The sequence below is a fragment of the Gemella sp. 27098_8_149 genome, assembly GCF_041433745.1.
Classification (GTDB): domain Bacteria; phylum Bacillota; class Bacilli; order Staphylococcales; family Gemellaceae; genus Gemella.
On record NZ_JAPWCB010000001.1, the window covers coordinates 172822 to 230492 of the forward strand.

A 57671-nucleotide genomic window follows, 5' to 3' on the forward strand; every position below is an offset into this window, starting at 1 on the left:
AACACCGTATTTGTATAGTAATTTAGATACTAATTCACTCGTTTCGATAGAAACAGTACCTAAAAGAACTGGTTGTCCTTTGTCATAACGTTCTTTAACTTCTTGAGCTACTGCATTGAACTTAGCTTCCATATTTGAGTAAATGAAGTCTGGTGCATCAATCCTTTGGATTGGTCTGTTCGTAGGAATTGTAGTTACAAACATATTATAAATATTTCTAAATTCTTCTTCCTCTGTTTTACCAGTACCTGTCATACCACTAAGTTTTTTATACATTCTGAAGAAGTTTTGGAATGTAATAGTCGCCATTGTTTTACTTTCTTTTTGAATCGGCACACCTTCTTTAGCTTCGATAGCTTGGTGTAAACCTTCAGAAAAACGACGACCAGGCATTGTACGACCTGTAAATTGGTCAACGATTAAAATTTCTCCATCTTCAGCAACTACGTAGTCAACATCTAGTGCCATTGTATAGTTAGCTTTTAATGCTTGGTTAATGTGGTGAGTTAAATCAACATTTTTTAGATCATAAAGATTTTTTAATCCAAAGTAACTTTCCGCTTTATCAATACCATTTTCAGAAAGTTGGATAGCTTTAGTTTTAATATCTAAAGTATAGTCCCCATCACTACCATCTTCTTCCTCTGCTTTTTTCAGAGTTTTAACGAAAGCATTCGCAACTTGGTATAATGAAGTCGATTCTTGACCTTCACCAGAAATAATAAGTGGTGTACGTGCTTCATCGATAAGTACTGAGTCAACCTCATCGATTACAGCATAGTTTAATGGACGTTGAACACGTGCTTCAACTGTTTTAACCATGTTATCTCTTAAGTAGTCAAATCCTAACTCGTTATTCGTTGAATATGTAATATCAGCATTATATGCTGCTCTTTTCTCTTCAGAGTTTAAAGAGTTTAAGTTAAGACCTACAGAAAGTCCCATGTAGTTATAGAAAACTCCCATCTCTTGAGCGTCACGTTGAGATAAGTATTCGTTAACTGTAACAACGTGTACACCTTCACCTGCTAATGCGTTTAAGTATACTGGCATTGTCGCAGTAAGAGTTTTACCTTCCCCTGTTCTCATCTCCGCGATATCACCACGGTGAAGTGCGATACCACCCATGATTTGAACTTTATATGGTTTCATTCCTAGAGAACGTAATGCACCCTCACGAGCTGCAGCGAACGCATCTACTAAAATTTTATCTAATATATCCGGTGTATCTTTACCTTTTTCTTTTTGTTCCTGGATATAAGCTTTAAATTCTTCTGTTTTATTTACTAATTCTTCATCGCTAAGATTTGAATATTCTTCATCTTTAGCTAATACTTTGTCAGCTAATTTTGATAAGCTTTTTACTTCTCTTTTATTAGCATCAAATATTTTTCCTAAAATAGCCATTAACATTTTCCTTCCGACATATTTTTCTATTAAATGATTTTATAATCATATTATAATTCATCTCTTAATTATAACATTCATTTATCTTTAAAGCAACCACAATAACACGATTTTAAGTTGATATTAACTACGTTTATTATCCAACTAAGAAAGCTAAATGAATTTATATATTTTTTGATTTTAAAGTAAAAAATAATAGAATAGACTCTAAAATTTGATTATATAATAATCTCATTTTAAAGCCATTCTATCCGCATATTATTATTATTATTTAAATCATTACAGTTTTAACATTATTAATCATCGCCAATAAATCATTCGAAATTTTATGGAAATAAATGCTATTGCTTACCAACAATTTAGATAATTGGTTAACCGTCGTTGGCATTTTTTCTAATATCTCATCTCTCATAACCTCAGTCATTAGAGAAGATGAAGTAACTCCTAATTTTTCAGATTTTCTCTCCAGATACTTTTTCAATACATCTTTGAATTCAGATATCGATATTTTCGAACCATTTAATTCACTTTTTACATTCTTTAATACATTTTTCTCAGCAATTTTTTCTAATGCTTTTTTCTCATTGATATTTTTTTCTAATAATAATCTAAGTTCATACTCTTCCCATTTCACTGTATCCTCTTCTATATAATCATTATTTTTTATATCAGGATTAATTAAACTATTCTTTATTTTCTCAATTTCTTCCTCAGTATATATTTCTTTTAAATCTTTTTCTTTTTCTCTAATAAGACTATTTAAACGATCTAGATTAATTACATCAATTCCTCTTAATGCATCCTTGTCTTCTATTTCTATTCCAGTTTCCTCATTCGCATAAACTACTATAGGATACATCTCTTTAATTTCTACTCCCAAATCTAATTGTTCTAAAATCATTTTTTGTCGTTCAATTTGATTTAAAACACTAAAAGTTATATTCTTCTTACCTTCATTTATAAGATAAAAACTCCCTGTTTTATCAATTTTAACATTAAACTTTGTATTTTTACATTCAATTAAATACATAGCTTTCTTAGTTAATATAACAAAGTCAATCTGGCACTGAAATTCACCAATATTAATAGAGATATCTTTAAAAATGTGCATAGGATAAAAACTATACTTCAGCTCATCTAGTACTTTATTTTCACCAATTTCACCTATTTTATATAGTAAAATTTGATAGTTAATAGCATTGTTTTTTAAGGGTGAAGTCTCTGTTTTTTGCTTCTCCATTAGTTTTCTAACACTATAGTTCAACATATCATTCGCTCTAAAAATTTCTATTCTTTCACCATTAGGTAAAGCAACATATTCTGTTTTTTTACTACTTATAATATCGTTTATCTCTTTCAAAGTATCATCTATTACATAATCTTTATTTGTACTATCCTCGTCCAATAACAATTCTCGAGATAGTTTATTCTCGTTACAAGAGTCGCCACCATCATTAATAATTTTAATATTCTTTAAAAATATACCTTCATTTTTCAATTGATTGTTGGTCATATTTTTATAAAAAGGTCCCTTAATTTCAAAACTACAACAATGTTTACAAAAACGATAATCTCCCCAAATAAAGTCCACCCAATCTAAAGAAGGTTTATTAGTAGATTTTTTCAATGTTCTACAAGATACTTCATGTATCAAACCGCTCTCCATCTTACAAAAAGCACTAACTTCACTTCTACGTTCAAAATAAACCACAAGTCTTTCGAAAATTTGATAAAATATATCTACCGCATATCTAGGAACTCCCAAGTTATTTTTATCATACTCAATTTCAAATAGCTTCAATACTTTTTTCATAGAATATTTAATAGGATTATTACCATTTGTTAATCCTACTTTTATAAGTTTAGATTGAATAAATTCAAATTTATAATCACTAAGAAAAGAAAAATATTTATCTATTAATTCTTTCTTCTCCTTATACCAAACAAAAACTTTAACATCTATTTCTGATGGTATATTCTTAAAATAACTTTCTAGAGTATCCTCTAAATCGAACAAATATTCCCCAGATTCCATCTTTCGATGAAAATTTCTATCTTCTATGACTTCGAATCTATCAGTTATATTTATTCTTTTTAATGAAACAGAAACAACTTTCGTTACATCTGTTTCTACGATATCTAACAAAACAATATTTTTATCCATTCTCATTCATCCTTCTCGTTTATCTGTATTTCTTTAATAACACCTCCACTTTCGCCACATACAATTCTCGTACATTTTGAGGTGCTAATATTTCAATATCACTACCTAAAGAGAAAATCCAACCTAAGAAATGACTACTACACATAACTTCAACAGAAGTTTGAAATACATCATCTTTTTTATGAATAATAATATCTTTACCGAATCTATCGACGATTGCTCCAATTAATGATTCTTTAAACTCCAAAGTTACCCTTTCTAAAGTTCCACCATACATACCGAAGATTTTCTTCGAATAACTCGATATATCTTCTTTTTGGAATTTATCATGACCTAATCTGTCATTCTCAACAATCACAACATTTCTCATCTTATCAACACGATAATTTTTGATTAAATCTGTCTTAGCATCATAAGCAACCATATAATAATTCTCATCATTCCAGACTAGAGCGAATGGACTTACATTATAAACTTCACCATCTTTTCTATCTATCATCTGCTTCTTATGATTCCATTGCCAATAATTAAAATTAATTTGCTTATTTTCAGCAATCGCATTGTGAATCGCATCGACATTATAATAAATATTTTCATTAATATATTTATTCTCTTCGAAAGAATATACCTGTCTTTGTATTTTTTGCGCTTGTTTTTTGCTGGCTAATTTCTTAAGTTTTAAAATTAGATCACGTGATTTTTTCGCTGTTAGAAACTTACTAGCCTGTATAACATCGATTAGCATTTTAACCTCTGCAAGCTCAAATTCTCTCTCTACTAAAGCATAAGTATTTTCACGACCGTTCTTTTCAACTACGATATTAAATCCATAATCTTGTAGTAATTCTATATCTTTATATAGAGTTTTTCTCTCAACAACTATTTCTTTTTTCAAGAGTAAAGAAGTTAATTCTTTTACACTTAAATAAGTATTTTCATCGCTATAGTCTCTCAGTATTTCTAATAAGTACAATAGCTTTAATTTTTGATATCTTCCTTTTTCCATAAATTTTGCTCCTTATATACACTTATGTATATAATAACAACTATTTACGATTTTTTCTATCATTTTTATGATTATTTTCATCTCTTTTTAGTACTTCCGCAATAACTGAACCACCAGTAACAAAACATACTTTTACAGAGAACTTATCTCCTACTTTATCATAAATTCTTCCTGCACTTTTCGTACCTTTTGCGACAGTTCTGCAAGAATTTCCTACATAACCAACTTTACCAAAAGTCTTCATCATAACTTTTATAGCTTCTTCGTCATAATCATTATCAAACTCTTTCTCACAGCTTATAACATCTCCTACTTTAAAAACTGTTGTTCCAAAATAATGTTGCATCCCTGTTATTGTAATATAATCTTTTTCCATTTTAAATCACCTCTTCGTTTTGTGATTTAATTATAACAAGCTATCTGTCCATTTTTTTGGACTCATTATAAAAAATTGTAAAAAAAGAACTTAGATTAAAAATTAACCTAAGTTCCTTGTAAGAATATTATGTTACTTGTTTAAGATGCTAGCACAACGTGGGCATAAACCTTCTTCGTTTACTTCATCAACGATGTTCCAACAACGTTCACAACGGTGTCCTTCAGCTTTTGTTACTTTAACAGTAGCAAGATCATATGCTACACCATCGTTTTCTTTAACCTCTACTTTACTTACGATGAAGAATTGGTTTAAGTTAGCAACAGAGTTTAATAACTCAACTACCTCTGCATCATTGCTGTATACTTCAACAGCAGCTTCTAGAGATTTACCGATAACTTTTTCATTACGGCTTTCTTCTAATGCTTTATTCACATCATCACGAACTTCTAGAAGTTTATCCCATTTAGCTTCTAAAGCAGCGTCTTCAATTACGTTTTTAGCTGGGAAGTCAGTTAAGTGTACAGACTCAGCATCTTCGTATGGCATATTGTCATATACTTCTTCAGCTGTGAATGAAAGAATTGGAGCAAGTAATCTAACAGACTTACTTAATACTGTGTAAAGAACTGTTAACATACTTTGACGTTTGTGAGAATCTTCACCTTCGATGTAAAGGATATCTTTACCGTAGTCAAGGTAGAATGAAGATAATTCAACGTTAAAGAAGTTAATTAGTTCAGTAGTAATACTGTTGAATTGGTAGTTTTCGTAGTAGTCTAATACTTTTGCTACAACTTTTTCGAATTTAAGAACCATGTATTTGTCTAGTTCTTCAAGGTTTTCGTACGCAACTAAATCAGTTTTGTTGTTGAAGCTTCCGTTATATAAGTTTCCTAGTAAGAAACGGAAAGTATTTCTAATTTTTCTGTATGTTTCAGAAACTTGTTTTAAGATATCTTTAGAGATACGAACGTCTTGAGTGTAATCTACACTTGCAGTCCATAGACGGATAATCTCAGCACCTAATTCCTTACCTACATCATTAGGAGAAATAGTGTTACCTAATGATTTACTCATCTTATTACCATTACCGTCCATAACGAATCCAGCAGATACTAACTCTTTATATGGAGCTACTCCAGATACCGCTACAGAAGTGATAAGTGAAGAGTTGAACCATCCACGGTATTGGTCACTTCCTTCTAGATATAAATCAGCTGGGTATGTTAAATCTTCGCGGATTGCACAGCATCCTTGGTGAGATGTTCCAGAGTCAAACCAAACGTCCATGATGTCCATTTCTTTAGTGAATTCACCGTTTGGACTTCCTGGGTGAGTATAACCTTCTGGTAATAATTCCTTAGCGTCTTTGTAGAACCAAACATTTGATCCCTCTTCTTCAAAGATTTTCGCTACATGTTCGATTAATTCGATATCAAGGATAGCTTCTCCGTTTTCAGCGTAGAATACAGGGATTGGCACACCCCAAACACGTTGACGACTGATTACCCAGTCACCACGGTCACGAATCATGTTATATAATCTTGGTTTACCCCACTCACTGTAGAATTTAGTGTTATCTACAGCTTCAAGTAATTCACTACGGAATGCATCAACAGAACAGAACCATTGTGGTGTAGCTCTGAAGATAATTGGTTTTTTACTTCTCCAGTCATGTGGGTATGAGTGAGTAATATCTTCTTGTTTTAATAACGCTCCAGTTTCAGCTAAGTGAGCGATAATGTCTTTGTTCGCGTCGAATACGAATTTACCAGCGAATTGTCCAGCTTCTTCTGTAAGAACACCTTGGTTATCAACTGGTGATAATACTCCAAGTTTATATTGTAATTGACCAACAAGATAGTCATCAACCCCGTGTCCAGGAGCCGTGTGTACTAAACCAGTCCCTGAATCAAGTGTTACATAATCAGCTAAGATTACTGTAGAAGTTCTATCTAAGAATGGGTGTTGACATAGTAAGTACTCTAAATCTTTACCTACTAATACTTCACCTGTTTCATAGTTTTCCCAACCGAATTTTTCAGCTAAGAATGCTACCCTTTCTTTAGCTACTAAGTAGCTTTCTCCGTTATATTTAACAACTTGGTATTCGAAATCTGGGTGAACAGCGATACCTAAGTTCGCAGGTAACGTCCAAGGAGTAGTTGTCCAGATAACAAACTTAGTTCCTTTTTCAACAGCACCATTTTCACTAACTAGATCAAATGCAACATAGATAGATGGTGAAGTGTGGTCGTGATACTCGATTTCAGCTTCAGCTAATGCAGATTCTGATGATGGTGACCAGTAGATAGGTTTTAATCCTTTGTAGATATATCCTTTGTCTACCATTTTACCAAATACACGGATTTGTTCCGCTTCAAATTTTGGATCTAAAGTTAAATATGGGTTATCCCAATCACCTAGTACTCCAAGTTTTTTGAAGTCAGCACGTTGTTTATCAACTTGTTTTAAAGCATAATCTTTACATTTATTTCTGAATTTGCTAGCTGGCATAGATTTTCTATCAACACCATTATTTACTAATACTTGCTCGATTGGAAGACCGTGAGTATCCCAACCTGGAACGTATGGTGAAACAAAACCATTCATATTTTTATATTTAACGATAAAGTCTTTTAAGATTTTGTTTAATGCGTGTCCAGTGTGGATGTTACCATTCGCATATGGAGGTCCATCGTGAAGTACGTATGAAGGTTTCCCAGCATTTTTTTCTAAAATTTTGTTGTATAAATCCATTTCTTCCCAACGTTTTAGGAATTCAGGTTCTTTGTTTGGAAGATTTCCACGCATTGGAAACTTCGTATTTGGCATTAATAATGTATCTTTTAATTCTACCATTTTTTCTCCTTTCAAAATAAAAAACTCTTAGTAAAAGTTATAGAGGGCGAAATGTATCCACGGTACCACCTCTTTTAACTCCTACCAAGAGCACTTGTTTGTTCTATTAAAATTATTACACAATAAAGTGATAACTCCTATGCTTCTATAAAACTTTCCACCAACCAGTTTCTCTCTAAAACTCCACATAGTCGTCTTGTCTTTATTTACGATAGATTTATTATATTACATTAAGAATAAACTTTCAAGCATTTTATGTGAATTTAACATAAAATTTTCTGAAAACATTTCCCTAATAATTTACTTTATCACTTTTTTTAAGCTTATATACTCTTTTATAGTTCTAATCAACTTTCATTTTAATCTTTTTAAAAAGTTTTATAAAAGTAGATAACTTAAAATTTTTTAAACAATATTCAATAAAAAAAGAATAGCACTCGCTCTCCAATGGGAATGCGATTACTACCCTTATTTGATACTATTATATCATATTTTTTTAAAAAAACAATAAGTTTAAAGATATCATTACTAAAAAATAAAAAAAGACATTGATCAATCCTCCAAAAAATGGGGGGAGGATATTCAATATCTCTTCGTTATCTATATTATTATAATCCTGGATTTAAAAAAAGTCAATGTTACTTCTGGTTATGATATGGTGTCTGCATGGACTTATATTAATATAATTATTACAAGAGATTATAATCTTATCATCGTACTATTGCATTATTTCTAAAGCTTTAAGTTATTCTTTATCTCATAGACTAGAGATTAATTTTTCAAAAATCATCTCTAATTCAGAGTTATTGTAAGTGCTTGTTACTTAATTTTATTGTTTTCTAATTTATATAAAAATAAACCTATTAAAACAGAAATAAAGCTTATTAAAAAAACAAGCATAAGTAAATTCATATTTTCTTCAGTAATTTCAAAATTTTCATACCTGATGTTTAAATTATTACTCGTAATAAATTGTCCCAGCGCCTGAAGTATCGTTAAATAAATTAAGTAAAATTGAATAAAATTTTCACAAATAGAAATGATATTATCACCTACACTAAACCTCTTTAAAAACAGGCTATTCAATATATACACTATGATTCCATCTAAAATTGAAATAATAAAAAAAATAATGAAAATTTTGTTAACATCCTTAAATAGGCAATTATATAATGTTAGTAAAAAAATAAAAACAATTGCCCCTGTACATGATTCAATTATTGATAGTAAAAATCCAAAAACGATATTTAAGTTTATTCCATTCTTTGGAATATATTTTCTATTTCTTTTTAGATCGTTTTTAAGAACAGATTTATATAAAAATAAAGAAACTATTGAACCTGAAATTAATAAAATTAGAATTTTATACCCCTCCTTTTCCTCCTACTATAACATTATACCATTATTTATAAAAAATTTATATTTTAATTCGAAAAATAAATAATAAAAACAAGCCATCACGAACTTTATTTTTACGATTTCTAAACTAAAAAGTGATAAATACTATGTACTATTTTTCTATGCAATTTTAAAAGAATAATAAAAAGTAACCTAAAATTAATTAACAATAAATCTTTATTTTAAGTTACTTCTTTTATTTATTTTTTATCCTCTAAAATAATTCTTAATTGCTTCAGAGCCATATTGTAAGATTTGTTTTTGTGTCAGAGATGCAGTCACATTAACATTTCCACCAGACACTTCCACATTATCAATCATAACTGGAACATCAAGCGATTTGATTTTAATTGTATTTCCACTTACTCCAACTCCAGTCCCTGTTAGTGCTTCTTTTAAATATTTTTCCAAAGCAAAATCAGGAATTGGAACTTTACCGATTTTAGCATCTTCTAGTATTAAGTCCACAGAATTATTAGCACCTACTACTTTAACATTAGTATTGATTATAGTATCCCAAAGTCCTAGTTTAACTGGTAACTTCGCTTCAATATGATTTCCAACTAATTTATAACTTCCGTTTAATAATTCTGAATCCTTTTCAACTGCGTTTTTAAAGATTGATAAAAATGTATCATTATCAATTTTTAGTGACGTAGACACTTTTGAATTAGCATAACTAATATTAGAAAGGAAGTCTCCATTCAAATCTTTTAATTTAGTCGTTGCTTGAACATTTGCTAGTTTTTCTGAATTTTTAATGTTATTATCTGGTGTTAAGGCATATGTTATACCACCACCAAAAAGAGCTAATACTATTAATAGCGATAGTAGTTTTCTTAAAGCTTTCATCTTGTAAAACTCCTTAGTTATTTTAAATTACATTATACTATAATATACCGAACTATACAAATCAAACTAAACCAACCATTTTCTTTATAAATATATATCACTTCATGATTATATTTAATTTTAATCCTTTCCAATTATAATATTTAATAAGTCACTTGAAAAATCCTTTAATATATGTTAGTATATTTCAATACTTGAAAGGAGAAGGATAATTATGAATACAAAATTTTTCAAAATACTTAGTTGGGTAGCAACATTCACAGCTATGCTAATGTATATATCATATATACCACAAATTTCAGGAAATATACACGGTCATAAAGGAGACTTTATTCAACCTTTCGTTGCAGGAATAAACTGTACTCTTTGGGTACTTTATGGTCTACTAGGAGAAAAACGTGATTGGCCAATAGTTATAGCCAACTCACCAGGCATAATTTTTGGATTTACAGCTGCATTTACGGCTCTATAATATTAATAATAAACTGGCTTTATTTTAAGTCAGTTTTTTTAATTTTTTCCTAATTTATTATTTCAAAACTAGTAAATTTTAATGTACAAAATATATATTTTACGTTATAATGATTAGTAACCTTTTTAGGGTATGAATACATAAAGGAGATGAAGTTTATGAAAGAAAAAATTACTATTAAAAATTTCACTATGAACATCCTTAATGGTATCGCATTAGGAACTGTTCTATGTTTAGTACCAGGTGCCTTACTTGGTGAATTGCTTAAATATATAGGAAAGCTATATCCATCACTTGCGTTTTTATCATTATCAATAACTATTTCCAATGCCATGATAGGATTGGCTTCAGGAATAATAATCGGATTATTCTTTAAATTCACACCCGTACAGAGTGTTTCAATTGGATTAGCTACATTATTTGCTGGTGGATCAATAATACCAACACCAGATAAGACAGGACTTATGCTAAAAGGTTCTGGAGATATCGTAACGATGATTTTTACAGCTGCACTTGCTACAGCTTTTATACTTCTAATAGGAGATAAAGCTAAAAACTATGCAGTAATTATACTACCACCACTTACATTGGTAATTATCGGAGGTATCGGTAGATTCACACTTCCATTTTTCTCAGGTGCAACAAAATTACTTGGAGATGGAATTAAACATTTACTTACATTGCAACCAATTATCCTTACTATTCTAATCGCGATTATTTTTGCATGCCTTGTAGTATCACCTATTACATCAGTTGGAGTTGCTCTAGCAATTAATATAGAAGGTATTGCCTCAGGTGCTGCAAACCTTGGAATTTGTGCATGTGGATTTACACTTGCAATTGCAGGTTGGGCTGTTAACTCTAAAGGAGTTTGCTTCGCACACTTTATCGGTTCACCGAAGATTTCTATGGCAAATATTTTCGCCAAACCGAAAATTATGTTACCAGTTCTTTGTAGCGCAGCTGTCTCTGGAGTTTTCGCTGCCATATTAAATATCCAAGGAACACCAATGAGTGCCGGCTTTGGATTCAGTGGTCTAGTTGGACCATTAGCTCACCTTGCAACTACTGACGGAAGCACTTTAGAAATATTAAAAGCAGCTATCGTCTTCGTAGTAATTCCTGTAGTTTCTGGTTTCTTCTTTGTGAAATTATTCACAAAGATTGTACCTATTATTAAACCAGAGGATTACAAACTTAACTTATAATATAATATACACAGATGTGACTCGACAAATTTTTTTTTCTAAAATCGTGATGTTCGAGTCACTTTTTTTATAATATGTAATTCATTAAAGCCTTGCATAAATTAGTCGCATAACTTATAATTATAAAGTATTAATTTTTAAGATATAAAATATTATCGACATGTTAAAGGAGTAGCTATGCTAGATCTTATTCGAAATAGAAAATTCAATGTTTATAAAACTTTAAATATTGTGAATCCCTTAATCCCTATTGCTACTGATGAGATGTTCTTACGCACAGTATCTAATAGTGATGATTGTATATTACATTTATATACATTACCAAACTCTGCAATAATCGGTGCACCAGATACACGCGTACCATACTTTGAACAAGCGTTATTTGCATTTTATAGAAATAATATAATTCCAGCAGTAAGAAATATCGGTGGGCTTGGGATAATTTCAGATAAAGGAATTCTAAACTTATCAATCGTTATGAATAAACCAAAAGATAACTTTTCTATTAATGAAGGTTATGAACTTATGACATCATTTATAAAAGCAATTTTCCCAGAAGGTGCCGATAAAATCGAAGCGGTAGAAATAGCAAATTCATATTGTCCAGGGGATTATGACCTTAGTATTGATGGAAAAAAATTTGCTGGAATTGCTCAAAGAAAAATTAAAGAAGCGGTAGTAGTTTCAATCTACATAAGTATCTTCGGTGATCAACAAAAACGTGCAAACATCATGAAGGATTTCTATGAGATTGGAATTGATGATCAAGAAGTAAGATATAAGTATCCAAAAATTGATCCAGAATGTATGGAAACACTAGAAAATCTACTAAATAAAAAATTCACACTTGAAGATGTTTTTGAAAGAGTGGAAAAAGTACTTTATGGTTTAGACTGTGACCTAGAAAAAGGTGAATACACAGAAGCAATGGTAGAAGAATACAACTCAATCTTCGAACAAGCAAAAGAAAGAAACGAAAGTTACTTAGAAGGAAAATAAAAACTCAGAGATTGAGGAACCCTCAATTTAAAATAATATATACACAAAAAGCTAGTCAGAAATATTTCTAACTAGCTTTATTTTTTTCATAATATTCTATAATAAATGTAAAATTACATTGACCCAAAGCCAACTAAATGGCATAACTAATATCATAGCAGGCACCATATCTACTACTGGAAACATCTTAAGTTTCAATATTCTAAATCCTGCAGCAACCATTAAGAAACCACCACAAGCTTTAAAGTCATTAATCATTTCAGGTGTCGTTAATGGAACTATCAATCCTGCTGATAAAAATAAAAACGTAAAAATAACAAACTGTGGTACTGCTATCAGTGAAACAATATACCCAAGATTACAAGCAAAAATAGCAGCCGTAAAGAAATCTAGAATAGACTTCGTAATCAGTAGACTTGGATCTCCTGTGATTCCTTCACTAAGACTTCCATATATCCCCATTCCACTAGAACAAAACAGCACTATCACCGTTATTAATGTAGCTAAAAACTCCGTTTCCGACATAGAAGTATTAGGTTTAGGAACGACTTTCACCATAAGTTTTTGCATTTTTTGACAGGCTCTATAGACTAAGTCTCCAAGATTAAAAAACAAACCTACTAATGTCCCTATAATAATCCCGAATATTACCGCAGGCATATATTTCATAAGACCAATAGACGCTATTCCCATTCCCATCGAACAAAGACCAAATATCATATTCAGCTGTTCTTTATACTTTTCAGGTAATTTATCTCCTAACAACGCCCCTGCTATACCGCCTAAGAATATAGCAATCGTATTAATTATTATTCCTATTGGCATTCTATATATCCTTTCTCTTTAAACTCTCTATCATAAAGACACCTACATCTATAATAGGAAGGTTAGTAATTTTCTCAAGTTCTTTTTTGATATAAGGAAAATGAGTACATCCAAGAACAACTGCTTCTACATTCGTTAATTCAAAATAATTAAACAATTTTTTGAAGTTGAAATCTTCCACTATCTGTTCAGGTTTATTGCCCTCTTCAATCGCCTTAACAAGCTCCAACATCGATAATCCTAATACACGTAGACGCGGATTCGAGACATAAAGATTGTTCTCAACACCAGTAAGACCATGAGAGTTCGCAGCCATTACAGCCAGATACTTATACTCAAGCCCTAGATTTCTATACATTTGCATAGGAGTAATAATAGAAATATTCATTTTTTCTGCCAATCTATCAAAATCGACAACAGAACTAAGTGAGTTACAGTATACAAAAATTGCATCACAACCTTTCTCTTTTAGTTCACCAATAATTTTTACAATAATATTTTCACGTTCTTCGTCTTCTAAAGCTTGAAACGTAGTTTGTTCTACTGGATTATTAGAAATCGGTACTAATACTACATCATCATAACCATATGAATTTAGTAGCTCCGCACCTAATTTCGAATCAATCGGTGTTCCAGCCATAACCGCTATTTTCATTAAAATTCCTCCTACAACTTATCCATTTTTTTACAAAATCACACTTAATTATAAACTTCTCTTCGATGTTTAAAATTAATAGCGATTATAATAAGTCTATCATCTTCTATTCTTGTTATTAACCGATAATCCCCTATTCTGTATCTCCAGTAACCTTTTTTATTGCCTACTAGAGCTTTTCCATTATTGCGTGGATCATCAGTATTACTCAAATTTTTTTCAATCCAATTAAATAAAATCTTCAAAGTTTGTTTATCTAATTTCTTTAAATCTTTTTTTATCGCTTCATCAAAAACAATTTTATACATTATAGATCAAACTCTTTCTTTAAATCATCAAACTCTATTAGAGTTACCTCGCCTTTCTCCTCACGACTTTCGAAATCTTTTATAAGTTGAAGATCATACTCATCCTCAATCTTCTCAAGTGCAAGTTGCTTAATAGTAGTAGATAGTTTACCTCCGTATAAGCCTGAAATAGAATTAAAAATTTGTTCTTCCTCTTTATTTAGTCTTAATGTTAAAGTAGTCATTCTTCTCACCCTCTTAATGTGTTACTTTTGTATTACAATTATACACCTAAAAACAATAGTAATCAATAATAATCACTTAAAACTTAATACAAAAGAGACCCCAGGATTTCTCCTGAGGTCTATAGTTATTTGTGAACGATTCAACAATCCTGATTACAGATAAATCGAATTTATTGAGTCATCCACTTTATGGGGCTAAATCAATATATTATTTAATATCAATTTTCAATTCATCATCAACATAGTCTAAGTGGATTTCCATTCCATCTTCGATACCATGACGGATTAATTCAACTGAAAGTTTGTTTTCGATTTGACTTTGGATGAAGCGTTTAAGTGGACGAGCACCGAATTTCATATCGAATCCAGCAGTCGCTACCCAACTAGAAATATTATCAGTATAAGTTAAAGTAATATTTCTATTAGCGATACGCGCAACAAGTTCGTTAAGAAGTTTATTAGCGATACCTTTAATATTATCTTGTGTTAATGGTTTGAAGATAATTATATCATCCATACGGTTAAGAATTTCTGGTTTGAAGTATCCATAAAGTTGGTTAGTAACATTTTTACGAGTTTCTTCAGAAATCACACCGTCTTTTACTTCTTCTAATAGTTCTAATGAACCGATGTTAGAAGTCATGATAATAATTGTATTTTTGAAATCTACTACTACACCTTTAGAGTCAGTAAGTGTACCTTCATCAAGAAGTTGAAGTAAGATATTGAACACATCTGGGTGAGCTTTTTCAATTTCGTCCATTAAGATAATACTGTAAGGATTACGTCTTACACTTTCAGTAAGTTGTCCACCTTCTTCATAACCGATGTATCCTGGAGGGGCACCGATTAAACGGCTAACTGAGTGTTTTTCCATGTATTCACTCATATCGATACGCACGATGTTACGTTCATCATCGAATAAGTTAAGAGCTAATGCTTTAGCAAGCTCAGTTTTACCTACCCCAGTAGGACCTAAGAATAGGAAGCTACCGATCGGTCTGTTAGGGTCAGCAATACCCGCACGAGAACGTAAGATTGCATTAGTTACACTCTCTACAGCTTCATCTTGACCTATTACTTTTTCGTGAATAGTGTCAGCTAGGTGTAATAATTTTTCTTTCTCAGTTTCTACTAGACGAGTTACAGGAATACCAGTCATTTGACTTACGATAAATCCAATCTCATCTTCAGTAACTTCTTGTTTTAGAAGTTTATATTCTTCATGTTTAGATTTTTCTTCTAATTCTTCTAACTCTTGAGTTAATTTCGGTAAAGTAGAATATTGTAACTCAGAAGCTTTTTCTAAATCATAGCTATTTTGAGCTTGTTCTAACTCAACTTTAACTCTATCGATTTTTTCACGAAGATTTTTAACAGCTGATAATTTTTCTTTTTCACTATCAACTTGTAATTGAAGTTTATTTTGTTCTTCTTTTAGATTAGCTAACTCTTCTTTTAAGTTTTCTAAACGTCTTTTAGACACATCATCATTTTCACCACTTAAGGCTTTTTCTTCTATTTCAAGTTGCATAACTTTACGATTAATTGTATCTAATTCAGCTGGGTTAGAAGAGTTTTCAGTTTTAATAGTTGCACAAGCTTGGTCGATTAGATCGATAGCTTTGTCCGGTAAAAATCTATCAGTAATATATCTGTTAGATAATTCAGCAGCTTCTACAATCGCACGGTCAGAAATTTTCACACCGTGGTAAACTTCGAATCTTTCTTTAAGACCACGTAGAATTGAAATTGTATCTTCTACAGTAGGCTCTTTAACAAGAACTTTTTGGAAACGACGTTCTAATGCAGAATCTTTTTCGATATATTGACGATATTCATTAAGAGTTGTAGCACCGATACAGTGTAGTTCACCACGAGCAAGCATTGGTTTTAAGATATTACCAGCATCCATTGCTCCATCAGTTTTACCAGCACCAACAAGCATGTGAATTTCATCGATGAATAGAATGATTTTTCCTTCTTGTTCTTTAACTTCTTTTAATACAGCTTTTAGTCGTTCTTCGAACTCACCACGATATTTAGCTCCTGCGACTAAACTAGTAAGATCAAGTTCGAATACAGTTTTGTCTTTAAGACTTTCAGGTACGTCACCACGCACAATACGTTGAGCCAGTGCTTCAACAATCGCAGTTTTACCTACCCCAGGTTCCCCTATCAACACTGGATTATTTTTTGTTTTTCTTGATAAAATTCTAATTACATTTCTTATTTCTTCATCACGTCCTATTACAGGATCAATTTTACCACTACGTGCAGCTTCTACAAGATCACGACCATATTTCTCAAGAACTTCGTAGTTGTTTTCTGGATTTTCGTTCATAACTTTTTTACCTCCTCTGATATTATCGATAACCGCTACCAAATCTTTTAACGTAGTCACCTTATCGATATATTTTTTTACTATACTATTTTTCAAATAACTCGCAAGAACAATATGTTCACACGAAATAAATTTATCTTCATATTTCTCTTTATATTTATTAGCTTCTATTAATAAAGCATTCAAATCATTACTTAAGTAACTAGCGTAATTGATATTATCACCTTCTACACTATTTACCTTCGCAATCTCATTATCTAACTCATGAGTTAAATTCACCTTATCAACATTTACTCTTCCTAAAATATCACTATATAAATTACTACCAGTAAGAGCTGCTTTTAAGAACATCTCACTCGTAATACTTTGACTTTTTTTCTCAGTTGCAAATTCGGAAGATTTCGCTAAGATTTCTTTCACACTATTAGTAAAACTATTAATATCCATTGTAAATCTCCTTTGATTAAATTATTAGATCAAGAGGTATAATAATTCTTTGACTAGTATCTCTAATAATAAAAACACGAGATACAATCTTCAAAAGATACACTTAAATACTCAATAAACTAAAAGGCTTTATGGAGTATTTTAAGTTTTATCTTTTTGACCTTCTTTGACCTTAAATAAATTATAGCATGTTTGACCTTTTTTGACAATAGTTTTTTTGAAAAAAATAAATAAAGCTCACAAACCTTATATTGACAAGCTTTAAACAATATATTATACTTAATATTATCTTAGAGATATAAAAATATATGCTCTACTGGTAACTTTCTCAGAGAGATTAATTTCTGCTCTGCAAGACACTTATGAGATTTCATAGGTGTCTTTTTTTAGTAATAAAAAAAGCGTGAAATAAATCACGCATAGATTATATATTTTATTGTAAAGTAAACAATCAATAATTTTACGATTTACTAAAACATTAACTACAATTTTGCATTAGGATTCTCATTATTAAAAATTTCTATTAAATTCTCCATATCCTCTTTTGTTGCATAGCGTCTAACAAATGTTCTAGCAGCAGTTCTTCTATTATTCATTAAAGCACGTTCTTTATTTTTCTCATAATAAGCTTTACTTGCTTTCTTTTGTGCTTCAGACGTTTTTGATTCAGTCATTTTAGTTTCCTCCATTATTATATACTTTTACTATTTATTAAAGAAAAAATAATAAATAGATACTCCTATAATACAAGTTCCCAAGATACTTTGTAAAAATTCTTTTTTTGTACTTCTGCGAATTTCTATTTCTAATTTTCTTTTACCTAATTTATATTCTTTTTTCATAAATAATTAGCTCAACGGTAAAATAAGAGTGGTTCTCTCTTTATTATATATTTAAAATTATGATTGCATTCAGCAAACATAAACAATTGATTAATACATACCATTATTTTACCACTTTGCGTTCTCCTTTCTTATCCTTCCCTCATAATATAATACATGTATCAAGTTTTGTCAATCAGATTTATAAAAAAAGAGTGGCTCAATAGTCGTGATTCTAAAAAATCAATTTTATCGAGCCATCCCCAACGATAATTTATATTTATCTAAACATAATTTTCAAACTGAATTATTTTTATACCGTACCATCAGCAAACGGTACTATTTACAAACTGAATTACTTCTACCCCGCTCCATCAGTAAGCGGCACTATTTTCAAATTAGTAGGCTAATATTTTACATACAGTCAAACATTTTTTTTGCATATGATTCTATATCATTAGGATTTATCATATTGTATTTTTCTTTAACGTCTTTAAAATATTTTCCAATATATTCTTTTTTTATTATCTCAGTAGATGATTCCAATTCTGGAATTTCCCCTCTAGTTTCTAACCAAGGATATTCAGAATGTGTAAATTTTTCTAATACTTTTCCGCTATAGCAACAAAAATGTTTAACTACATTTTCTATAATTATTAATTCTGATGATGTAAATATAGTGTCTGAAACTTCTATTTTTGATTCAATAGGATCAAATTTAAAATGTTTATATTTAAAATAGACCTCGGGATATACCGGACCATGTGCCCACGCCTGGCAATCTTCTTCAAATAAGAATTTATCATTAAATGCATAATAAAATCCTTGTACATAATACAATGATTTTTGTAACGCTAAAGGCGTAATATCTCCACAACGATTTAAGATATAATTAATAACCATATTTATTTTTGATTCTTCATTTAAATTCCCTTCAAGAATTTTATCAACAGCTTTTTTACTTTTTTTATACGCTATTTCTGAAGATAATTTTTCTTTATTATTTTCTAAAATTTCACTATAAAATACTGGACTTTCGTAAATTTTATTTAGTATATCAGAATACTGTTTACTAGGAATATCCCCATTACAGTAACGTGAATAAGTTTGTTCACCCCATCCTAATAACAATGACAATGGACGCTTAGATATATTATACTTTTCACATATTCCTAATACTTTCTCTAAAGAGATGATACCGTTCTTTTCTCTATATACATCATATAAAGCCTTAAGATTATAATCATTTATACTATTCACAAAGATATCAGATTTACATTCTTTACATTTAGCAACTTTACCAGTGTAAGTATAAGTCTCACCCTTTATAGTTCCTATCATTTGTTCTTCAATAACATTATACTCAACATCATTTCTACAATTCTCACAAAAAACTTTTTCAAAAACCATATCCAAACTACCTCACATATTCCATATATTATACATCTTTTATATATTTAAATTACTTAAATGCATAATCTATCTTTTTATTGCATTTATGAAAGGAAATCACTATCGTTCGACTAGTATCTCCATAATCAATAATATTAAACTTTGTATAAATATCTACAACTTCTTCTACATCATCTATATTAAATAAACTTACTCTAGGGACAAAAACATACAACACTTCATGTTCATATCCAGCATTCGTATTTTGTAGAGAGTGACAAAAATCATCAACTTTAATATTTAATAATATTCTTTTTTGCTTGTCACTTCTAATATTATAATCGTTAACAAACGCGATATTTTCTTGCCTATTTTGATTAAACGAAATCGTGTATTTATTATATTTTATACATTCTTTTATTATACATAGAATATTTTCTATATCTTCTTTTGTATAATTTTGATTATAATTAGGATTCATATAATCACCTCTTTATACTATCATCATAACTAAAATTATGACTTTTGTCAATTAAAATTGTATCAATTAGTGCACTTTTTCCAGAGGAAATCATCCTTATTAGTTTCTCGTTATAAAAAACCGCTTATCCAGTATAAAACTACATAAGCGATTTTCTAATTTAATCTTATCCTTTATTCCTTCTCACTAACAAAACCATTTTTTTCTAATAGCTCTTTAGTTACTTTTTCTATTCCTGAAGGTTGTGCATAGAAGTCAGCGAATTTTTTAGTCCATGTTTTTGTCTCACGTGCTTCAGCGAACTCCACCATAGTTTGATGGTATTCTTTTAATACTTCTACATTTGATTTAGGGAATTCATTGTATCCTACATTAGCCGCGTCTGGTAATCTAGGTTTAACTTTTTCCGTTGATAACTCTTCATCTTTAACACCGATACTTAGTCCACATAGGAACAGAGCATTTTCCGGAATATTTAGTAATTCAGAAATCTTATCACCAAAACCTCTTACTCCACCACAATAAACAATTCCGTATCCTAAAGACTCAGCAGCTAATGCAGCATTCTGCATCGCAATACCAACATCTAAAGTACCGATAAGTAATGGCTCATATTGATTAGTAATATCAAACTCTCCACCTTCAATATCAAATGCTAATTTGATGTTAGTATAATCTAAACAATATAGTAAGAACGCAGCAGCATTTTCAATATGAGCTGCATTACCAGGTGCTTTATCACGGATTAAATTAGCAATTTGTTGTTTAGTTCCACCTGTTGTCACAATAATACTATAATGTTGACCATTCATCCAGCTAGATCCTTGTTTAGAACTAGCGATGATTTGCTCAAGATGTTCCTTAGGTAGTTCTTTCGCTTTTACAAAACTACGAGTCGTACGATGATCTAGCATCGTTTTAATTACTTCATTCATATGTTACCTCCGAAAATTTCTAGTAATAGTAACTTAATTATAACGTGAAAAAGAATAGAATGAAAGAAAATAGGCTGATTATACTCTATATTTTTAATCTTTATAAAAATACACTATATCCATTCCGTCTTTTATATTCTCAATCTCACCTGTTCTCTTATACCCCAACTTCTCATATAAATAAATATTACCTTGTTCTTGTAAAATTGTATCTAATTGCCAATGATGTGAACCATATATTTTTTCTACTTCTCTCATAGCAAGTTGAGCAAGTCCTTGATTTCTATATGCAGGCATAATCCAAATAGGAGCTATACGTTTCCTACTTCCATCTTTTCTATCCATTACTCTAACCGCTCCAACTCTTTCATTATTTCTAACAATAAAATAGTAACTAGTCCAAGGTTGTTTATATTTATTCAAAACATTCTCATAACTTTCTGTCGCTGGGCTCATATCATAATCCTGATATTTTTCTAACAAACTCTCAAATGCCTTTACTTGCATTTCCCATATTTCTTTTATATCGGATTCTTTTGCTTTTACTAATGCAATACTCATTTATTATTCCCTCAATTCTCTATTCACCAACTATAACACTATTCAAATCTTGAACAAAAGAATACATTATTTTAGATAACTACAATCCTCTTTTTTCCCATTCTTTTATAATTCTCTCTACCTCTTCATCTGTCCAACCATCAACAAATCTTGTTGCTCGTAATTCCTCATCTGAGAGATTTTCAATATCTGTAGGTTGATATTTATCTCCAAAAATTATCTCACTAAATTTTTTACCTTTATTTTTATCTTTTTCTGTCATAACCCTTACCTTCTTATTCATAAATTTTTAAACTAATATATTTATATGTTGAAATTTTACTACTATACTCGAAATTCACTTTAATCTAATCAAGTTTCAATGTAATATTAACACAAATTTTCAATACACCATACAAAAGCTTTAGCTACACGAATGTCTGAATTACTGAAATGACCACCTTTATTCCACTCTAATATTGTATTTATATTATCATTTTTTAATAGTTGTTCCTGTTTTCTAATATTATCTCCAACAGCAGACATTACTTTATTTTTCGTCTTCTCCTCAGTATCACCTAAACTTAGGTAAATAGTGTTGCTCAATGGCGTATTATTATTCATAAATTCATCCCAGCCATTAAACCAAACGGAAGGAGAAGCTGCAGCAATCCCTGAAAATGTTTTTGACTTATAAGCACTCCAAAGACTGAATAATCCTGCCAAAGAATAACCACCTAATATCACCTTCACATCATCAGAATAATCATATTTTTCTTTAACCGGTGGTATTAATCTACTTTCAATAAATTCTAAAGTATCTTTAGCACCCGAACCAAAAGATTTTTTTCCAAATGCTGGAGGTGCTTCCCAAGGAGAAAGTTCATTATTCCAATCCTCTATTTTAAAAGCAATAAGCGAGAAATGTTTGTCTGTATTATTTAAAATTTCTTCTACTTCATTATCCAATACTTCTATGTCATGTTCATCAACAGGTTGAATCAACAAGTATATAGCAGTATCAGTTATATACCCAATACACGATTTATTGTCTATTACAAAATTCTCTTTTCTATGCTTCATTAATTTCTCCTATAATAATTATTATTTTATGTTCTTATATATAATCAACAATAAAATAATTTATTTTCCTCTTAATCCATATTTTCCAATATTATCTCTTTAACAATTTTCAGATGTGCTTAAATTTTCTTAACATCCGTTTTTATATAATCAATCAACTCTTTACTAGATACGTGTTTTTTGATAAGTGCATAATCATAAACATCTTTTTTATCATACATCTTCCATTTCTTTCTTGATGCTGATTTTTCTAAAATTGGATTATCCTCTAGATTGAAATGATATAAACAAGTTTTAACTTTTATAATATCACATATTTTTTCTAAGTCACCTAATTTTTCCTTATCTTCAAGAGAAAAATTAACCTTATGTCTATACTGATTTCCTTGTATCTGAATATCAAATGATGACGTAGTACCTTTATTCTAAATCATTCTATAATAAATAATACAATTAATATTTTTTATTTTGATAATTACATGCTATAATAATTTTTTTTAATTTTCTGTCAATCTCCGCCTTGTTTCTAATAGTTAAAGTACCACCATGAAGAAATAACATTTCATGCTCGTCATCTTTATCACAAAGTAGTGGGCTGTACACTGCCACTTCACCTTCGTCTACATATATTTTTAATATATATGGATAGTCACAATATGCCCCAGCATCATTATTACCATATACTAATATATCTTTTAATAAAGTAGTACTCATAAATCCGTCTTCAACAAAGTCCCCATTTTTTTGTATGTTACTTATTATATTTTCAAACGTAGAAGAGTCCACTCCCCTGTATACTATGATATTATTATTCAATCTAGGTGCACATAATATCTCGTAAATAAGTTTATCTCCTAATCTAATATACATATCCTTATCTTCTATATCACATTCACTTCTTAATACACTATTTATATTTTGGTGTGTACTTCCACTATAAAGCTGTATCGCAGTTGCAAAATCGTTTAACATACTACGTTTATCAAACTTAAATGGTTTATTAATTAGAAACTGCTCTTGTATTGTTTTTAATTTATTTGCCCACTTACCATACAATTTTCCAGCCCAATCTTTAACTGTTTTTTCATCTGTAAATTCTGTATATTCTTTTCCATTATTTGAACTTATACTAATCCTATTTTTTAGAAAATTATTAATATGCTCTACTTGTTCATTTAAAGGCATCATACTATCTAAATTAAAACCATGATTACTATTCTTAGTGCTATTTTTACATTTATTAGGGCACACATGTTTGCTTTCACTTAATTTTTCATTTTTATCTTTTAATTTAAGATTCTCATTTTTTAAATTACGATTCTCATTTTTTAATTTTTTAAATTCTTGTTTACTTACTATAGTAAAACTAAAAATATTTATTATTTTATTTATTAATTTCATAAAAACTCCTTTTCTATAAATTGTTTAACAATAATTAATAATACATTCAAGTTCATAAGCTATAAAGTGCTCTATTCTATAACTTATCCTGCATAATATTTTTCTAAATTTAAATATATACTTAACCAATAAGACAAAATTAAACCTATATTATAAATTATTTTTACAAATTTGATTATACAATCTATCACAATAAAATAATTTATCTTCCTCTTAAACCATATTTTCCAATATAATCTCTTTAACAATTTTCAGATGTGCTTCAATTTTCTTAACATCCGTTTTTATATAATCAATCAGCTCATTACTAGATACATGTTTTTTTATAAGTGCATAATCATAAAAATCTCGTTTGTCATATGTCTTCCATTTCTTTCTTGAAGATGATTTTTGTAAAATTGGATTATCCTCTAGATTGAAATGATACAAACAAGTCTTCTCTTTTATACTATCGCATATTCTTTCTAAATCACCTAATTTAGCTTTATCTTCAAGAGAAAAATTAACCTTATGCCTATACTGATTCCATTGTATCTGAATATCAAAAGATGACGTAGTACCTTCGATAGGAAGATCAATACCAAAATGATGTCCTCCCCTTATTCTACCAGAGTATGTTTTATACCCTAAATCAGAAATCATATTCTGTAAATTCGCATAGTGAATCTTCTCAATAACCGATCTTAATCTCATACCATCAAGAACTTCATTATTAGACTCTTCTAAAAAGTATGATTCGCCATAACTTATCTTTTCAATAAACTTCTCTACATTCTTCATATATTCAATATAATCTAATAAGAATAATCTAAAAGTCTCATCTACTTTATTAAGCAAATCATTATAATACTCAATTAGCTCACCATAACTTCTTCTAAACCAACTTTCATGAAGCTCAAATCCAGGTTCAACTAAACTAAGTAGTATCCCTTTAGCACTAGAATCTTTTTCAGAATAACGAATTAATTGACCTTCATCAGGTAAAGACTTAACCTTATTCTCTATAAAAACAACATGAGTCAGTCCATCCTTATCAATAACTTCGATAGTTAAATCAATCGAATTCTTTTCTCTGTATACCTTCAAGTCCGTATATTTTTTATTAATATCAATAACATCACTAAAAAACTTATGATTAATAAATTGAGACTTCTCCAGTACAACAGCAAATAAATTACTGTGATATAATTCTAAATTACTAAGTGAAAGTTGATAATTCAGTGTATTTTCTATTTTATTCCTAAAAGTTAATAACTCATTATAATTTCCCATTTAATAATTCCTTTACAATGATAATTAATATAATCTATTTTGTTTTATTATAACATAAATAACAAGGGAATGTTTTTACAGAAAATTTCTCCAGTTACTCCTTCCTAAATTACCTTTCAATTAGATAGTTTTAGAAATAATCATAATGTTGTATAATATCTTCTCCATATGAATACAGTTTATTTAACACTATATTTTTAAATGCTTCTAATGTTATAGATTTTCCTATTCTAACAAATTCGTTTTTTATTTTTCTAAAAAATTTCTCATCACGAATTTTATTTAGAAATTTTTGCCCCTCAAGCGTTAAACCTCCCACATTAAAAATATAAATCTTTCCCTCAGAGTACTTAATAGTTGTGTGAGTAATAAGGTTCTCATCCTCTAGTCTTTTTGAATTATATGCTATTTCTTCAAGGTTATAGTTTTCTATTTCCATATCAAAAATTTCACATCCTGAAGATTCTTCTATTTTCAATAATATAAGTCTGCATAAATCAATATTTACTTTCATACTTATCTCCTTTTTATAATATATTTAAATTTTAATTCAATATAATGCTATCAATATGACAAATATATATTCTAAAATTTATTCAGCAAATAAAACTTATATTATTAATTATAACATTTCAAAAGAACAAAACTCAATGATATGGCAGAAAAAAAATCAAACTTCATTTTAAACATATATTATACAGAAAAAATGAGAGTTAATAATAATTTAATATAATTATTAGCATAATAGTATTAGATATTAAAAATAATTTAAAAGGTGTCAATTGCAAACAAAATATTCAGAATTTTTATCGTTACGGTAAAAATTTTATAAAAATCTAATCTTTTGAATATCTAAAGAAATCGAAAAAATAGTTAAAAAGCGACTTGAAGAAATAGAGTAGTACACAACATCAAGAATTTAAATATAAATAAATTTAATCCCTTTGAAGATTTGCGACTTCAAAGGGATTTTTATTAATTCTATTTCACAGCAAATTCTTGACTACCTAATTCAACTCCACCTACACCTTTGTGCGCTGTAAGTTTTACTGGCGTAGTTAAGTCTGTTAGTTTATATGCTACAGCTCCTGAAACTGTTCCATCTTTTTTTATAGTAGCTGATTGATCATTTGCCAGCTTCTTATCAGGATGCATAGTTACATTTAATCTATTAACTTTATTTTTGTCGTTATCTTGTATCGGACCATCTGGAAAAGCTGCAAACCATGCACTCATCGGACTGATAATGTCTTTACCACTTTTGTTTGTAGTGTCGTACCAAAAAGCTATAACAGGAGAATCTCCATATTCATTACCTTCAGCTCCTACTGGTATAACTTTATATTTAGTGATTTTCAAATCAATATCTTCCATCGATACTTTTCCATCTTTGAATGTATACTGACCATCTCTACTAGAAGAATTCACTTTATCTTTATCAGTTTCATTTTTTATTGGATTTTCTTTTTTTTCTTCTTTCATTGTTGAACATCCAGTTATTAATAAACTAGACGCTAATAACGCTGTTAATAATTTTTTTGATTTCATAATATTACACTCCTTTTTTTATAATACTATTTAAGTCTATGATCTTTTATAACGTAATTCATAAAAGAAAATTTAGTTTCCCAATTACTATCTCACATTATTTTTAACTAAAATAATACTTATTATTTCTATTATATAACTTTCAAATTCATTTAAATCACTATCAACTAAAGTATCTAGTTCGTTAGAAAAAATATCAATAACAGATTTTAGCGAAATCTTAGGTTTATTCTCTAATATTTTTTTTATTTTAATCTGATCTAATTCAACATTATAATGGAATATATTATTTCTCAATTCATTATGAATTCTGTTCGCCTTTATTATGTCAATAACAGCATTATAATTTGAAATATTATCATAAATATCAATAAATTGTAAAAGAACTTTCCTTACATTCAAATATATAATATACTTAATTCTATAATACAAAGAAGCATTGACATTTAAAAACAACGGGAGAACATCACGTAAAAAATTCAATTGACAAAAAACTATAAACAACATTATGATTTGCGAACAATTTATTTTATTATTCTTAGCCAATACTTCACTTTTATAATCAATACTATTTAATTCAAATTTTTTTATTTTATAGTTATGATAATAATATTTAAAAATATGATCTGAATAATCAAAAATCCGTGATTTTTCCATGATAAAATTTGTTATATTTTTTGATATTAACATTAAATCTTTTCCAAAATGATATTCTAAATTTTTCTTACTAGAATACCGTATAGAAAAATAAAGTTGCACTTGGTATGTATTTAAATAAGGGTTTCCATTGATAAAATAAACCCCTAAATCAAATGTATTAACTATATCACCATTAACAAATTCGAAATAATTTGATCTAAGTTTATTAATAATTTTTGCTACTTTATTTATTTTTTGATCACTAAATAATTTTAATGACGTCCTCATATTTTTTATAATATTTTTTAAATCTTCATCGTCTATACCATTAATTTCTTGATACCCCATACAGACTAATGAAACATAAGGAAATATTGCCATACTTAATTCATTTTTTACTTCATTTGGATATTCGTTAAAATTTAAAAGTAATTTTTTTGCTTCAATTAACTCTCTTTGCAATATTAAATTAGATAATCGTTTAGATTGTGATAAATTTTCTTCATTATTTTCTAATGTTCTATCATCATATTTCATATTTAACTCCTTTTTAAGAATTAAGCTTATTTACCATAATTTTTATTAATATTTTCCTCTGCTACTTTTTGATAAATCACTTCAGATTCTCTTAGTTTTTTATAGTCTTCATTAACTTTTTGTTTGATTATTTCATTGAATACTTCTTCATTTAACCACTTTTTAAAGTTGGCATTACTTATCCATTGTTTAAATAGTTCTATATTGTCATTCATGATACTCTTGAATACATTTTTCAATGCATTATTATATTCTATTTTTATATTTTCCATATCTGAATTCTCTAATGCATTTCTAAATTTATCATCACGCATTACTATTTCTGGTAATGATTTAATTTGTCGAATTACATTATCTTTATCATTCCATGAAATATTACCAAAAATATCATTAAATGTAACGATAATATTTTCAAGATAATCCAACTCAAGCTTATTCTTTCTTCCTGCTCCAATATTATCCCCATTAAGTTTCCCATTTTCATCTTCTAAAATAATATCGATAGTATTCTTTTTCTCTAATCTATAACTTTCTAAATCTATAGTATCTAATAAACCTTTTGTGAAATCATCCTCTTTTGGTGTAGGTAATCTATGTACTAACTGTTCAAAAAAGATTACTTTTCTCTCCCAATCAATTTGACCAATTGGAAGAATTGAAGCTAAGAAATTATATGTTCTTATAAAAGATTTTACTCCACTTTTAAACTCCACTTGTTCCTCTTCAGTTAGAGTTTTATATCGTTCTACCATGCTATCTAAAATAGCATCTAATTGATCTCTATTTTTATTTTTTAAGAATATTTCAACTACTTTATCAACTTCATCTTCTTCATATACATACATTCCATCTAATACACTTAATAAATCATGTAGCTTATTAGGATCAGTAAATGATTCTAATTTAGTTTCTTTATAATAAGGTTGAAATGCCTCTAAAATATGGTCTGGAGTATTAGCAAAATCTAATACACAAGTATCTATTTTAAATTTGGCACTACGATTAAGGCGTGATAATGTTTGTACTGCTTTAACATCATTTAGTACTTTATCTACATACATAGTATGTAGTAACGGTTCATCATAACCAGTTTGATACTTATCAGCAACTATTAAAATTTTATATTCATCTTCTTTGAATCTTTCAGTAGTCTCTTTAGAAGAAAATCCATTTAAACTTGCTTCTGTAACTAACTTCCCTTTATATTCTTTTTCACCAGAAAATGCTACAACAGCTTTCCAGCCCGTTTTACTATTTTCTAAAAGCTCTGAAACAATATGATAATATTCCACTGCTCGAAGTATACTCTGTGTAATTATCATAGCTTTAGCTTTACCATTTATTTTTTTAGAAGTATTTTCAATAAAATGATTTACCATAACTTCTGCTTTTGATCTAATTGGAAAATCTTGACCTTCTACATAAGTTCTAATTTTACGCTGAGATTTTTTTCTGTCAAATTCTGGATTATCTTTCACTGTTTTATAGATCTTATAGTAATTTTCAAAATTCGTATAATTCTTTAATACGTCAAGAATAAATCCTTCTTCTATTGCTTGTTTCATAGAATACAAGTCAAATACTTCGCCAAACATTTGTAATGTTTTTGCTTTTGGTGTAGCTGTAAAAGCAAAGAAACTCGCATTTTCTGGCATTTTTCTAGCTTCAATAATTATATTTAATTGGTCTTCTATACTTGTTTCTTCATCACTCATTTTTCCTGATACAGCCATGTTAAGTGATGCTGCTGCACGTCCACTTTGAGAAGAATGAGCCTCGTCTATAATAATTGCGAAGTTTTTGCCTTTAAGATCAGAACCAATTTTTTCAATTAGGTATGGGAATTTTTGTACAGTCGTGATTATTATTTTCTTACCATCTAATAAAAGATCTTTTAAGTTTGTTGATGAACTAGCATGACCTACAATACTTTTTTCATCGATAAACTTCCTAATATTATCAGTTATCTGTTTATCTAAATTTAATCTATCTGTAACAACAATAACAGAATCAAAAGCTTTTTCATTTTTATAATTCACTTCTACTAAGCGATAACTTAACCATGTTATTGAATTACTTTTCCCACTACCTGCACTATGTTGAATTAAATATCTTTTACCAACACCATTTTCTTCTACATCTTTGACTAACTTAGTTACCGCCCTGAATTGATGATATCTAGGGAAAATTTGTGTTTCACTTCTTTTCACCTTATCTACCGAAACATAAGCGAAATCTCTAATTATAGAAGTTAATATCTTAGGTTGTAAAAACTCTTTCCACAAGTAATCTGTCATTGTACCGTTTGAATTTACAGGATTACCTGATCCTCCAGCTAATGTCCCTTTATTAAACGGCATGAATCGTGTACTCTTTCCATCTAGTTTTGTTGTAAATGTAATAAAGTTCTCATCGACAGCAAAGTGTGCTAAGCATTTTTTAAAACTAAATAATGGGTCTCTTGAATCTCTTTCATTTTTGTATTGTTCTTCTGCATCTTTATACGACCAACCCGTGCTAGAACTTCGGCTTTTAAGTTCCATTGTAAATATTGGTAATCCATTAATAAAAATTGCTAAATCAAGTTCTAACGCTCTGTTTTGATTTGAATATGTTAATTGATTAGTTACTGAAAAAATATTCTTATCAAATTCTTCATAAGAACTTATTCTTTTTGGATCTAAAGCATGATAGAAAAGAATAGTCCCCTGTGAAGGATAACATTTAATTCCATTCTTTAAAATAGATACAATACCATCACGTCTAATATCATTATTAAGCTTATTATAAAATTTCAAGCGACCATTCTCAGTATCAAGTCCAAGAATCTCAAATTCTTGAGGTTGACTATCTTTTATAAATCGCAGTAATCTTTCTTCATCAATCGCAAACTCACGATTATAACTACTTTTCATTTCTAGTGGTGTTATATATTCATATCCATTTTTATCAATTAGATATTTAATAATTTCTTTTTCTAATTGCTCTTCCATATGAGTATCTTTTATTCCCATCACTCCACCTCCTTTTCTTTTTTACTTCTTATTTTCTTTCAGGAATTTTTTCATTTCTAACATCTATCTGACCAGTAACTACTTCAGATATAATTGATTCTTTTAAACTCACTAAATAAAATTGCTTCTCTAAACTTTTTTCTTTTAATTTGTTAATTTCTAATAGTTTTTGTTTTATTTTTTCTACTATTTTATTTTGAATATTTAAGCTACAGTATGGAATTTCCAAATTAGAATATTTTTCAGCACTAATATTTTGAATTGTTGATTGAATAAATATACTATTCTTCCATTCTGTATAACTCTCACTTTGTGTATAATAGTATATATACTCTGGATTTACTAGATTAACATCAAATCTTGCTCTTATTAAATAACCTGCAAATGCCATTAATTCATTATTACTTATATCCTGATGAAGGTATGTTTTTCCAACAGTCCCCCCACTTCTAGCAAATAATATGTCGCCTTTTTCTAAAATGTATTTTTTTTCACAGTCATTTATATATTGTTTTCCATCTTTTTTTAAACTTCCATTTTTTTCTATATCAGTTATTCGAATAAATCTAATTTTACCATTCGTCTTACCTGCTTCATTTATACCGTAAACTAAAGGTGATTGTATTAATGTTTTAATTCTTCTCTTTATTGGTAATTCATTATAATATTGAGATATAATAATTTTTTTTAATCTTTCAATGTCTTTTATTTGTTGTTTTTCAATATCAATTAACTTATCTATTTCTCTTATCTTCCAATCAAGATAATCTGCAATCTGCTGCTGCTCACTAATATTAGGAAATGGAAGAACGAACTCTCCTACATTTTTTTGAGAAATACCATTTCTATCACCACTTATATTCATATTATAGTATATTTTAAACATGTTAGACACCAGTACATAGTACAAATACTTATCAACTCCTAAATCCAATTTTATAGAGCATAATTTATTCCCATAACAGACTAATTGAGATGTAAAAGCAACTTTTTTCCCTCCGCTTCCTCCCTCGATACATAATAGGGTAGAACCAACCTCTGAAATTCTAAAACCTTTTTCAGACTTAGGAATAAATATACTTGACTGATGATTTATTACTAATTTTTCTCCATCAATGTCTGATGTCGTTATAAATAAGTAAGAATTATCCTTTTTACTGTATTTATTTTTAATTTCATCTTTAATACTATTACCTGTTTTAAAACGAGAAATTTTTTTTAATTTTTTTTTATTCCAATTTTTCGGGATTTCTTTTAACCATGGTAAGTTGATTAATTCATAATTTTCATACTTAATCATATAATCCCTCCAAGATTTCTTTCATCATACCCTCTGATAATTTTTCTAATTTTCGGATTCTTGCTACAATTTTTTCTACACTCTCTAACTGTTTTGGTTTATAAAAATATTTTGTAAAGTTTATTTCATAACCAATTTGTGTTTTACTTTCATCTACAAAAACATCTTCGTGATACGGTAAAACTTCTTCCTTAATGAAGCCCTCTATTCCTCCAGGATATGTAAGTGGAATAATCTCTGTATCTCTTAACTCTGTATCGACAACAATATTACCTTGCTTATCTTTTTGTATGGCTGCTTTATCATCTTTTACTATAATATTCTCTAATAAACCAGTTGAAACTAACTTTTTAAAAGTAGTGCCTTTCATTCCTAATACTTTTAATTTTTTATCAAATTCTTTTTCAAATTTTGTATAATCAAGATATATTTCTTCATTTTCGAATTCTTTCAAAACTTTTAAATAACTTGAAATGTTCTCTTTCTTTTCTAATTCTTTAATCGCTCCAGTAGTATTTTTTATAAAACTATCCGTTAATTTTTCTTTTGTTATTTCTCCAGTATAAAAACCTATTTTTTCAAGTTCTTTTTCTACTTGAATTATTTTTTCATTATTACAAAACACTGCTTGTCTTAGAGGACGTTCTACCGTGACTTTATAATACCCAAAATCTTCATTATTAAATATTTTTGAATATTCATTTTCTTTAGAATTCTGGAATAAATCAAGTATTAACTTTCTATCTTCTATAGAAAACTCACAGTTTTTTAAACCAAGATTTTTTCTTAAAGGAGTTTTGATTTTACTTGCATCAATTAATTGAATTTTACCTTTTCTTCTCTCTTCTTTTCTATTTGATAATACCCAAATATGTGTTGTAATTCCAGTATTGTAAAACATATTTTCTGGTAATTGAATAATAGCTTCTATTAAATCTTCTTCTATCATGTAACGTCTGGCATTACTAGCTCCGCCTCCAGCATCACCTGTAAATAATGCGGAACCATTATGAACTTCCACTATACGAGAACCTAAAGGTGTTTCCTTCATTTTTGAAATATTATTTAATAAAAACAACAATTGTCCGTCACTTACATCAGGAATCATTCTATAGTCATCTTGTTCTTTATAACTTCTTACAAATCTACTATCTGTAACATTTTTCTTTGGATCTTTATCAATTCCTGCTCCTAGTATACTTAAATCATTTTTCCAAGTTTTTCCGTATGGTGGATTCGACAGCATAAAATCAAAATGCTTTCCACGCGCTCCATCATTTGATAATGTTGAACCATAGTATATTTCTCCATTAGAAGTATTACCACCTTTAATTAGTAAATCTGCTTTAGCTATAGCATACGTTTCCTCAGTTGATTCTTGACCAAAGATGTGTATAGATAATTGTTTATTATTTTCTTCTGCATGTTTTTGTAACTTCTCTTCAGCAACAGTCGCCATACCTAATGTTCCACATGCTCCATCATAAATAGAATATGTTCCATTCTTCATTTTATCTAATACTGGAACTATTGCTAAATCTGCTACTAGTTCTACAGCATCACGAGGAGTAAAGTGTTCTCCCGCTTCTTCATTGTTTTCTTCATTAAATTTTCTAATTATTTCTTCGAATAAAGTTCCCATTGCATGGTTATCAAGTCCACGATGAATAATTTCACCTTTGCTGTTCACTTCATCATAAGGACTAAGATTCATTTCCTTTGAAGTAAATTTTTCAAGAACAGAACCTAAGATTCCAGCATTAGTCATTTTTCTAAGTTGACTACTAAAATCAAATTTCTCAAGTATCTCTTTAATATTATCTGAAAATCCATTAAGGTATTCTTCGAAATTCTTTTTCAGGTTTTGACGATTTGTTTCATGTCTTAAATCTTTCAGATTAAAATTTGAAGTGTTATAGAATGGTAATTCAACCATTGTATTTAATGTTTCTTCAATATCTAATTTATTATCTTCTGCCATTTTTTTATATTCTAAAATTTTACTCTTATGTGGCTCTATAATAGCATCAAAACGACGTATAATTGTCATAGGAACAATAACATCACGATACTTTCCTCTAACATATACATCGCGCAGACAATCATCTGCAACTGACCATATGAAACTTATTAATTTATTATACTCTAAAGCATTGTATGAATTTCCCATCTAATAACTCCTAATTAATCTTGATTATATCTATATTTTTTATACATTTTTATAAGTATTTTTAACTATCAGATTTAATTATAACAAAATCAAAGATTAAAATAAACACAATTGTAGTAATTTGAATAATAAAAAATTCACTATTATTAATATAAAAAAAGATTATATTACTTATTCTTAAATTTTTAGTAATACAATCTTTTTTTATATTTCTTATTTAATGTTACTATTAATTATTCTTGCTTCTGATTCCCATTGTTTTAATAGTTCTCGGGCTTCATCTTCATTAACATGTTCAAACTCACCCTTATCATAGTTACAAACAAATGAAGCTAACTTGATTTGCTCCAATTCAGTAAATTCATCAAGCATATTTTTATCTAATTTCATTATGATATTGTATATTTCCTTATCAGATATATATTTGACATACTCATTAGAATAATATTCCCAACCTATACCATTTCCTACCCATTTACCCGCTAGTGAGGTAATAAATTTTAATTTACCTACTTCGGTTTCAAAAATCCTCTCAATATACTGAGATAATCCTTCTTCATCTACATACTTCCATAAATAGAAAATAGGTCTAAAGTCAATAATTTCTGAAGTAGATACATTAGAAGTGATATACTCAATTTTTTCTACAAATTTTATATAAATTTTTTGTAAATATTTTACATTAATTTCTGTACTTGATTTATTTTTGAATATACCCTGTACTTGCCCTAAATAGATAAGTAATCTAGAAAAAGTTCCTAAATTAATTTCATTAATATCAAGCATTGCTAAATATAGTATTCTGTATCTCTCATCATCAGATTCAAGCCTATCTAAAATCTTCTCTATAACCATGTTAGACTTCTCTTCGGCAGAAATAGCTAAAATAGTATCAGAAGTTTCTCCTGTAAGCTCTCCCTGCAGAGATAATAACACAGAAGATATTAAAAATAGCCGATTATACGGTATATCATTAACTAATGACAACATTTCTTCTAAAAAATATACCATTTCCCCATCTTTATTTATTTTTTTTATAACATCTCTTAATTGTTGTTTTTTAAATCTGAATATGCAGAGATTTATTAGATTTCTAGAAACCTTTATGTCACTTAAATCGCTTAAAAAATATATATCGAATCGTTCCTTATTTGCTATCCTCATACTTTTTCTCATATCAAAATTTGATCTTTCAAAATATAAATTTTCATTAATATCTTTAGAAATTTGCGGGAAAATTGTTGCAATACTCTTTAATGCTCTATTCTCATCGATTTTCATTTTAATAAATTCATCACTATATATTTTACGATAATCATTATTTTTAAAACTTTCTATTACTCTATCCATACTGTCACGACAAACGACTTCCTTGTTGGTAGCAATCCATTTATACAATTTGGGTTCCAATACCTCTAAAGTTGTAATAGCTACCATGTCTTCAAAAGAAATTTCATTTTGTAGTATTCCATATCTAAATTGGAATGTATTCATAATTCTATTTATATCTCTTAAATTATTAATATATGGACTTATACAATTAGTAAATACTTTATTCCAGTACATCTGATCAATATTAACTTTATTAGGGGCATTCTTTATTATATCTTCAAGTTTTTTTAGAAAAATATCATCTAATTTTGATTTACTCAAAACTGGTAATTCCAAAGGAATTTGAATTATTTTTTCTAAATACTCATTTCCCTCTTCAAGATTATGAACTTCAGCCAATGCTCTTTGTACTACATTTCTATCCATAACTAAAAGATATATTACATTTGGAAAATCAGCTACTTGTTTAACTAATTGAAAAATATCTCTAATTTGTACATTAGTAAGCCTATCTATATCATCAATTACAACAATAATCTGCTTATCTACTTCTGTTAATGCTTTTTCTAAAGCTTTTCTAGTTTCATTAAGAGTAGATTTTTTTGATGATTTTTTTGTTATTATTTTCAGAATCGTCTTTATTGTTGATACTACTCCGCTTCCCATCAAAGGTACGTAATTTAACAAATCTACAGCTTCTGAATATTTTTCCAGTGTATCTGCAATTTTTTCATAATAAGATTTTTCGCTCTGATTGTATAGGTTAATTTTTAAATCTTGGAAAAACAAACTTATCAAATTATTTTTATCAGTATAATTCCACGGAGAAAATCTTACTATCAATGGTTTGTTTTCATCTTTTTCAGATAATCTTTTTATTTCATTTTCAGCCATATTAACAACCGATGTTTTCCCAGTTCCCCATTCTCCGAATAATCCAATAACTAATCCAGACTTACCGTTATACTCATAAATACCTTTACCTAACTGATTTGAAAAGCCTGCTCTTCCCAATAAATCCTCTTCTTGTTTTTCAATAGGGCTATCTGTTCTATATTCCATAATTATCTCCTCAACATATATATATATATATTTCTTTAAATTGAATTAAAGCTTTATTTCTTATAAAATCTCAGTATTTTTAAAATTTAATAACATAACTATTTAAATATACTTAATAATTCATTAAATGCCTTATCTATACTAACTGATTCACCATTTTCAGCTTGTTCCAGACTTAACTTCATTAAATCATTAAACTCTATGTCCCTCATATCTTCTCTAGATATTATCCTTTTAATAAAGTTCCTACTATTCTTGTTATCTTATATTTTAAATTCACTATTTCTCATAAATTTTAGTCCCCAATCACTATATTTATTTCAAATTATAATACATCAACATTATACTTTTCAACACTTTAAATATTACAATATAACTTGTACAAATTTATGTACTAATAAACATAGAGACATAACCATCTTTGTTTGTTAATATCCCCCAAAATTTGTACAAAATTTTGGGGGATATTTTTTGGCTATTTTTTTGAGAAATTTTTACCATTTTCGATTTTGACAAAGAAAAAAATTGGGACATTAGATAAAATTTATCTAAACATGTATTTTTAAAATTTAATAGACTAATAGAAATGAATAATTAAAATTTCTAATTATACCCTAAATTATTAAATTATTAATCTGAAACGAATTTTTTTGACAAGTTGTACTATAGTTAAAAAATAATAATTTTTGAAATCTTAAATACAAATTTTACAAAAATCCATTCCAAAATTAGTAATTTTAATTAATCCTTTTTTTAGTTCTATACTATGTAAATCATCATTATATTCATTTTTAAATTGGTTAATTATTGGATGATTTTCATAAGGTAAATATTTATTTTCATCAGATAAAAATACACCATAATTAATTTCAATAAGCCCTAACCTCTTTAGATTTAGGAGAGATGAAGCAACTCTCACATGAGAAATATTACCGATATTTTCTATATAAAAATGATCAAAAACTTCTTTATAGTTTTTTGAATCTTTACTTTCTAGAATAATCGAAACTATAGGATTTTGTTTATCTTTAATATCATATAAATTAATAAGATTTTTAGCATCTATTGGACTCATTTGCTTTATTATTTCTACAAATGCTGGTTGTAATACTTCATTTTTTGAATTATCCATTGAAGCTGCTATTAGTTTAGCAAATAATGAACGTAATTCTTCATCATCAATATAATACTTAGAAGCTTCCAACGCTGGTCCTAATATACTCAACTTAGGTTCTTGTATTTGGTCTATTGGTATGTTAGAAACTTCTGTACCAATATCTTTTAAAAATAAATTTTCTACCTCTTGTTTTCTTTGTCGAACTTTAATATCCATTTTGTAACCAAAATTATAATACCGTAATTGACTAAACGTTTCGGCTGGACCTTTAAATACACTACTAATAGCTGCACCACCTGCAGCAGTCAAAATAGAACCGACAATTTCATCCATTGATTATCACTCCTTTAAAACTGTTGAATTTCCGGAAAATCTTTAATTTTATTATATCATTTAGGTGAAAAAAGGTCAAAAAAGTTTAAGTACTATTTTAACAATAACTTCAACCTTCATAAAACTATTCTATATATTAAATATTAAAATCGAAATTATAATATTACAACTAAGAAAAGAATTATCTCATCTATAACTTCAAAATACCTACTATCTCATCTCCATCTTTTTCATCAGTTTCTACAAAACCAACTGACTTATAGAGTTGTCGTGCCCTATCATTCTCACTTTCATAAGATAACCAACAATATTTTGCTGTTCCACAAGGAAAAGTATTAATAAATTCTAAAGCTAATTCCATTGCTTTTTTACCAAATCCTTTCCCTTGGAATTTCTTATCTATCATAAGACGCCATATATTATAATTCCCTTTAGCTATCTTAGGAGCACTTTCATCATCTGAATTCACATCAAAACCTATCATTAAAAATCCAACAGGTTTATCGTCATTATAAATACCAAATGTGAATACATGATTATTCTCAGTAATTGCTATATACGCTTCTATTATACTACTATTATTTGTAGCTACAAAACTTTTCTGATTATCAAAAACTTCTAATTTCAGAATATCCGCTACATTTTTTCTATTAATCTTTTTTAATTCAAGCATAATTTATTCCCCATTGATTTTTTTATTATGAAGTTTATTCTTATGATAATTAAATAATTTCATAATGTTTGCGTACTGTTTCTAAGTATCCCTACCAAACTGCCTACTTAATATACTTCGTTATTTTTCCTTCTTTTTTGTATGTTTCTACTGCTTTTGCTACTCTTTCAAAGTCACGTCTTAAGCTGTATGAATAGATATCTCTAAATAATCTATATCCTAGTTTTTCATTTACTTCGAATGCTAGTGTGTATAGTTCATATGTTTCCATTGAATCGAAGTTCTCGTGTGCTTTTACTACATCTACTAATATATCGTCGCAATGTTCTACTAACGCTTTTTCTAGTCTATCATTTAAGAATTTTGACTTATCTAGAGTATATTTATACATTTCTCTTGATGTAGTTGAGAAGTCCGCTATTAAGCTTTCTTTATCTAGTTTATCATACAATTCATACCCTAACTTTTTATTTACATCCTTTGCGATTTCTACTAATCTTTCATCTGATACTGGTTCTAAACTAAATGCTGCTTTACTAACTTCCGATAATGCGTTGTAGTTTTCTTTTATCGCTTTTTGTAATAATTCTAATTCCATAAAGATCCTCTCAATCCTAATTTTCTTACACTCTATTATAACATATTTAATAGTATTTCTTATAACTCATTATAACTTTTCTTCTATTCTTATAAATGTCCTTGAATTTAACTTTTTCGTATAAAGCTCTCTTGAAAAATTAATCATTCTACGTTAAAATTAATGTATTAAATAAGGAGAGTATATTATGAGCGAATCAAAAATTGTTTTAACTATTGATGATGAATTAAAATATGAGGCTGAGGATTTGTTCTTTAGTCTTGGATTAAATTTGGAAACTGCTATTAGCATGTTCCTTACAAAAGCTGTTAATGAAGGTGGTATACCTTTTGAAGTAAAACAAACAAAATACGTTGAAAGTCCTGATTTTATCTCTAGTCACTTCACTATTAAATCTGCTGTATATGAGATTAATGAATACATTAAAGATAGATTCAACGAAGAACCTTCATTTTATCTAGCATGTGAAAATAGAGGTCTTACAGATGATGAAGCTAGTAAATTATTCATTCTATTTTCTAATAATACTGAAGAGATTGATCAAGAAGAGTTCACAGAAAAAAATATTGATAACCTAGTAGAATTATCTACAATCGCCTTCCCAGCATTAAGACGATTATCAGATGAACAACTACGTGATATCGTGAATGCATATATCACAAACTACTATTTAATTAGATAGTATTAACTAATAATAAAGCTTTTAGGAGTACCTTAACAGATATGCCTTTAAGGTGCTCCTGTTTTTTAAAATTATATATATTTTATTAATCTTTCAAGGAACTAAATTTTTATTGGAAGTAGACTTCCAACTTTCTATATTTTTACCCTTAATTGGAAGCTGACTTCCAACTTTAGCCTTTTTTACCCTTAATTAAAAGTTCACTTCCAACTTTAGCCTTTTTTACCCTTAATTAAAAGTTCACTTCCAACTTTAGCCTTTTTTACCCTTAATTGGAAGTTCACTTCCAAGTTTCCTTTTTTCCTTATATCTTTTTTTCAGATTTTTATTTTTACAATCACTTTATTTTCTGATAAACTATAATTGTAAATAAATAAAACACTTATATTTATGTAAATAAGAGGAGATCAAAATGGGAAAATTTAATAAAAAAGTTGTTTCAGTAGCTTCAATTGCTGCAACATTACCTGCATTAATAGGTAGCTATGCTGGGTATCAAAAATTACGATATAATCGTAGTGCAAAGGCTGGTCTAATCGAGTTATATCTTGGTAATAAATATAAGAAACTAAGAGATATCGATGAAACTAAGAGACTAGAAAAACAAAAAGAAGACAAGAACGAAGAAACTGTAAATGTATATGAATTCGATACTAAATCTAAATTTTATACTCGAATTGTTTCTGATAGACAGGTTTGGCATTTAAATAGTGTCAATGGCTCTAACTCCACTATTTTCTATATTCATGGTGGTTCTTACGTTCATGAATTCGTAGATATTCAATGGGCAATGGCTGATAAGATAGCGCAAGAAGCTGATGCTGAGGTTGTTATTCCTGATTACGGATTAGCTCCATTCTATACTTATAAAGATAGCTATGAACTTCTAACAAAATTATATATAGATTACATTACTAAAAATCCAGATAGAGATGTCTATATTATGGGAGATAGTGCTGGTGGAGGCTTAGCTCTAGGATTAGTTCAAGATTTTGTTCAAAATAACATTAAACTACCTAAGGGGCTTATTCTACTAAGTCCATGGGTTGATCTAACTATGTCAAATCCTGATATTAAAAAATATATAAAAAAAGATCCTCTACTACACGTAGATACTTTGCTAGCTGATGCTAAATCTTGGGCTGGTGATGCAGACTTATCTGATTGGAAGGTTTCTCCATTGTACGGTGATATGAAAGGTTTACCTGAAGTATTATTATTCTCAGGAACTCGTGAATTATTATATCCTGACATAGCATTATTAGCTGAAAAACTTCGTGAAGCAAATGTTAAGACTGAATTCGAAATCGGTAAAAACTTAAACCATGTATACCCTGCCTTCCCAATACCAGAAGCAGATATTGCTATTAATAAAATTGTTGAGTTTGTGAAGAGTAAATAGTAAAAATTAAATATAAAAAAGATGTACTCAAATTTATTATTTTTGGGTACATCTTAATTTTATATTATTCTCAACATTTAAAACTATTATTTTAATTTAAATTGTAAAACATTTCAAAAATTAAAATCGCATATTTTCTACTTATACTTAATAGTTTCTTCTGCTATAGCATTCGTTAATAATTGTGAAAAATTAATATTGTATTTTACTGCAACATCATTTGCCCATTTAGGAATAGACAATGTTTTTTTTATTAACGTGCTACTATCTAAATATTCTCTCAAATCAACTACAACCATTGAAACAAATGATTTATTAAGAACATAATAATCCTTCATCTCTAGATCATCTTTAAAAGGAAAATCATCTTCTATTGACAACTCATTTATATTACTCGATTTAGGCAATCTTTCTCCATCTTCTAAATAATCACTAAGAGCTAATCCCAAATAATCTGATGCCATACTCATTGATTCTGCTATACCTGCTCCCTGTGTCCCACTTCCTTCTAAATCTGGAAAATATACATTATAAATTTCTTTCTCTTCATTTTCTTTATTAAAATAGAAAATAGCTGGATAACTTACTAACATTATATCACCTCATTAATTCGGAGCTGGACTATAATAATCCAGCATCCTTTAATATTCCCTTCTCTGTGAATTTATTCAATTCACCTTTTGGGATAATGATTGGTCTTTTCTGTCCAGGTCTGTTCATTTTTATATGAGATCCCTTTCCGCCTTTACATAAAGTAAAACCGTACCTTTTCAACAGTTTAACCATCTCTTCTTGTGTCATCGGCATAATATTAAACCTCCTGACACTTTAACTATACTACGTATTTATACGTATGTCAATAATATTACTTCCATTTCTCAAAATATATTCTGCATTGATTGAATATTCTCAATTAACTAAACTTCTAGCTACTAAAGTCCAATCTTATTCCCTAATGTCCACTTTTTTTCACGAAAGTCCATTTTCATTCCCTAATGTCCACTTTTTTAACCACGAAAATCCAATCTCACTCTCCAATGTCCAATTTTTTATCTACTAAAGGCCAGTTTCGTTCCCCAATGTCCAATTTTTTTACCACGAAAGTCCAGTCTTACTCTTCAATGTCCACTTTTTTTGGGAAATGTCCAGTTTTATTTCCCGACATTCGCACTTTTTTTATATTAAAATCTAATTTTCCAACTAATTCCTGCTCTATTTATATTGGTTGTATACTAAATCCGGGGCATGGAAAAATTCCAGCCCCGGATTTCAATTTTTATATGCAAAAAGACAAATATCCAATATAATTAAGGTGTACAAAAATAATTAACTAAGAAAGGATATTTGTCATGAATAATTTTATCACAAATTTACTATTAATAAAAGACCAAAATATAACTATTGAGGATAAACTTGATTTAATCAATGTAGATGGTCAAGATACATTCGTATTTCATGGGACTTTATCATACAATCCAAAGTGTTGTACAAACTGCGGTTGTATGAAAGAAGGAAATAATATAGTTAAAAATGGATTCGGCGATCCTTTAAAAGTAGCTTTATTAAAGATGTCAGAATGCCCTGCATACCTTAGGTTAAAGAAACAACGTTTCAAATGTAGAGAGTGTAATTCTAAGTTTTGTGCAGAAACATCATTTGTACAAAAACACTGCAGTATATCTAAAAATCTTATATTTTATATTATGAAGAATCTATCTAAAACATTATCTTTTAAAGATATAGCTGAATTAAGTAATGTATCAGTATCTACAGTAGTAAGAGTAATGAAATCATGCAGAGAAGCTGTAGAAGTTAAGACTCATTCAAACTTACCAGAACACCTATGTTTTGATGAGATAAAATCAACTAAAGATAGTAAAAATGGAATGAGTTTCGTATTCTTAGATGCTAAAACACATGACTTTATAGATATTGTAGATGGAAGAACACAACATATATTAAAACAATACTTTATGAGATATCCAAGAAAAGTACGAAAGAAAGTGAAGACGATCTGTATAGATATTTATCCTCCTTATATGAATATGATTAGAGAGATGTTCCCTAACGCTGAAATAATAATAGATAAATTTCACATGGTTCAAAATATTAATAGAGAATTAAACAAAGCTAGAGTAAAACTAATGAATCAATATAAAAATAAAAAAGGCTCTACTTACACTATTCTAAAGAACTTTTGGAAAGTAATATTAGAAGATAGAGATAAAGTAAATTCAACAAAAACATTCTATTCTAGAAGCTTTAAACGCTATGTAACTAGAAAAGAAGTATTAGATTATATATTAGCCATAGATGCTGAATTTACAGCTAGCTATGAGAGAGTACATGAGATAAGAGAAGCTATTAAGGCTAAAGATTCTGTAGAATTAGAGAAGTATATAGATATGGATACTAGAGGCTTATCTAAAGGTGTATATAAAGCTATAAATACAATGAAAAAACACAAAGAGTATATGCTTAACGCTGTTAAATATGAGTATTCTAACGGTCCATTAGAAGGATTTAATAATAAAATAAAACTACTAAAGAGAGTATCTTATGGATATTCTAGCTTTAGTAATTTCAGATTACGCATTTTAATTATGTCTAGATTATTTGTTTCTGAGTATAAAAATAATGTCAAACTTAAAGAAAATAAGAAAAAATCTAAGCAGCAAAATGCTGCCTAGATCTCATTTCCTGTTTTTCTCCATGCCCCGAATTTGACAAAGAGCCTTTATATTTAAGTCGCCAAATACAACAAAAACTCGAAACAAAGATTTCTCCTTGCTTCGAGTTAATTTATTATTTTCGTTATTATCGTTTTGCGATTTCTTCTAATAACATTTTGTTGATCATTTGTGGGTTGGCTTGTCCTTTTGAGGCTTTCATGATTTGACCTACTAAGAAACCAATCGCACGGTCACGACCGTTTTTGTAGTCTTCGATAGATTTTGGATTGTTATCTAATGCTTCGTTTACCCAAGCTAATAATTGTCCACTATCTGATACTTGTACAAGACCTTTTTCTTTAACGATTTGTGCAGCATCTCCACCGTGTTCAATAAGTTCTGCGAATACTTTTTTAGCGATTTTACTTGAGATTGTTCCATCAGTGATTAATTTAATCATTCCCGCTAAACCTTCTGCAGTTAATGCTGTGTCTTTAAGTTCTTGTTGAACTTTATTTAAGTATGCATTCACATCTACCATTAAGTAGTTAGAAGCTAATTTTGGATCTGCTCCTAAAGCAACTGTTTGTTCGAACATGTCTGACATTTCTTTAGTTAATGTAAGAACGTGTGCATCGTATGCTGGTAATCCAAGTTCTTCTTGGTATCTTCTTTGACGAGCATCTGGAAGTTCTGGAATAGTTTTTCTTACTTCTTCCATCCATTCATCAGAGATGATCATAGGCACGATATCTGGCTCTGGGAAGTAACGGTAATCGTCTGAACCTTCTTTAACACGCATAAGTTTAGTTGTTCCTGTTGTTTCATCGAAACGACGTGTTTCTTGGTTGATTACTCCACCTGAAAGGATAACTTGTTCTTGACGTTTTTCTTCGTACTCTAAACCTTTTTTAACGAAAGTGAATGAGTTTAAGTTTTTAAGCTCAGTTTTTGTACCGAATTCATCTTGACCGTATGGACGGATTGAGATATTCGCGTCACAACGCATTGATCCTTCTTCCATCTTAACGTCAGATACTTCAATGTATTGAATGATTGAACGTAATTTTTCTAAGTAAGCATATGCTTCTTCTGGAGTTCTGATATCTGGCTCAGATACGATTTCGATAAGTGGTGTCCCTTGACGGTTAAGGTCAACTAGTGAGTAACCATTTTTGTGAGTTAATTTACCCGCATCTTCTTCAAGGTGAGCACGTGTAATACCGATACGTTTAGTTTCTCCGTTTACTTCGATATCGATCCATCCGTTTTCCCCGATTGGTTGGTCAAATTGTGAGATTTGGTATGCTTTCGGGTTATCTGGATAGAAGTAGTTTTTTCTATCGAATTTTGACTCGCGAGCTACTGTCATGTTAAGCGCCATTGCTGCTTTCATTCCCCATTCTACCGCTCTTTTGTTTACTACTGGAAGTACCCCTGGGTATCCTAAGTCGATAACGTTTGTGTTAGTGTTTGGTTCTGCACCAAAGTGAGCTGGAGATGGTGAGAATATTTTTGAATCTGTTTTTAATTCTACATGGACTTCTAGTCCAATTACTGTTTCAAAATGCATCTTGTTTCTCCTATTATAATTCTATTTTTTTATCGTGTAAGTTGTAGTGTTGTTCGAAGTTGTACGCTACATCGTATAGTGTAGATTCTGCAAATGGTTTAGCAATAATTTGCATACCGATTGGACGGTTACCTTTGAATCCACATGGAATACTGATACCTGGTAATCCAGCCATGTTTACTGGGATTGTTAAGATATCGTTAGCGTAGATTTTAATTGGATCTCCTACTTCTTCTCCAATGTTGAATGCTACTGTTGGAGCAGTTGGTCCAATGATTACATCGTATTCTTCGAATACTTTATCAAAGTCTTGTTTAATTAATGTACGAACTTGTTGTGCTTTTTTGTAGTATGCATCGTAGTATCCTGAAGATAATACGTATGTTCCTAACATGATACGGCGTTTAACCTCAGCACCAAATCCTTCTCCACGTGTTTTTTTGTAGATTTCTTCAAGGTTTGTTGCGTTTGGACTTCTATATCCATAACGAATACCATCGAAACGAGAAAGGTTTGAACTTGCTTCAGCAGAAGCGATAATGTAGTAAGTTGAGATAGCGTAGTCTGTGTTTGGAAGACTTACTTCTTCTACGATAGCTCCTTGGCTTTCTAAGTATTTAACACCTTCAAGTACTGCTTGTTTAACTTCTTCGTCAATTCCAGCACCGAAGTATTCTTTAGGAAGAGCGATTTTCTTACCTTTGATGTCTCCAGTAATGATTTTGCTGAATTCTGGTACTTCTACAGGTGCACTAGTCATATCGTTAGCATCTAAACCTGAGATGATTTCTAATACACGAGCGTTATCTTTAACTGTACGAGTCATTGGTCCGATTTGGTCTAATGATGAAGCGAATGCTACTAATCCAAAACGAGATACACGTCCGTAAGTTGGTTTTAATCCAACTACACCACAGTAAGAAGCTGGTTGACGTACAGAACCACCAGTATCACTTCCTAGAGTGAAGCTAACTTGTCCTGCTGCTACTGCTGTAGCTGAACCACCACTTGAACCTCCTGGTACTGCATCTAAATCATAAGGGTTACGAGTAAGTTTGTAGTAAGATGTTTCTGTAGAACCACCCATTGCAAACTCGTCCATGTTTAATTTCCCTAAAAGAATTGGGTTTTCTTTGTTAAGTTTGTTCATTACTGTTGCATCGTAAATTGGATTGAATCCTTCTAAGATTTTTGATGCACAAGTTGTTTGAATGTCTTTTGTAACAATGTTATCTTTGATTCCCATTGGGATACCGAATAATTTACCTTCAACGCGACCTTCTTCTTGAGCACGGTCTAAAGCTTCAGCTTGTTTTAATGCTACTTCTTCAGTTACTGTAATGAATGAACCTACTTTTTCATCAGTAGCTTTAATTCTGTCTAGTGATTCTTTTACTAAATCACTTGGTTTAATTTCTTTATTTTTAAGTTTAAGTTCTAAACTTTCAATTGATTCATGTAATAAACTCATTAAATTATCTCCTTATTTTATTCAATAATAGTAGGTACTTTGAATTGTCCTGCTTCAGTTTCTTTAGAGTTTTTAAGAACTTCTTCTCTATCCATTCCATCATGAGCTACGTCTTCTCTAAATACATTAACTAAGTCTAGAACGTGATAAGTTGGTTTTACATTTTCTGTTGGTGCGCTGTTGATTATATTGAATAAATCTACAACTTTTTCTAATTTTTCGATGTACCCATCTACTTCACTTTCTTGGATTTCTAATCTAGAAAGATGAGCGATGTGAGCTACTTGTTCTTTCGTAATTGTTGTCATAAGTGCCTCCATATTTTATCAATTTTAACTTCTAATATTAGTAAAACCTCTTATAATTTGAAATAAAAAAACGCCCCATATAGTTATTTAACTACATGGGACGATTACTAGTTTCGTGGTGCCACCCGAATTCATATCAGTTTCCTGATACCTTTCAATTTATATTCGGTTTTATAAAGAGTGTTGCTTATTTCAATCATTATTATTTAATCTTTCAGCCTCTGGATTAAACTCTCTTCTAAAAAAACATGAAATAAAAGTCTCTTTACTAATATTTTATATTACGGTTTACTTAGTCTATATTATACTAAACGACCGTTATTGTCAAGGATTTTGTATAATTCGTATGAATGAGATTCACACTTTTTATTTGTATGAAAACTGATTATTTCAAATAACACCTCAATATTTTTAATAATTTTTACACTATTTCTTTCTAAAATAAGCACCCATTTCTGGATACTCTCAATATTCCTATTTGGACTCTCACAGTGGAAACATCTAATCTTTTTCTCTCTTTGTTCGTTAAGATTAGTGTTTCTGTTGCGAACGCTATTCGTAGATATTTCTTCGTTTATTCTACACACGAAATATTAACGACTACCTCACCTTTTTAGTTGCTTAAATATTGAAAATAGTATAATATGTGTAGGTATGTAGATTACTAGAATGCTCTAGTTAATATGTAAAAATAAAATATTTGTGAGGTATACAATGGAAAATTGGGTTGAAATTACAATTCATACGACTAATGAAGCTAGTGAAATAGTTGAGTCTATTCTTCTTGATTATGGTTCAACTGGGGTTGCTATCGAAGATCCTACTACTCTTGAGGAGAACTTACATGATGATTTCGGTACTATCGTTGAGCTTAGTCCTGCTGATTATCCTGAAGTCGGAGTTATCGTTAAAGGATACATTAATGAGCTAAATTTTGATGAAGAAACTTTCAAGCGTTTTGAAGCTGAGCTTCTTGCTTTAGGTGAAAATATCAACATTGGAGATTTCTTCAAGATTGAAACTACTATTATTCAAGATAGTGACTGGGAAAATTCTTGGAAAGATTATTTCGATATTCTTAATATTGGTGAAAAATTCGTTATTGTACCTACATGGCGTGAATATGAAAATACTGAAGATAAATATATTATAAATATTGATCCAGGTATGGCTTTCGGTACTGGTGGTCATGAGACTACTTCTCTATGTATTAAAAACCTTGAAAAATATGTTCAAAGAACTGATAATGTTATCGATGTTGGTTGTGGTAGTGGTATTTTAAGTATCGCGGCTAGTTATTTAACTGATGGTAATATTAAGGCTGTTGACTTAGATAAGCTTGCTGTTGATGTTTCGTTTGAGAACTTCGCATTAAATAATCTTGAGAAAAGAATCGAAGTTGATCAAGCTAGTCTTCTTACAAAAGAAACTAAAAAATATAACATTATCGTGGCGAACATTCTTGCTCACATCATCGAGCTTATGATTGATGATGCATATAACTTATTAGAAGATGGTGGTTACTACATCACTTCTGGTATTATCGAAGAGAAGAAAGACGAACTTCTTGAAAAAATGTTAGAACGTGGTTTCAAACTTGTTGAAGAAACTTCTGATAACGGATGGTATTCATTCGTAGTTACAAAATAAGATAATAAAACTCTTAATTTCTTATTCACATAAGATGTTAGGAGTTTTTATTTTTTCTTTAAAATTATTAACTTTTATTTTATAATATTTATAAAAGATATTTTTAGGAGAGTTTTATGAATAAAAATAATAATCAAAATAATATTAAAGGGTATAATATTAATAATATTCCACTTAAGAAGAAACGCTCAAAATTAATTCCAATAATCGCAAGTATTCTTGGTATTGTCCTTCTTGGTGGTGGATTCTATTTTTACAATTCTTATAGTAAAATTTCAAAAGATGATGAATTGTATTCGCCTATAATAAAAAAATATAAAGAAGCAATGGATACTGGTGAAACTAAGTTTGATTACGAACTTAATAACTATGCTATTGAACGGTATAATTCTTCAGGTAAAAATAAGGATTATCTAAAATTTACGTACTTTGATATGGATAAAGATGGCCAAGACGAGATGTTAATTTACGAAAATAGTAATTTAGCAAGTCCTATAGCTATCTACAATATTGATAAACAGAATAAGCTTAACGTACTATACAAAACTAATTCAAGGAGTAGTCAACCTGTAGCAACTTTTTATAAAGATAAAACTATGGTCGTTAATGAAAATGAAAATTTTACTGATAGAATTACCACATATAAAATAAAAGATAATGGAATCAGATATGAAATAACTCATGATATTGACTTTGGAAAATATCATGACCTTAAAGGCAAGTATAAAGATATAGTTACTAAAGAGGACTTCACTTCTAAAGAAGAGTTCTTTAACAAGTATCCTCTATCTAATGATAAAATAGACTTATCAAAAATTGAACTTAAATCACTCTATAATTATAACAGCAAAAAGAACAATCAAGGTGAAGAGAAAAAAGATGGTGAACAATTCACTAAGACACCTGAATACAATAATTTACAACTTGCTTTAATAGGACGTGCTGTTATTGCTGGTGGTACTGATCCTCAAGTAGGAACTTTAAAATATGATACTACATTCTCTATTCGTGGTAATGATGATACTATTACTTCTGATTTTGGTAGTAAAGCAACCGTTGTTATTGTAGATAAAAAGTCTGATGGTATCGAAATAAAAATACCTGATTATTCTTCAACTAATCATAAACTGAAAGTTATAAAAACTTTAACTTATAAAGAAATCCAAGAAACTTTTAAAAAAGAAGATATGGATAAAATTAATAGGATAATAGAAGAGTATAAAAACACTAATAAGTATAAAAATGGTACATAAAAAATTAATGATTAATATCTTCTTTTAATTTTAGTATATTGAAAAAAACCTTCAAAACAATTAAAGTTTTGAAGGTTTTTTTCTGTTTATTACAAATTATAGATTATTATGCGATTTTGATAATACCTTATTATAATAATTTTTCCAATTTACTTTCAGATTCAACTGTAAATACTGATACAGGTCTTCCAGATGTATAGTATTCAGCATCTTCACTTAGTATATTTATATTAACTAGGTGATTTAAATATTTTCTAATTGTTATTCTAGAAATATCTAATTTATCAGCAATTTGTTGAGTTGTAAATCCACCATTGTGTTGTTGGATAGCTTCTAAAACTTTTTTCAAAGTAATTTTTGAAAGTCCTTTAGGTAAACTATCTTCCTCTTCCTCTACTCTTCCAGAATTTAAGTAATCATCTATTAAATCCTGATTAATTTTTTCTTTTGATAATAATTTCACATAGTCTTGAACTTTATCAATAGCTTGTGAAAATCTTTCATAAGTAAATGGTTTTACTAAGTAGTCTACTACTCCATTAGATAATGCAGCTTCTACTGTTTGAACATCATTCGCTGCTGTTATCATAATGATTGGATATCCTTTTAATTCTGGTAAATATTCAATTCCTTGTCCATCGATTAAATAGTTGTCTAAAACTATTAAATCAACATCATTATTTTCTAAATATTCTCTCGCAGCTTCTATTGATGTAACATGACTTAAGTCATCAGTTAGTTCTTTCTTTTTAAAATACTCTGTATGTATCATCGCTACCATTGGATCGTCTTCTATTATTAGTACTCTCACTTATTATTCCTCCTCGATTGGTATCTCTATTGTAAATTTTGTTTTGCCTACTTCGCTTTCCACGTCTATTAAACCATTATATTTTTTCACAATTGTGTCAACGGCATTTAATCCGTATCCTCTGTTTTCTCCTTTAGTTGAATATCCTCTTTCAAATACATTCTCCAGTGTATCCTTACTAATTCCACAGCCATTATCATACACATTACATAATAGTATATTTTCATCTGTATTTAAGTATAAGTAAACAACAATTTTTCCATCTTCTTTTTCCCCTATAGATTCCATTGAGTTATCTATAAGTACTCCTAGAATAATTAAAAGTTCATTAAAGAGTTCATCTAAACCTTCTTGATTTAGAATCATTGAATCTGGATCAATTAATAACGATATATTTTTTTGTTTAGCTTCTCTAACTTTTGCAAGTAAAAAACCTGCTATCGCTGGTACTTTAATACTTTCAGATATATATCCGATTTTATCATGATAGTCATCTTTTAGATAAGTGATAAATTTTTCAACTTCATCATAAGACTTCATCTCAATTAAACCATGCAGTACATGCAATTTATTCATAAAGTGATGACTCTGTTCTCGAAGGCTATCATTATATTTTTCTGTACCACTTAATTCTGTGATTAATTTTTTCATTTCACTTTGGTCACGTAGTGTAACTACAGCACCATATAACTTACCATTTTGATAGATTGCATTTCTATTAACTAGAACTTCGATGTGATTTAGAACTATCACTTCATCTCTACTTTGAAGATTTTCTTCAATTATACTCTTGAAGAAAATTTCATACATCTGATCAGGAATCTTCTTACCTTTTTTAACTTTAGTATACCCTGCTTTATCCAATATTTGGTTAGCGCTACTATTCTTAACGATAACTTTCTTATCTATATTTATCGCAATAATTCCTTCGGAAACATGATCGGATATAAGATTTTTCTCAATATAATTGTATGCAATTTCTTCTGGTTCATAGTTTAGCAATATACGTTTAAGTCGTCTATTATACACTACTGCTAACGTAATTGCAACTGCAATACCTATCAATAATGCAAATAATATTTTTTCTTGTGAGTGTAATACTTGTTTTTTTACTGTTTCTTTAGTATATCCTACACACACAACACCAATATTTTCACCGTTCTCATCTTTAATTGTTGTGAAAAATCTAAGTCCATCTCCTAAAACACCACTTTGCTTACTATAGTGATCTCCAGAATCGAATGTCGAACTAATGTCTGGTATATTAGAAAATTTTTCACCGACAAATTCACTTATTGGATGACTATATCTTGTAAAAGTATCATCCGTGATAACTACAAAGTCGGTTCCTGTTTCTTCCAATACCCTATTGGCATACTCTTGAATTCCCTTGGTTCTCCTATGATGTTTTACATCATCTATGACACCTTTATCATTAGCTACTACCTTTGCAGTTGAATATATTTTTTGACGAATAATCTCATCTTCTCGTTTTTTTATATATTCCGTAACAAAAAATGAAGTTACTAATAATGAAACGACTACCAGACTTGTCATTATCAACATTAACCTAGTTAATGTTTTATGTTTTTTTCTCAACCTTTTATCACTCCTCATTATTTTTTAAAACTTTCTTTTACCATCATCTAATTATAATTCAAATTTCTTTGTATTTCAAGTGTTGTCATCTTTTGTAAACTTAAGATATACATTAAATTATCAATATTATATGAATATATTTCCATAATGTAAATTTACATTTCAAATTGTTATCACTTTAAGTATTTTCGGGAATATTTGAATAATTATTGAACACTTTAGTTTTATAGATATTCTATAAAATAGTATTTTATTCTCAAATAAAAAAATTTTAGCTTAATTTATTTTATTTTTACTTGAATATTTACGTAGACTATGCTAGTATTTTATTAATGCAATTTTGCAGTTATTAGTATTTTTTATATTTTAGGAGGTTCTCAATGGAGAGGGATGCAAAAAAAATATTTTGGTACACCCTAGCCTTCATGGCATTCTCAACTGTTTGGGCATTCGGGAATGTCGTTAATGGATACTCTGAATTTGGTGGATTAAAATCAATTGTTTCTTGGATTCTAATTTTTGTAATTTACTTTATTCCGTATTCATTAATCGTTGGTGAGCTAGGATCTACTTTTAAAGATGCCGGTGGTGGTGTAAGTTCTTGGATTAGTTCTACACACGGAAAACTACTTGCTTATTATACTGGATGGACAATGTGGGTAGTTCACATGCCTTATATTTCTCAAAAACCATCACGTATTATCGCGGCATTTAGTTGGACTGTATTTCGTGATAACCGTATTAGTAAAATGGATATCACATACTTACAAATCGCTTCTTTAGTTATCTTCTTAGTTGCTTTATTCTTAGCGACTCGTGGAGTAAACTTAATTAAGAAAATGGCGATGTTAGCCGGATCTTCAATGTTTGTTATGTCATTATTATTTGTAGTTATGGCTATTACTGCACCATCTATTACTGGTGCTAAAACTTTCGACATCGATTGGTCTTTAGATACTTTCATGCCAACATTTGATGTTAAATATATTACATCTATCGCGATTTTAGTATTTGCGGTTGGTGGTTGTGAGAAGATTTCACCTTATGTTAATAAGATGAAAAATCCTTCTAAAGACTTTCCTCGTGGAATGATTGCACTAGTAGTTATGGTTTGTACAACTGCGATTCTTGGAACTTTTGCTCTAGCATTAATGTTTGATACAAATAATATTCCTAAAGACTTACTTACAAACGGAACTTACTATGCTTTCCAAACTTTAGGTAACTACTACGGTGTTGGTAACTTATTCTTAGTTATCTATGCAATCGTTGATTTAATCGGACAAGTTTCTGTTGTTATTATTTCTATTGATGCTCCACTACGTATGTTATTAAGTAGTGCTGACGAGAAATACATTCCTAAGAAATTATTAGTTAAGAACGAAAACGATGTATACGTAAATGGATTAAAACTTGTTGGTATTATCGTTTCTATCTTACTAATTATCCCAATGTTTGGAATTAAAGAAGTAAATGAATTATTTAGATGGTTAGTTAAGCTTAACGCTGTTACTATGCCATTACGTTACCTATGGGTATTTGCTGCATATATCTTCTTGAAAAAATCAGCTGAAAAATTCCAATCTGAATACAAATTTGTTAAGAATAAATATGTAGGTATGGGACTTGGAGCTTGGTGTTTCTTCTTAACAGCTTTTGCTTGTATTTCTGGTATGTACACTCCAGAAAGTACTTTCCAAACAATTATGAACATCGCAACACCAATCGTCCTACTTTCATTAGGATTAATCATGCCTTACTTGGCTAAAAAGCACAACAATAAATAATTATTAAACTATTTTCGCAAGAAAATTACCTACTGAGTTTTTTATCAATACTCAGTAGGTTTCTTTTTTCTTTTATAAAAAATCAAAGAAGAGAAACTATCAATAGAGTTCCTCTTCTTACTTTATTATTCTAAACCTTCTACAAAGCTATAAGCACTTTGTGCTGCTATAGCTCCATCAGATGCTGCTGTGATTACTTGACGGATTTCTTTTTCACGTACATCTCCAGCTGCAAAAATACCAGGTACTGATGTTTCTAATTTTTCATTAGTTGGGATATATCCAGCTTCATTAGTAATTCCTAAATCTCTGAAATCTTGAGTTTGTGGTAACATACCAACATAGATGAATACTCCATCAGCTTTAATAGAACTTTCTTCACCTGTTTTTACATTTCTTATTTCAATTGAAGAAACTTTTCTTTCACCTTTAATTTCGTAGGCAACACTGTCCCAAACGAATTCGATATTTTCTTTAGCGAATGCTCTATCTTGTAGAATTTTTTGTGCACGTAGTTCATCACGTCTGTGAACGATAGTTACTTTAGCAGCTAGGTTAGATAAGTATAAAGCTTCTTCTACAGCTGAATCTCCTCCACCGATAACTACTACTTCTTTATTCCTAAAGAATGCACCATCACAAACTGCACAGTAACTTACACCTTTTCCTGAAAACTGTTCTTCTCCAGGAACATCAAGATTTTTGTGTTCTGATCCTGTTGCAATTATTATTGATTTTGCTACGTATTCTTTTTCACCAGCAACTACATATTTAAGTCCGTCTCTAACTCCAACTTCTGTTATATTTCCAAAACCAAATTCTGTACCGAATTTTTTAGAGTGTTCGAACATTTTTTCTGATAGTTCAGGTCCTGTAATCATTTCATATCCAGTATAGTTCTCAATTTCTTCAGTTGATAACATTTGTCCACCTGGATATTTTCTTTCTAGCATCAATACTGACATATTCGCACGTGATGCATAGATTGAAGCAGTCATACCTGCTGGTCCTGCTCCAACGATAATTAGGTCATAAATTTTTTCTGACATATTTTCCACCTTCTCTTTTATGATTCTCTATACAAAATCTTCTTATCTTTGAATTTTGTATTAAGCACTATTAAGTATATCAGACTTCCTACTACAAATACTAGTGAAAGAACTTGAGAAACTCTCAAGCTTCCTAGATATAGTGAATCTGTTCTCATTCCTTCAACGATAAATCTCTCTACTCCATATAAGATTAAGTAAGTAGCGAAAACTTCACTTTGAGCTAGTTTATTTCTAATTAATAGAAGTATTACAAGTGCAATAAAGCACCATAAACTTTCATATAGGAATGTTGGTTGACGGTAAGCTCCATCAATATACATATTTTCTATAATAAAGTTTGGAATAAATCTATCTTGCAGATATTGTTGACTAACTGCTTCACCGTATGCTTCATGGTTGAAAAAGTTCCCCCAACGGCCTAGCATTTGTCCTACTAGCAAACTTGGCGCTATTATATCTAATAACTTGATAATTTTTATCCCTCTTCTTCTTGCAAAGAAGTATAATACTACAAATCCACCAATTAAACCACCATATATCGCTATTCCACCATCCCAAATGGCTATCATACTAGCGAAATCGCCTTTATAAAATTCCCATCTGAATATTACATAGTACGCACGAGCAAAGATAAATGCTATAGGTAAAGCAATTAGCAATAGATCTAACATTGTATCTTTTTTCAATCCTCTTTTTGTAGCTTCTCTATCAGCAAGGAAGTATGCGAAAAATACTGTAGTCGCTATAATAATTCCATACCAATATACTGGTTTTGTAAATAAGTGAAAAGCGATCGGATCTAAGTAACCTAATGTCATATTATTCCACCCCACTATTCATATTATTTCTTTTTATTTCTTCTGCTAATCGTGATGTAAAATCTTTAGCTGTGTTGATTCCCATTTGATTTAATCTATAGTTCATAGCGGCAGATTCTATAATGATTGCAACATTTCGTCCAGGTCTTACCGGTATTGTTTTCTTCTCAATTTTTGAATTTAGAATTTCTTTACTTTCGTTACCTAAACCAATTCTATCGTATTGTTTTTGATCATTCCATGTTTCTAAGTGAATATTTAACTGTAATCTCTTATCACTACGTACTGCCCCTGTACCAAATAATGTCATTACATTAATAATTCCTAATCCACGGATCTCCAATAAATGCTTGATTAAAGTAGATTCGCAACTTCCGATTAAGAATCCTTTTTCTATCTCTCTAATATCTACTCTATCATCAGCAACTAGACGGTGTCCACGTTTGATAAGTTCTAACGCTATTTCACTCTTACCGATTCCACTCTCTCCTGTTATTAGGACTCCAATACCGTAAACTTCAATAAATACTCCGTGAATTGAAGTTGTAGGTGCAAATACTCTTCGAAGATGGTTAGAAATATTCCCCATCAATTTAGTAGTATCTTGTCTACATCTTAATACCGGCGTATCATATTTATTGGCTGCTTCTATCAGTTCTTTCGGCGCTTCTAATTCACGTGAAATAATAATACACGGTGTTACACGCGTACATAACATACGCATTCTTGATTTTTTCTCTATGTCTGGAATTAATTTGAAAAAAGATAATTCACTAGTACCAAGAATTTGTATTC

General features: G+C 29.4%; 50 protein-coding genes (2 of these 50 only partly in view). 10 read left to right on the top strand and 40 right to left on the bottom strand.

What is annotated here, in order from left to right:
• The 5 genes from secA to ileS all read right to left on the bottom strand — a co-directional run.
• A protein-coding gene (secA, locus tag O3801_RS00830) for a preprotein translocase subunit SecA (RefSeq protein ID WP_371451574.1) crosses the window boundary here: on the bottom strand, positions 1–1407 show its 5' portion. The gene continues 1158 nt to the left of window position 1, outside the view; only the first 1407 of its 2565 coding nucleotides appear in the window; its start codon is at positions 1405–1407; its stop codon lies off the left edge, out of view.
• Between the two features lie 271 nt (positions 1408–1678).
• A complete protein-coding gene (locus O3801_RS00835) occupies positions 1679–3571 on the bottom strand; it encodes a nuclease-related domain-containing protein (RefSeq protein ID WP_371453582.1) in 1893 nt (630 codons plus the stop codon).
• 19 nt (positions 3572–3590) lie between these two features.
• The gene (locus O3801_RS00840) at positions 3591–4577 is read right to left on the bottom strand and encodes a helix-turn-helix transcriptional regulator (protein WP_371453584.1); all 987 of its coding nucleotides are present in this window, start codon (positions 4575–4577) and stop codon (positions 3591–3593) included.
• Positions 4578–4617: 40 nt separating this feature from the next.
• Positions 4618–4953, bottom strand: coding sequence for an HIRAN domain-containing protein (locus tag O3801_RS00845; RefSeq protein ID WP_371453586.1), 336 nt, complete (start codon positions 4951–4953; stop codon positions 4618–4620).
• A 132-nt stretch (positions 4954–5085) separates the two neighbouring features.
• A complete protein-coding gene (ileS, locus tag O3801_RS00850) occupies positions 5086–7818 on the bottom strand; it encodes an isoleucine--tRNA ligase (protein ID WP_371453588.1) in 2733 nt (910 codons plus the stop codon).
• 1096 nt (positions 7819–8914) lie between these two features.
• Here ileS and O3801_RS00855 point away from each other — a divergent pair.
• Positions 8915–9262 carry a hypothetical protein gene (locus O3801_RS00855; RefSeq protein ID WP_371453590.1) on the top strand — a complete coding sequence of 116 codons (348 nt, stop codon included), beginning with the start codon at positions 8915–8917 and terminating at the stop codon, positions 9260–9262.
• Between the two features lie 161 nt (positions 9263–9423).
• On the opposite strand, the gene O3801_RS00860 is transcribed toward O3801_RS00855, so the two are convergent.
• Complete coding sequence (locus O3801_RS00860) at positions 9424–10068, bottom strand: hypothetical protein (RefSeq protein ID WP_371453592.1); 645 nt, start codon at positions 10066–10068, stop codon at positions 9424–9426.
• Between the two features lie 214 nt (positions 10069–10282).
• On the opposite strand from O3801_RS00860, the gene O3801_RS00865 reads away from it, so the two are divergent.
• From O3801_RS00865 to O3801_RS00875, 3 genes are all read left to right on the top strand, one after another.
• On the top strand, positions 10283–10540 hold the full coding sequence (locus O3801_RS00865; protein ID WP_060914275.1) for a SemiSWEET family transporter: 258 nt from the start codon (positions 10283–10285) through the stop codon (positions 10538–10540).
• A gap of 158 nt (positions 10541–10698) precedes the next feature.
• Positions 10699–11748: a PTS sugar transporter subunit IIC gene (locus tag O3801_RS00870; protein ID WP_371453594.1), complete on the top strand. Its 1050-nt coding sequence runs from the start codon at positions 10699–10701 to the stop codon at positions 11746–11748.
• Positions 11749–11925: 177 nt separating this feature from the next.
• Entirely contained in the window at positions 11926–12747 is an 822-nt protein-coding gene (locus O3801_RS00875; protein ID WP_371453596.1) for a lipoate--protein ligase family protein, read from the top strand.
• A 96-nt stretch (positions 12748–12843) separates the two neighbouring features.
• Here O3801_RS00875 and O3801_RS00880 read toward each other — a convergent pair whose 3' ends face one another.
• The 24 genes from O3801_RS00880 to O3801_RS00995 all read right to left on the bottom strand — a co-directional run bounded on the left by O3801_RS00880 (position 12844) and on the right by O3801_RS00995 (position 39798).
• Entirely contained in the window at positions 12844–13572 is a 729-nt protein-coding gene (locus tag O3801_RS00880; RefSeq protein WP_371453598.1) for a DUF554 domain-containing protein, read from the bottom strand.
• 1 nt (position 13573) lies between these two features.
• On the bottom strand, positions 13574–14227 hold the full coding sequence (locus O3801_RS00885; protein ID WP_371453600.1) for a glutamate racemase: 654 nt from the start codon (positions 14225–14227) through the stop codon (positions 13574–13576).
• 44 nt (positions 14228–14271) lie between these two features.
• Complete coding sequence (locus O3801_RS00890; protein ID WP_371453602.1) at positions 14272–14535, bottom strand: type II toxin-antitoxin system RelE family toxin; 264 nt, start codon at positions 14533–14535, stop codon at positions 14272–14274.
• Positions 14535–14759: a type II toxin-antitoxin system RelB family antitoxin gene (gene relB, locus O3801_RS00895; protein ID WP_003144945.1), complete on the bottom strand. Its 225-nt coding sequence runs from the start codon at positions 14757–14759 to the stop codon at positions 14535–14537. Before relB ends, O3801_RS00890 begins: the two co-directional genes overlap by 1 nt.
• Before the next feature lie 208 nt (positions 14760–14967).
• Complete coding sequence (gene clpB / locus O3801_RS00900; RefSeq protein WP_371453604.1) at positions 14968–17550, bottom strand: ATP-dependent chaperone ClpB; 2583 nt, start codon at positions 17548–17550, stop codon at positions 14968–14970.
• 482 nt (positions 17551–18032) lie between these two features.
• Positions 18033–18224: a hypothetical protein gene (locus tag O3801_RS00905; protein WP_304095242.1), complete on the bottom strand. Its 192-nt coding sequence runs from the start codon at positions 18222–18224 to the stop codon at positions 18033–18035.
• Positions 18225–18785: 561 nt separating this feature from the next.
• Positions 18786–19781 (bottom strand): type II TA system antitoxin MqsA family protein, encoded by a 996-nt coding sequence (locus O3801_RS00910; RefSeq protein WP_371453607.1) that lies wholly within the window; start codon positions 19779–19781, stop codon positions 18786–18788.
• 52 nt (positions 19782–19833) lie between these two features.
• On the bottom strand, positions 19834–20244 hold the full coding sequence (locus O3801_RS00915; protein WP_371453610.1) for a hypothetical protein: 411 nt from the start codon (positions 20242–20244) through the stop codon (positions 19834–19836).
• A 173-nt stretch (positions 20245–20417) separates the two neighbouring features.
• Positions 20418–21179, bottom strand: coding sequence for a nitroreductase family protein (locus O3801_RS00920; protein ID WP_371453612.1), 762 nt, complete (start codon positions 21177–21179; stop codon positions 20418–20420).
• Between the two features lie 93 nt (positions 21180–21272).
• Complete coding sequence (locus tag O3801_RS00925) at positions 21273–21740, bottom strand: GNAT family N-acetyltransferase (protein ID WP_371453614.1); 468 nt, start codon at positions 21738–21740, stop codon at positions 21273–21275.
• 79 nt (positions 21741–21819) lie between these two features.
• Positions 21820–22002 carry a hypothetical protein gene (locus O3801_RS00930; RefSeq protein WP_371453616.1) on the bottom strand — a complete coding sequence of 61 codons (183 nt, stop codon included), beginning with the start codon at positions 22000–22002 and terminating at the stop codon, positions 21820–21822.
• Between the two features lie 107 nt (positions 22003–22109).
• Positions 22110–22724 (bottom strand): alpha/beta hydrolase, encoded by a 615-nt coding sequence (locus O3801_RS00935; protein ID WP_371453618.1) that lies wholly within the window; start codon positions 22722–22724, stop codon positions 22110–22112.
• 531 nt (positions 22725–23255) lie between these two features.
• Positions 23256–24203 carry an ADP-ribosyltransferase gene (locus O3801_RS00940; protein ID WP_371453620.1) on the bottom strand — a complete coding sequence of 316 codons (948 nt, stop codon included), beginning with the start codon at positions 24201–24203 and terminating at the stop codon, positions 23256–23258.
• Between the two features lie 213 nt (positions 24204–24416).
• Entirely contained in the window at positions 24417–25475 is a 1059-nt protein-coding gene (locus O3801_RS00945; RefSeq protein WP_371453623.1) for a PD-(D/E)XK nuclease family protein, read from the bottom strand.
• A gap of 130 nt (positions 25476–25605) precedes the next feature.
• Positions 25606–25989: a DUF2513 domain-containing protein gene (locus O3801_RS00950; RefSeq protein WP_371453625.1), complete on the bottom strand. Its 384-nt coding sequence runs from the start codon at positions 25987–25989 to the stop codon at positions 25606–25608.
• 467 nt (positions 25990–26456) lie between these two features.
• Positions 26457–27023 carry a DUF5067 domain-containing protein gene (locus O3801_RS00955; protein WP_371453628.1) on the bottom strand — a complete coding sequence of 189 codons (567 nt, stop codon included), beginning with the start codon at positions 27021–27023 and terminating at the stop codon, positions 26457–26459.
• Positions 27024–27110: 87 nt separating this feature from the next.
• Complete coding sequence (locus O3801_RS00960; RefSeq protein ID WP_371453629.1) at positions 27111–28199, bottom strand: hypothetical protein; 1089 nt, start codon at positions 28197–28199, stop codon at positions 27111–27113.
• Positions 28200–28225: 26 nt separating this feature from the next.
• Positions 28226–31213 (bottom strand): type I restriction endonuclease subunit R, encoded by a 2988-nt coding sequence (locus O3801_RS00965; RefSeq protein WP_371453631.1) that lies wholly within the window; start codon positions 31211–31213, stop codon positions 28226–28228.
• A 28-nt stretch (positions 31214–31241) separates the two neighbouring features.
• The gene (locus tag O3801_RS00970; RefSeq protein ID WP_371453633.1) at positions 31242–32513 is read right to left on the bottom strand and encodes a restriction endonuclease subunit S; all 1272 of its coding nucleotides are present in this window, start codon (positions 32511–32513) and stop codon (positions 31242–31244) included.
• Positions 32506–34683, bottom strand: a complete 2178-nt coding sequence (locus O3801_RS00975; protein ID WP_371453635.1) for a type I restriction-modification system subunit M — start codon at positions 34681–34683, stop codon at positions 32506–32508. The genes O3801_RS00970 and O3801_RS00975 overlap by 8 nt, the downstream gene beginning before the upstream one ends.
• A gap of 213 nt (positions 34684–34896) precedes the next feature.
• Positions 34897–37077 carry a KAP family P-loop NTPase fold protein gene (locus tag O3801_RS00980; RefSeq protein WP_371453637.1) on the bottom strand — a complete coding sequence of 727 codons (2181 nt, stop codon included), beginning with the start codon at positions 37075–37077 and terminating at the stop codon, positions 34897–34899.
• A gap of 694 nt (positions 37078–37771) precedes the next feature.
• Positions 37772–38527 carry a DUF4393 domain-containing protein gene (locus O3801_RS00985; RefSeq protein ID WP_371453639.1) on the bottom strand — a complete coding sequence of 252 codons (756 nt, stop codon included), beginning with the start codon at positions 38525–38527 and terminating at the stop codon, positions 37772–37774.
• Between the two features lie 190 nt (positions 38528–38717).
• On the bottom strand, positions 38718–39200 hold the full coding sequence (locus tag O3801_RS00990) for a GNAT family N-acetyltransferase (RefSeq protein ID WP_371453641.1): 483 nt from the start codon (positions 39198–39200) through the stop codon (positions 38718–38720).
• Between the two features lie 103 nt (positions 39201–39303).
• The gene (locus O3801_RS00995) at positions 39304–39798 is read right to left on the bottom strand and encodes a hypothetical protein (RefSeq protein WP_371453643.1); all 495 of its coding nucleotides are present in this window, start codon (positions 39796–39798) and stop codon (positions 39304–39306) included.
• A 187-nt stretch (positions 39799–39985) separates the two neighbouring features.
• On the opposite strand from O3801_RS00995, the gene O3801_RS01000 reads away from it, so the two are divergent.
• Together O3801_RS01000 and O3801_RS01005 are read left to right on the top strand one after the other, a co-directional pair.
• Positions 39986–40480, top strand: coding sequence for a type II toxin-antitoxin system RelB/DinJ family antitoxin (locus O3801_RS01000; protein ID WP_371453645.1), 495 nt, complete (start codon positions 39986–39988; stop codon positions 40478–40480).
• Positions 40481–40892: 412 nt separating this feature from the next.
• A complete protein-coding gene (locus tag O3801_RS01005) occupies positions 40893–41882 on the top strand; it encodes an alpha/beta hydrolase fold domain-containing protein (RefSeq protein ID WP_371453648.1) in 990 nt (329 codons plus the stop codon).
• Between the two features lie 137 nt (positions 41883–42019).
• Here O3801_RS01005 and O3801_RS01010 read toward each other — a convergent pair whose 3' ends face one another.
• Positions 42020–42475 (bottom strand): type II toxin-antitoxin system HicB family antitoxin, encoded by a 456-nt coding sequence (locus tag O3801_RS01010; protein ID WP_371453650.1) that lies wholly within the window; start codon positions 42473–42475, stop codon positions 42020–42022.
• Positions 42476–42503: 28 nt separating this feature from the next.
• Positions 42504–42689 (bottom strand): type II toxin-antitoxin system HicA family toxin, encoded by a 186-nt coding sequence (locus O3801_RS01015; RefSeq protein WP_371453651.1) that lies wholly within the window; start codon positions 42687–42689, stop codon positions 42504–42506.
• Positions 42690–43231: 542 nt separating this feature from the next.
• On the opposite strand from O3801_RS01015, the gene O3801_RS01020 reads away from it, so the two are divergent.
• Positions 43232–44572, top strand: a complete 1341-nt coding sequence (locus tag O3801_RS01020) for an ISL3 family transposase (protein ID WP_371453654.1) — start codon at positions 43232–43234, stop codon at positions 44570–44572.
• A 127-nt stretch (positions 44573–44699) separates the two neighbouring features.
• On the opposite strand, the gene gatB is transcribed toward O3801_RS01020, so the two are convergent.
• From gatB to gatC, 3 genes are read right to left on the bottom strand one after another with little or no spacing between them, the layout of a single operon-like run.
• The gene (gene gatB, locus O3801_RS01025) at positions 44700–46127 is read right to left on the bottom strand and encodes an Asp-tRNA(Asn)/Glu-tRNA(Gln) amidotransferase subunit GatB (protein WP_274459084.1); all 1428 of its coding nucleotides are present in this window, start codon (positions 46125–46127) and stop codon (positions 44700–44702) included.
• A gap of 13 nt (positions 46128–46140) precedes the next feature.
• Positions 46141–47598 (bottom strand): Asp-tRNA(Asn)/Glu-tRNA(Gln) amidotransferase subunit GatA, encoded by a 1458-nt coding sequence (gene gatA, locus O3801_RS01030; protein ID WP_371453656.1) that lies wholly within the window; start codon positions 47596–47598, stop codon positions 46141–46143.
• Positions 47599–47615: 17 nt separating this feature from the next.
• Positions 47616–47906, bottom strand: coding sequence for an Asp-tRNA(Asn)/Glu-tRNA(Gln) amidotransferase subunit GatC (gene gatC / locus O3801_RS01035; RefSeq protein ID WP_371453659.1), 291 nt, complete (start codon positions 47904–47906; stop codon positions 47616–47618).
• A gap of 714 nt (positions 47907–48620) precedes the next feature.
• Between gatC and prmA the strand changes: the two genes are divergently transcribed.
• Together prmA and O3801_RS01045 are read left to right on the top strand one after the other, a co-directional pair.
• On the top strand, positions 48621–49556 hold the full coding sequence (gene prmA, locus O3801_RS01040) for a 50S ribosomal protein L11 methyltransferase (protein WP_371453661.1): 936 nt from the start codon (positions 48621–48623) through the stop codon (positions 49554–49556).
• Positions 49557–49672: 116 nt separating this feature from the next.
• Complete coding sequence (locus tag O3801_RS01045; RefSeq protein WP_371453664.1) at positions 49673–50809, top strand: hypothetical protein; 1137 nt, start codon at positions 49673–49675, stop codon at positions 50807–50809.
• 130 nt (positions 50810–50939) lie between these two features.
• Here the strand turns inward: O3801_RS01045 and O3801_RS01050 are convergent, their stop codons facing one another.
• Positions 50940–51620 carry a response regulator gene (locus O3801_RS01050; protein ID WP_371453666.1) on the bottom strand — a complete coding sequence of 227 codons (681 nt, stop codon included), beginning with the start codon at positions 51618–51620 and terminating at the stop codon, positions 50940–50942.
• A 3-nt stretch (positions 51621–51623) separates the two neighbouring features.
• Positions 51624–53219 carry an ATP-binding protein gene (locus tag O3801_RS01055; protein WP_371453668.1) on the bottom strand — a complete coding sequence of 532 codons (1596 nt, stop codon included), beginning with the start codon at positions 53217–53219 and terminating at the stop codon, positions 51624–51626.
• Positions 53220–53599: 380 nt separating this feature from the next.
• Between O3801_RS01055 and O3801_RS01060 the strand changes: the two genes are divergently transcribed.
• Positions 53600–55006 (top strand): APC family permease, encoded by a 1407-nt coding sequence (locus tag O3801_RS01060; RefSeq protein WP_371453670.1) that lies wholly within the window; start codon positions 53600–53602, stop codon positions 55004–55006.
• A 125-nt stretch (positions 55007–55131) separates the two neighbouring features.
• Here O3801_RS01060 and trxB read toward each other — a convergent pair whose 3' ends face one another.
• The 3 genes in view from trxB to hprK are tightly spaced (at most 17 nt apart) and all read right to left on the bottom strand, a layout consistent with a single transcriptional unit that may run on beyond the window.
• Positions 55132–56055: a thioredoxin-disulfide reductase gene (gene trxB / locus O3801_RS01065; protein WP_003145546.1), complete on the bottom strand. Its 924-nt coding sequence runs from the start codon at positions 56053–56055 to the stop codon at positions 55132–55134.
• A gap of 17 nt (positions 56056–56072) precedes the next feature.
• On the bottom strand, positions 56073–56876 hold the full coding sequence (gene lgt / locus O3801_RS01070; protein ID WP_371453672.1) for a prolipoprotein diacylglyceryl transferase: 804 nt from the start codon (positions 56874–56876) through the stop codon (positions 56073–56075).
• Between the two features lies 1 nt (position 56877).
• Positions 56878–57671: the 3' portion of an HPr(Ser) kinase/phosphatase gene (gene hprK, locus O3801_RS01075; protein ID WP_371453675.1), read on the bottom strand. 151 nt of this gene lie beyond the right edge of the window; the window shows 794 of its 945 coding nt (coding positions 152–945); its start codon lies off the right edge, out of view; its stop codon occupies positions 56878–56880.

What these genes read in the sequence shown, in the direction of transcription:
- O3801_RS00950 (WP_371453625.1), bottom strand. Translation starts at nt 25,989, where the DNA reads ATGAAAGTAAATATTGATTTATGCAGACTTATATTATTGAAAATAGAA.
- O3801_RS00970 (WP_371453633.1), bottom strand. Translation starts at nt 32,513, where the DNA reads ATGATTAAGTATGAAAATTATGAATTAATCAACTTACCATGGTTAAAA.
- O3801_RS00985 (WP_371453639.1), bottom strand. Translation starts at nt 38,527, where the DNA reads ATGGATGAAATTGTCGGTTCTATTTTGACTGCTGCAGGTGGTGCAGCT.
- relB (WP_003144945.1), bottom strand. Translation starts at nt 14,759, where the DNA reads ATGACTACTTTAACATTAAGACTAAATAAAGAGGAAGAACAAATTTTT.
- clpB (WP_371453604.1), bottom strand. Translation starts at nt 17,550, where the DNA reads ATGGATATTAATAGTTTTACTAATAGTGTGAAAGAAATCTTAGCGAAA.
- O3801_RS01005 (WP_371453648.1), top strand. Translation starts at nt 40,893, where the DNA reads ATGGGAAAATTTAATAAAAAAGTTGTTTCAGTAGCTTCAATTGCTGCA.
- gatA (WP_371453656.1), bottom strand. Translation starts at nt 47,598, where the DNA reads ATGAGTTTATTACATGAATCAATTGAAAGTTTAGAACTTAAACTTAAA.
- O3801_RS01010 (WP_371453650.1), bottom strand. Translation starts at nt 42,475, where the DNA reads ATGTTAGTAAGTTATCCAGCTATTTTCTATTTTAATAAAGAAAATGAA.
- O3801_RS01045 (WP_371453664.1), top strand. Translation starts at nt 49,673, where the DNA reads ATGAATAAAAATAATAATCAAAATAATATTAAAGGGTATAATATTAAT.
- O3801_RS00945 (WP_371453623.1), bottom strand. Translation starts at nt 25,475, where the DNA reads ATGGGAAATTATAATGAGTTATTAACTTTTAGGAATAAAATAGAAAAT.
- O3801_RS00855 (WP_371453590.1), top strand. Translation starts at nt 8,915, where the DNA reads ATGATTCCATCTAAAATTGAAATAATAAAAAAAATAATGAAAATTTTG.
- O3801_RS00980 (WP_371453637.1), bottom strand. Translation starts at nt 37,077, where the DNA reads ATGGAATATAGAACAGATAGCCCTATTGAAAAACAAGAAGAGGATTTA.
- O3801_RS00930 (WP_371453616.1), bottom strand. Translation starts at nt 22,002, where the DNA reads ATGACAGAAAAAGATAAAAATAAAGGTAAAAAATTTAGTGAGATAATT.
- O3801_RS00940 (WP_371453620.1), bottom strand. Translation starts at nt 24,203, where the DNA reads ATGAAATTAATAAATAAAATAATAAATATTTTTAGTTTTACTATAGTA.
- O3801_RS00880 (WP_371453598.1), bottom strand. Translation starts at nt 13,572, where the DNA reads ATGCCAATAGGAATAATAATTAATACGATTGCTATATTCTTAGGCGGT.
- O3801_RS00920 (WP_371453612.1), bottom strand. Translation starts at nt 21,179, where the DNA reads ATGAATGAAGTAATTAAAACGATGCTAGATCATCGTACGACTCGTAGT.
- O3801_RS00860 (WP_371453592.1), bottom strand. Translation starts at nt 10,068, where the DNA reads ATGAAAGCTTTAAGAAAACTACTATCGCTATTAATAGTATTAGCTCTT.
- ileS (WP_371453588.1), bottom strand. Translation starts at nt 7,818, where the DNA reads ATGGTAGAATTAAAAGATACATTATTAATGCCAAATACGAAGTTTCCA.
- O3801_RS00875 (WP_371453596.1), top strand. Translation starts at nt 11,926, where the DNA reads ATGCTAGATCTTATTCGAAATAGAAAATTCAATGTTTATAAAACTTTA.
- O3801_RS00835 (WP_371453582.1), bottom strand. Translation starts at nt 3,571, where the DNA reads ATGGATAAAAATATTGTTTTGTTAGATATCGTAGAAACAGATGTAACG.
- O3801_RS00915 (WP_371453610.1), bottom strand. Translation starts at nt 20,244, where the DNA reads ATGAATCCTAATTATAATCAAAATTATACAAAAGAAGATATAGAAAAT.
- O3801_RS00955 (WP_371453628.1), bottom strand. Translation starts at nt 27,023, where the DNA reads ATGAAATCAAAAAAATTATTAACAGCGTTATTAGCGTCTAGTTTATTA.
- O3801_RS00965 (WP_371453631.1), bottom strand. Translation starts at nt 31,213, where the DNA reads ATGGGAATAAAAGATACTCATATGGAAGAGCAATTAGAAAAAGAAATT.
- O3801_RS01020 (WP_371453654.1), top strand. Translation starts at nt 43,232, where the DNA reads ATGAATAATTTTATCACAAATTTACTATTAATAAAAGACCAAAATATA.
- O3801_RS00910 (WP_371453607.1), bottom strand. Translation starts at nt 19,781, where the DNA reads ATGGTTTTTGAAAAAGTTTTTTGTGAGAATTGTAGAAATGATGTTGAG.
- O3801_RS00905 (WP_304095242.1), bottom strand. Translation starts at nt 18,224, where the DNA reads ATGACTGAATCAAAAACGTCTGAAGCACAAAAGAAAGCAAGTAAAGCT.
- O3801_RS01060 (WP_371453670.1), top strand. Translation starts at nt 53,600, where the DNA reads ATGGAGAGGGATGCAAAAAAAATATTTTGGTACACCCTAGCCTTCATG.
- O3801_RS00975 (WP_371453635.1), bottom strand. Translation starts at nt 34,683, where the DNA reads ATGGGAAATTCATACAATGCTTTAGAGTATAATAAATTAATAAGTTTC.
- prmA (WP_371453661.1), top strand. Translation starts at nt 48,621, where the DNA reads ATGGAAAATTGGGTTGAAATTACAATTCATACGACTAATGAAGCTAGT.
- O3801_RS00870 (WP_371453594.1), top strand. Translation starts at nt 10,699, where the DNA reads ATGAAAGAAAAAATTACTATTAAAAATTTCACTATGAACATCCTTAAT.
- gatC (WP_371453659.1), bottom strand. Translation starts at nt 47,906, where the DNA reads ATGACAACAATTACGAAAGAACAAGTAGCTCACATCGCTCATCTTTCT.
- O3801_RS00925 (WP_371453614.1), bottom strand. Translation starts at nt 21,740, where the DNA reads ATGAGTATTGCATTAGTAAAAGCAAAAGAATCCGATATAAAAGAAATA.
- O3801_RS00990 (WP_371453641.1), bottom strand. Translation starts at nt 39,200, where the DNA reads ATGCTTGAATTAAAAAAGATTAATAGAAAAAATGTAGCGGATATTCTG.
- O3801_RS00995 (WP_371453643.1), bottom strand. Translation starts at nt 39,798, where the DNA reads ATGGAATTAGAATTATTACAAAAAGCGATAAAAGAAAACTACAACGCA.
- O3801_RS00845 (WP_371453586.1), bottom strand. Translation starts at nt 4,953, where the DNA reads ATGGAAAAAGATTATATTACAATAACAGGGATGCAACATTATTTTGGA.
- O3801_RS00840 (WP_371453584.1), bottom strand. Translation starts at nt 4,577, where the DNA reads ATGGAAAAAGGAAGATATCAAAAATTAAAGCTATTGTACTTATTAGAA.
- gatB (WP_274459084.1), bottom strand. Translation starts at nt 46,127, where the DNA reads ATGCATTTTGAAACAGTAATTGGACTAGAAGTCCATGTAGAATTAAAA.
- O3801_RS01015 (WP_371453651.1), bottom strand. Translation starts at nt 42,689, where the DNA reads ATGCCGATGACACAAGAAGAGATGGTTAAACTGTTGAAAAGGTACGGT.
- O3801_RS00890 (WP_371453602.1), bottom strand. Translation starts at nt 14,535, where the DNA reads ATGTATAAAATTGTTTTTGATGAAGCGATAAAAAAAGATTTAAAGAAA.
- O3801_RS00885 (WP_371453600.1), bottom strand. Translation starts at nt 14,227, where the DNA reads ATGAAAATAGCGGTTATGGCTGGAACACCGATTGATTCGAAATTAGGT.
- O3801_RS00960 (WP_371453629.1), bottom strand. Translation starts at nt 28,199, where the DNA reads ATGAAATATGATGATAGAACATTAGAAAATAATGAAGAAAATTTATCA.
- trxB (WP_003145546.1), bottom strand. Translation starts at nt 56,055, where the DNA reads ATGTCAGAAAAAATTTATGACCTAATTATCGTTGGAGCAGGACCAGCA.
- O3801_RS00865 (WP_060914275.1), top strand. Translation starts at nt 10,283, where the DNA reads ATGAATACAAAATTTTTCAAAATACTTAGTTGGGTAGCAACATTCACA.
- O3801_RS01000 (WP_371453645.1), top strand. Translation starts at nt 39,986, where the DNA reads ATGAGCGAATCAAAAATTGTTTTAACTATTGATGATGAATTAAAATAT.
- lgt (WP_371453672.1), bottom strand. Translation starts at nt 56,876, where the DNA reads ATGACATTAGGTTACTTAGATCCGATCGCTTTTCACTTATTTACAAAA.